We start from the raw sequence: 56,280 nt of genomic DNA on the forward strand, positions 1-56,280 counted from the left end.
GTGCTCGGCTCGTTCCGCACGCTCTTCCACGGCCGTGAACGCGCCACCGTCTTCGGGATTTTCGGCACCGTGCTCGGCTTCGCCTCCGCGCTCGGGCTGCTGCTCGGCGGGCTCCTCACCGACGCCGACCTCTTCGGCTGGGGTTGGCGCTCGATCTTCCTGATCAACGTGCCGGTCGCACTCCTCGCCTTCGTCGCCGCACGCGCGGTCGTCCCGCCGGACGAGCCGCGGTCGACGGCGCGGCCCGACCTGCTCGGCAGCCTTCTTCTCGCCGCCGGACTCGTGGGTGTCGTGCTCCCGCTCGTGCAGGGACGCTCGTGGGGGTGGCCGCTCTGGGGGTGGGTGTGCATGGGCGCGGGGGCGGGGCTCGTCGCGATGGTCGCGGGGGTCCAGTCACGTCGGGGCGGCGGGGCGCGGACGCCGCTGCTTCCCGCGCGGGCCTTCCGGAGCCCGGCGTTCGGCTTCGGGCTCGCCGTCCAACTGCTCCTCTCCTTCGCGATGCAGGGGTTCTTCCTCGTCTTCGGGCTCTGGCTGCAAATCGCGCAGCAGTACACGCCGACGCAGGCCGGAGTCGTCACCGTCGCCTTCTCGTTGGGCGGGTTCGTCACCTCGCCGGTCGCCGGCGCGCTCGCTGTGCGGTACGGGCGGTGGGTGCTCGTCGCCGGCGGGCTGCTGATGGCGGGCGGGTACGCCTGGATCGGTGGCGCGGTGGGCGGAGCCGACGCCGTGCGCACGGGGGCGTGGCCGATGGTGCCCGGGCTGCTGGTGGCCGGCGCGGGACTCGGGCTGCTGGTGGTGCCGCTCGTCAACGTCGTGCTCTCGGCTGTCGACGGGGAGTTGGCGGGCCGGGCCTCCGGGACCTTCTCGACGGCGCAGCAGTTCGGCGGGGCGCTCGGTGTCGCCGCGATCGGCAGCGTCTTCTTCCGGCGCGCCGGGGACGGACTCGGCGGCGCACTGCTCGCGGCGCTGCCCTGGGCGGCGGGCGCCGCGGTCGTCTGCGCACTGCTGTGCCTGCGGCTGCCGCGCACCGCCGTCGCCGAGGAGACGTACGCCGAAATGCCGGAAGACGAGAGCGCGTTGGACCGGTCCGCGGTCTGACTGCCGGCGGACGGGGTCACCCCTGGGCCAGCACCCGGCTCAGCCCCAGGTTGCTGACGAGCAGCCCCCCGTCGACCGGCAGCACCACCCCGGTGACCCACGCCGCGTCCGGCGACGCGAGAAACGCCACCGCGCCGGCGATGTCGGACGGCTCCCCCACGCGCCCCAACGGGTACTGCTCGGACGCGCGCCGCAGCGCCTCGGTCCGGCCCTCCCAGGCGCCCGTCCGCACCGTCCCCGGCTCGACCAGGTTGACGCGCACACCCCGCGGCGCGCTCTCCACCGCGACGGTGCGCGTCAGCGAGGCGAGTCCGGCCTTGGCCGCGCTGTAGGCGTGCGCGTCGAAGAACCGCTCGGCGTTGACGGAGCCGACGTTGACGATCGCGCCCGCGCCCCGAGCCGCCAGATGCGGCAGCGCGGCGCGGATGCAGCGGTAGGCGCCGTGGAGCGAGACCTCGAAGTCCTCGTACCAGGGCCCGTCCTGCTGCTCCTCGAAGCGGGGCGGGCCGGGGTGGCAGGCGTACGCGTTGTTGACGAGGACGTCGAGCCGGCCGAAGGTCGCAGCCGCGTGCAGGACAGCCGACTCGACGGCGGCGTCGTCGGTGACGTCGCAGGCGAGCGCCTCCGCGCGCCCGCCCGCGCCGCGTACGGCCTCCGCCACCCGCGCGGCCCGCGCCTCCTCGCGGTCGGTGACGAGCACGCCGGCCCCCTCGTCGGCGAGACGCCGCGCGACGGCCTCCCCGATCCCCTGCCCCGCTCCCGTGACCATCGCCGCATGCCCGTCGAATCGCCTCATGGGCACACCCTAGGGAGCACCGCCCGACACGACGCAACAGTCCTGCTTCGTCGGCCGGTTGGGCGGCGTCCCTCTCCCTGCGCGCCCGCATGCGGAAAGATCGGCCCGAGCGACCCGCACCGCACGAGAGAGACCGCACCCCATGGCCCTGGCCGCACTTCTGATCTTCGTCGCCACACTCACCCTGGTGATCTGGCAACCGCGCGGCCTCGGCATCGGCTACACCGCGCTCGGCGGGGCGGCGCTCGCGCTCGCCACGACCGTCGTCCACCTGCGGGACGTCCCGACCGTCCTCGACCTCGTCTGGAACGCGACGCTCACCTTCGTCGCCGTGGTGCTGATCTCGCTCGTCCTCGACGAGTGCGGTTTCTTCGCGTGGACGGCACTGCACGTCGCCCGGTGGGGACGGGGGAGCGGGCGGCTGCTCTTCGCGCTCGTCGTGGTGCTGGGTGCGCTCGTCTCCGCGCTCTTCACCAACGACGGCGCCGCACTGATCCTCACACCGGTCGTCATCTCCGTGCTGCGGACGCTCGACTTCTCCCCCGCCGCCTCGCTCGGGTACGTCATGGCAACGGGGTTCATCGCGGACACCGCGAGCCTGCCGCTCGTCGTCTCCAACCTCGTCAACATCGTCAGCGCCGACTTCTTCCGGCTCGGGTTCGCGCGGTTCGCCGTCGTCATGCTGCCCGTCGCGGTCGTCTCGGTGCTCGCCAGCCTGGGCATGCTGCTGCTGTACTTCCGCCGCTCGACCCCCCGCCGCTACCGGGTCGGCCCGCTGCCGCCGCCGCGGGAGGCCGTCACCGACCGCGTCACCTTCCGGGCCGGGTGGGTCGTGCTCGCGCTGCTGCTGGGCGGGTACTTCGCGGCCGAGCCGCTGGGCGTGCCGCTCTCGGCCGTCGCGGGGGCCGGGGCCGCCGTGCTCCTCGCGGTGGCCGCGCGCCGGCCGCGGCGGCTCTTCGGCGAGGGAGGCGAAGAGCGGCCGATCCGGGTGGGACGGGTCGTCAAGGAGGCTCCCTGGCAGATCGTCCTCTTCAGCCTGGGCATGTACCTCGTCGTCTACGGGCTGCGGAACGAAGGGCTCACCGCCCAACTCTCCCGACTCCTCGGATACTTCGCCGACCACGGGACGCTCGCCGCCGCCCTGGGGACGGGCGGCGCGGCGGCCGTGCTCTCCTCCGTCATGAACAACCTGCCGACGGTGCTGATCGCCGCGCTCGCGATCGACGCCACGGAAGCACAGGGGCTCGCCCACGAGGCGATGGTCTACGCGAACGTCGTCGGCTCCGACCTCGGGCCGAAGATCACACCGGTCGGGAGCCTGGCGACGCTGCTCTGGCTGCACGTCCTCGCCCGCAAGGGCATCCACATCGGCTGGGGCCGCTACTTCCGCACCGGCGTCGTCCTCACTGTTCCGGTACTGCTGGTCACCCTCGCGGCGCTCGCGGGTTGGCTGACGCTGCTGGACTGAGGCTCCCTGCGGCCCGCCCGACGGCGGGCACCGCCTCGCGGGTGGGGTGGCAGACGAGCAGGTCGGGCGGCGGGTGCAGGAAGAGTACGGGCCGCACCGTCCACCGCACCCGCACGACGCCGAACGGCATGCGCAGACGTACGGGGAGCGCGAACCCCTCCCCGGTGAGGAGGCGTTGCCGCGTCTCCTGCTGCCCGTGGCACAGCCACCGGTACCCGAACCAGCGGTCCCACACCTCCAAATCCTGCAACTGGACCCGTAGTTCGGTGCTCAGCCAGCGCATCACCTGCTCGACGTCGTCGAACCGGCGCCACCGCAGGCGCGGCACCGGGACCTGGCGGAGCTCCGGCAGGAGCCCGTCCGCCACCGACTCGCCCGCCGAGGAGGCGACTTGGCGCCGTGCGTACGCGCCGTTCGCGCCCTCGCCGGGTTCGCCGGCGTGCGCCTCGACGTAGCACCACCACCCCGCGTGGACGCCCCCCTGCGCCGTCCGGCACACCACGCTCACCCGGCCACCCCTCGCACACCGCACGTCACCCGAGGCGCCGACGCCCGCCCGCGGACCGGCCCGTGCCTCGCACCACTGCCTCAACGAGCAACAGCCCCCGCCCGGTTACGACCTCTTCACCCGGCTTGCGCAACTCGCCCGTCCTCGCCTCTCCAACCGGGCCGAGTCGCCACGGTGTTCGAGAGGGACGAGCCGTTGACGGGCTCGTGCTCGTCAACTTCCGGCTGCCTCGGGCGCGTTCAGTCCTCCTCGTCCGACTCCCGAGTGTCGGCCTTCGCCGGCTTGCCCGTGCCCTGCCCCTCGCCCGGGGGGTCGTGCTCGTCGCGACCCCCCGTCAGCAGCTCCTCGGGCGGCTCCTCCAGCCGGCTCGCAAGGGCGTAGTCGATCTCGACGTCGCGGTACTCGGTGTCGGGGCGCACCCCGCGCGGGAGGTTGGCGCGGCGGCTCCCCGAACCGGACCGCTGCCCCTCGGTCCCGTGGAACCGCACCTCGTTGTCGGGGACCTCGTCCCAGTCGAGTTCGTCGGCCTCGACGTGCGCGGCGAAGGCGATGTCCGCGTCGTCGATCTCCGGAGCGTCCGCGGGCTTTCAAGTCGGCTGCCTGCGGCGCTCGGTCCGGTTGCCGCCTCCCCGACGGCCGCTCCCGCCGTCGGAGCCGCCTCGCCGCCCTTCGGCTTCCGTCGCCTGCCCGGCCGCCTCGCCCGCCTTCCGCGTGACGCCCTCGACAGCCCCGTCCGCGCCGCCCGCAGCCTGAGCGACCTGGCCCGCCTGGCCTGCCGCCTGGCCTGCCCCGTTGGCCGCCCGGCCTGCGCCGCTGCCGACCTCCTTGGTGGCCTCGCGCGCCCCGCCGCCGACCTCGCTCGCGGCCTCGCCTGCACCGCCGCCCACGTCGCCGACCGCCTTGCTCGCGCCGCTGCCGACCTCGCCCACGGCCTGCCCCGCGCCGCCGCCCACGTCGCTCACGGCGTCGCTTGCGCCGCCGGCGACCTTGTTGACCGCGGAGCCGGCCCCGCTCGCCACCTGCTCCAGGATCTGCGGATTCCGGTCGATCGTCGTCAGGACGCGGTCGATCACGGAGGCGACGTGGTCGAGGCGGACCTTCAGCAGCGCCTGCGCCTCCACGCCCTTGATCTCGAGCCGGACCTTGCCGAGGGTCGCGTCCGCACCCACGTTGAGTTTCAGCAGCTCCAGCACCTCCGCCTGGAGCGAGACCCGCGCTCTGAGGTCCTCCACCTCCAGGTCGATCTCCTCGACGTGGAGATTCGGTACGTCGAGGAGGACGTCCGGCTCGTCGCTCACCGACGGTTTCTTCGCCGGCTCACCGCCGTTCTCGCGCTGTGCCAGCTCGTCGTTGTCGGCCATGCCGGGGCCTCCGATACCTCGCGCAGGTCAGGGATTTGACTTCTTTGTCAGGGTAGGACGGGTTTCCTCCGGGCGCGCGCGGACCGCCTGCACGCCTCCGCCGCCGCGGCGTCCGTCCCCGAGCGGCGCAGCCTCGCGCGCCAGATCCGGAAGTTTCCGCACAGACTGGACAGCGCGGCCCTCGGCCTCCGTCGAGCGGCGGCGGGCCGTCCTTCCAGACGGGACGATCCGCCCGGCGTGCGCCGGAGCACCCGCCGGAACAAGCCGGTTCGGCGGGCGGGGCGCTCGCATACGGCACCGGACGAAGCGGCGTGCGCGGTCGACTCCGGGCCACCGGGAACCACGTGTCAGCCCACCTATGACCTGCGGAGTCGTCGCCGCGGGTTGGCGAACGACAAGGGAGAACACCATGTCGGACAGCAAGTCCGCCGCCGTCGCGGCGAGCCTCGCAGGCGGCTACCTGCTGGGGCGCGGCAAGGGCGGCAAGGCCGCACTCGGCGTCGCGATCTACCTCGCCACCAGGAAGATGCAAGGGGGCTCGAAGCAGGAGGAGCCCGAGGAGGAGACGCCGTCGAAGCCTTCGGCCCTGCAACGCCTGACGAAGTCGGTACGGGGAGAGCTGATGGAGGCCGGGCGCTCGGCCGTCAAGTCGGCGGCGAGCAGCAAGCTCGACACGTTCGTCGAGAACCTCGAGGCCCGCACCCGCGAACTCTCCCAGGGGGACCGCGAATCGGGGGGCAAGGGCGCGGACCGGCAGGGGGGCGAGTCCCGTCGGGACGACGAGGAGGGTGAAGAACGGGGCGAGGAACAGCGCGACGAACGGGACGACGGGCGGGGCGGTGAACAGCGCGACGAGCAGGACGGTGGGGAGCACGAAGACCGCGGCGACGACCGGGGACGCGAGGAGCGCGGCGACGGACGAGGCGAGGAACGGCGCGACCAACAGGACGACGGCGAGCGCGAAGACCGCGGCGACGCACGCGACGACAGGCAAGGCGAGAACCAGCGCGACCGACAGGACGACGAGCAGCGCGAGGAACCCGGCGACCGACGAAGCGAAGACCGCGGCAGCGACCGCCGCGAGGAGCGCCCCGCACGCGGCAGTTCGCGAGACGGCGCACCACGTCGCGGAGCCGAAGAGGGCGCACGCCGCCGCGAGGAGCCGCCCGGGCGCCTGAGGACGAGGCCCACCAAGCCGACCCCGCCCACCCCGCCCTCGCCGGGCCCCGGAGAGGGCCCGGGCGGTCGCCGGGGCGAGCCCAGGGAGAAGGCGGCCTCGGACCGTTAGGGCGAAGTCGTCGAGAGCATCCGGTACCTGCGGGCGAAAGGCAGCGAGATGGCGGGCAGCAGCAACGGGCAGGAGAAGGAGTCGGGTTCGGGCCTCGCCCGGCTCCGCAAGGCGGTCGTCGAGCATGCGGAGGCGCGCGCCGAGAAGCTTGTGAAGGCGGTGGAGGAGAAGGTCACGGACCTGACCCGGGACCTCACGGAGAAGGCGGGTGAGGACAGCCCGGTCGCCCGCGCCGGCTCGCGGATGCTCGGCGGCGAGTCACCGGTGAAGGCGGCCGCCTCGGAGGGCGGCAAGCAGTTGGGGCAGGCCAAGGACAAGACGACGGGTGCGGTCGTCGGCAAGGCGAAGGACGCCATGGGCAAGGGTTCGTCGGAGGAAGCAAGCGGGAAGATCGGCGACAAGAAGGTCACGACGATCATCGAGACGCTCGACATCGGCCTGCCGATCCGCGTCTGCTACGACCGCTGGACGGAGTTCGAGGAGTTCAGCAGCTTCATGAAGGGCGTCACCGACGCCTCCAAGGAGGACGACGACGTCACCTCCAACTGGAAACTCAAGGTCGGCCCTTCGAACCGCAGTTGGAAGGCGACGGTCCAGGAGCAGATCCCCGACGAGCGCATCTCCTGGACGACCGAGGGCGACAGGGCGACGACGCAGGGCGTCATCAGCTTCCACGAACTCGCACCCGACCTCACCCGCATCGTGGTCGTCATGGAGTACACGCCCTCCGGCTTCCTGGAGAAGACCGCCAACTTCTGGCGTGCGCAGGGCCGCAGGGTCCGCCTCGACCTCAAGCACTTCCAGCGCTACGTCACCATCGGCGCCGAGGAGGACACGGAGGGTTGGCGCGGCGAGATCCGCGACGGCGAGGTCGTACGCAGCCACGAAGACGCCGTCTCGGAGGAGAAGGGCGAGGGCGGCGGCGGGGACGGAGAGAACCAGGACCGAGAAGAGGACGATGAGCGGCAGGACGACGACGACCGCAGGAGAGAAAGCAGCGGGAGTCGGTAACCCCCTCCACCCGCACAGGAGTTGCGAGCGCCGCGCACCGGTCTCGACGGTCGGGCGCGCGGCACCGGCCCGCCGCTCCCGGCGACCGCGGACACCCCACGCCCCGACCGCCCTGCGACACGGCAGACGGCTGCTCCCCCACCGGCCGGCCTCACGGTCGGCACCGCTTGTCGGAGGCGGCGGCTAGGTTGCCTCCATGGACACAGGTCGCGGCACCGCCCCCCGACTCGACGCGCTCCGCGCTGAGTTGCACGACGCCACGCGGGCGTCGGCCCGCAAGGCCGTCCGGGAGCTCGTACCGCTCATGGACGACGCGGAGGCGGTCGCGCTCGCCACCGCGTACGAGCCCACGGCGGGCCTCGCCTCCGAGACGCTGCTGCGCCTGTGGCCGCGGTCCCCCGATCCGGACGTGTTCTCCGCCGTCCTGCTCGCCCCCGCCTTCGCACGCGAGGACCGGGAGGAGCTGCGGCTGAGCCGGTGCGCCTCGCTCGTCGGGCTGCGGCACCTCACCATGCTCCGCAGGCTGGAGCTCCACTCGAAGAAGGTCACCGACATCACCGAGATCGGCGCGCTCACCGGTCTCACCGCTCTCGACCTGGAGGGCTGCTCGAAGATCGAGGACGCGGCCCCGTTGAGCGCCCTCACCGAACTGGTGCACCTCAGCCTCGTGCAGTGCCGCTCCGTGACGGACACGAAGGTGCTCCTCCCCCTTCACCGGCTGCGCACATTGAACCTCAGCCTGAGCGGGGCGGCTTCCGTCGAAGGCTTCGCCTCGGCGTTCCCCGCGCTCACGACGCTGAGCCTCGCCGGCTGCCGCAGCCTGAAGAGCGTCGAGGGGCTGTCGGGCCTACGGCAGCTCACCGTGCTCGACCTCGCCCGGACACCGATCGCCGACCTGACAGGGTTGGGCGACCTCCCTTCCGTCACCCACCTCGACGTGACCAAGTGCACGCAGCTACGCAGCCTGCACGGCATCGAAGGAATGACGGAGCTGCACCGGCTGGAGATGACGGAGTGCTCCCGACTGGCGACCTTGCGCGGCTTGGGAGCCCATCCCCGCCTGGACATGCTCTGGATCAGGGGCTGCACGCCGCTGCGGAACCTGGAGGGGCTCGCCCCGCTCACCGGGCTGAAGCTGCTCCACCTCGAACGGTGCCACCGGCTCACCACCCTCGCCGGGATCGGAACACGCTCCTTGGAGCGGCTCTCGCTCTCCACCTGCGACGCGCTCCAGGACTTCTCCGAGCTGTCGACGCTCACCTCGGTCGACTTCCTGACGCTCAACCAGCTGCCCAAGGTCGACGACCTCGCACCGCTCGACGTCGTGCCGCGGCTGAAGCACCTGTCCCTCGGGCGCCTCCCCGGGCTGACCGGGCTCGAAAGCCTGGGCAACCATGAGGAGTTGCACCGGATCGACGTGGGCGCCTGCGACAACATGCGCTCCATCGGCACGCTCACCGACCTCCCCGCACTGCGCACGCTCCGCCTGAGGTCCCTGCCGAGCCTCACCGACCTGGGGGACCTCAGCCGGCTGACGAACCTGCACACGTTCGAGCTCTCCGACAGCAGCATCGGGATGCTCGACGGTCTCGCCGGCACACCGGTCGAGAAGGCGGAGTTCCTCAGACTGCCGAACGTGGAGACCCTGCGCCCTCTGGACACATGCCCCGAGCTGCGCGAACTCCAGGTCGAGGGCTGCGCTCTCGTCAAGGACCTGCCGGCCGCGCCGCTCGCCAGGCTCACCCTCACCTACCTGAAGTGGGAGGACCTCTCCCCCGTCACCGAGCTCACCGGCCTCGACCACCTCAGCATCGACGGCATCCAGCCGCTCACCGACCTCGGCGCTCTCGGCACCCTCCCCTCCCTCAGACGCCTGAAGTTGTCGCAGCTCCGCAACGCGCAGAACGTCGAGACGCTGCTCAACGCACCGGCGCTGGAGAAGCTGTCCGTCCGGGGCAGCGTCGGCCAGGACGGGGACAGGTTCGGGATCGTGGCGGACCGGCTCCGGGAGCGCGGTGTCGAGGTCACTGCCGTATGAAGGCGCCGCGGGGTCCGGGCATGCGGCGCGTCAACTCCGCTCCTGCAAGGGAAAGTTCGCTGCCGAACCTTGCGTCGCGGGGACCGACCCTGCGCAGCCCGGACGCTCCCGGCCTCGACGGCGGTGAGGATGCAGACGCAGAGGCCAGGACCGGGCCTGGTGTCCCGATCGCCTCTGCGCGTCATCACCACGCTGGGGCAGGTGCCGGCAGGGGATGGGCTACGCGTCCCTACTCGATGCCGGTCCTGCGGCGCCGAGTACGGAGAAGCGCAACGGGTTCCCGGAGGGGTCGTGCGTGGTCAGGCTGGTGACCTCGTACTGGTGCGGGTGGCCGGCGGCAGTGAGGCGTTCGGCGAGTGCCCCGATCGCCCCCGGGCCGCTGAGGAGCAAGTCGACGCAGGTGAGGCGGGCGGTGTCGGGCCCTGCGGGCGTGCCTCCCTGCGGGCTGAACCGGTTGGTGAGGACGAGGAGGCTGAGGTGGTCGCTGACGCCGAGACCGACGAATCCGTCCCCCAGGCGGGCGAAGATCTCCATGCCCAGCAGGTCGCGGTAGAACCGCTTGGTGCGGGTGAGAGCGTCGTCGGTCGCCTTGAGTTGGACGTGCCCCATCTGCGTCCCGGCCGGCAGGTGCGCGGGCCTGCTCGCCCCGGGCTCGTCGAGCAGGTCCTGCACGGCGAGCGGCGTGGCGACCGCGACGGGCAGGCCCTCGTCGGTCCACTGCCATTGCTCCCGCGGACAGGCCCAGGTCACTTCGATTGTGTGGCCGTCGGGGTCGGTGACGTAGCACGACTGGCTCACGACATGGTCGCGCAGATCGACGTCGAGTCCTGCGTCCAGGTGCCGCTGAGCGAAGCGGGCCACATCCGCCCTGGTGGGCACGAGCGGGGCGAAGTGGCTGAGCCCGGGGCTGGAGGGCGGTGGCGCGACAGCCCCGGCGACCTCGTGCAGGTCGACCAGTACCCGTCCCTCCACGCCCAGTTGCGCTCGCTGTGTTCGGCGTTCGAGGAGGCGGAAGCCTGCAACCTCGGTGTAGTAGCGCAGGCTGCGTGCCAGGTCGGCCACCGTCAGCGCGACCGGACCGAGGCTGAGTGTCTGGTCCATTCGATAGTCGGTCATTGTCGACCTTTCTTCCGTGCTGGGTCTCTCCTGGAACGGAGTTGAGCCGTGAGCCGCAGCGTGGGCGGGGCCGCGGCCGGCCCTGCTCGCCTGTGAAGCGCAACTCTTCGCTGGCGCGTGAAGCCTGGGGCCGGGCCTGTAACAGCCCGGCCGTGCGGGAGAGCTTCAGGAAGCCGCCGGAAGTGCGCTGTTGCGGGTCTGGGCGAGGAGGTTGCTCCAGGACAGGAGCTGGTCGAGCATCGCCGTGAGAGCGGGGCCCTGGTGGTCGCCGGGGGTGAACGTGGCGCCGAAGTCGGCGAAGTCGGTGCGCAGGTTCAGGGCGACGGTGGCGGAGACGTCCGCGAGTTGCAGGGCGCCCAGCACCGGGCGCAGGGCTTCGACGGCGCGCACGCCGCCGTCGAAGCCGTAGGAGACGAGGCCGACGGCCTTGTTGTTCCACTCGGCGTGGACGCGGTCGAGGGCGTTCTTCAGGACGCCGGGGAAGGAGTGGTTGTACTCGGGAGTGACGAGTACGTAGCCGTCGTAGGCGGCGACGGTCGTGGCCCACTGCTGGGTGTGGGGGTGGGTGTAGCGCCCCATGGCGGGCGGGAACGGTTCGTCGATCTGCGGCAGGTCGACCTCGGCGAGGTCGATCAGGTCGTACTCCGCGTCGCCGCGCTGGTGCGCCTGCTCCAGAACCCACTGTGCGACGCGTTCGCCGGCGCGTCCGGTGCGGGTGCTGCCGAGAATGATGGCGATCTTCGGCATCGTGCCTCCTTGGAGAGAAGAAGCGGTGGGCTCCCGGTCCTGCGCGCGATCGCTCCGCAAGGGCGCGTGATCGACCGCTTGTCGCGGACGACGCCGACGACGGCCCGCGGACGGGGAGCCGGATGGCAGGGGTTCAGTGGCCGGTGGCCGGGACTCGGTGGGCGAGGAAGGAGTCGAGAAGGGCGAAGACCGTCTCGGGCTTCTCGCGGGTGGGCAAGTGCCCTGCACCGGGGATGAGTTCGAACCGCGCGTGGCGGAATCCCGCGGCGTAGGCGCGGCCGAAGTCGGGGGTGACGACCGTGTCGTCGGCGCCCCAGAGCACCAGCACCGGGCAGGCGACGGTGGCAAGGCGGGGCAATAGGCCGGCGTCTGCCATGCCCGGGCCGGCGTAGGCGCGCATGGCGGCCGTCGCCTGTGCGGACGGCCCGCCCCGCGGCGCCGGAGCCGGTGGCCCGGTGGGCACGGTGATCTGCTGGCCGGGTACGACGGGGCCGATGGCGTCCATGAGGACGAGCTGGGAGATCCGGCCCCCACGGTCGTCGAGGACGGTTTGGGTGGCGACCCAGCCGCCGAAGGACGTGCCGATCACCGTGACGTCGCTCAGCCCGAGGTGGCCGAGCAGGTCCAGGTAGGAAGCGGCGAGTGCGCGCACGGAGTCCAGGTCGTCAGGCCGTGCGGTGCCGTCCCAGCCGGGATGGGTGGGCGCCACCACCCTGTGATGCGGTGCGAGGTGGTCGATCAACGTTGCGATACTGGACGGGCCGGGGCCGCCGTGCAGGACGAGGACCGGGCTGCTGCCCTTGCCGGCCTCGCGCAGTTCGAGGTCCAGGCCGGGTCGGAGCGGGAGGGTGTGCGCGAGCGGCATCGTCATGGGTTCCTCCTCGATGTGGCCGGGTGCGCTGCCGCCGGAGCGGGCCTCAGTGGCCTGTCGGGTCGGGGGCGAAGAACGCGGCCATCTGCTCCAGGCCCCGCTCGCCGAACATGGTGTCCAGGGCGGCGGCGGACTCGGTGGCGGACGCCTCGCTGCGCGGGAAGAGAGCCTCCTCGTACGTGACCAGGGCCGCTTCGGTGTCACCGGGGCGCGCGGCGATGGCCAGGGCGAGTTCGGCAGCGTCGAGCATGGCGAGGTTGGCGCCTTCCCCGGCGAAGGGGGACATCACGTGGGCGGCGTCACCGAGCAGCGTCACGCCCGCGACGCGGTCCCAACGATGCCCGACGGGAAGGGCGTGGATACGGCGCGGCGTGATCGCGTCCGCATCGGCGACCAGGCCGCGCAGGTCCTCGTCCCAGCCCTCGAAGTGGGCGAGGACCGCGGCCTTGGCGGCAGCGTGGTCGGCGAAGTCGACCGTGTCCATCCAGCTTTCGTCGACCTTGAGCGCCGTGTAGATGTGCAGGCTGCCGTCGCTCTCCCGGTGCGCGAGGAATCCGCGTTCGTCGCCGAGGGCGATGAAGAACCCGCCGCCGACGACCGCGGCGCTGCGCGAGTGGCGGGTGTCGGCGTCGTAGAGATCGGTCTCGACGAAGGAGATGCCGGTGTAGGCGGGCTGGGCGGCCGAGACCAGCGGGCGAATCCGGGACCAGGCACCGTCCGCGCCGATCAGGAGGTCGGTGGTGAGGGCGGACCCGTCGGCGAACGTCACCTCGTGGCGCCCGTCGCCCAGCGTCCGGGCCCCGGTGACCTTGCGGCTCCAGTGGATCGTGCCGTCGGGCAGGGAGTTGAGCAGCAGGTCCCGCAGGTCGCCGCGGTCCACCTCCGGCCGGTCGCCGGTGCCGTCGTCTTCCTCGGCCACGTGCACGGTGCCGTCCTGGCCGAGCAGGCGCATGGCCTGACCGCCCTCATGGACGATCTTGAGGAAGTCGTCGTGGAGGCCGGCGGCGTGCAGGGCCTTCTGCCCGCTGTTCTCGTGGATGTCGAGCATCCCGCCCTGCGTACGGGCCGCCGCCGACGCCTCCAGTTCGAAGATCGCCGACTCGATGCCGTTGACGTGCAGAACACGGGCGGCGGTCAGGCCACCGAGACCTGCTCCCATGATCGCGATCGGGAAATGGCTGGTGCTCATGGGGCCTCCGAAAGCAGTAGGGGAACATCTCGGCGCTCCGCCCACCGTAACGAACATGTTCGTCGCGAACAAATTCGCCCGTGGAAAGCTGCCGCTCCCCGGCCGCGTCCGTCGCCGAGACCCGGGCGGTCAGTCCTCCACGACCGGGACAGGCGTGTGCACGATGCCGTTGACGAGGACGTCGAAGCTCCAGCGGAGCCTGTCCGACACCGAGCCGCCGACCAGGGCGGGCATGTGCGCGGTGATCGCCGGATGCGTGGCGGCGTCCACGGCGTGCAGTGCACGCACCGTGGCGTCCCAGTCGTCCTCGAAGGCGGGATCGTGCTCACGCGTCGACTGCTCGGCAGCGGTGGCTGTCGCGCTCTGGAGCAGCTTGTCCACCCCCCAGGCGACCTGCTCCCGGCCGGCGCCGCTTTGTGAGAGGAGATCGAGGATGCGCTCCACCAGGCGCAGGTAGTTCTCGCCGCTCGGGCGGGCGACGAGCGCGGCCCGCGCGAGCTGCGGGTGCTCGAACAGCACCCCGGTGTACGACGTCATGACGGCGCGAAGCTGCTCGCGCCAGCCCTCACCGCCGTCCCGCCCGGTCAGGTCGACCTCGCCGAGCAGGGAGTCCAGCACGGCCGCGTGCAGCTCGGCGGTGTTGGCGACGTAGACGTACAGCGACGCCGGGCCGGTGTCCAACTCCTGCGCCAGACGGCGCATCGTGACCTTCCCCAGCCCCTCCGCCCGCATGATCCGCACGGCGGTGTCCACTATCCAGCGACGGGACAGGGCGGGCTTCGCGGGACGCTCGCGGCGGCTGATCGGCTCTCTTCTCGCAGTCATAACTGGATCGTAAAGAACATGTTCGCGGTGGCGGGACTGCCCGCTCGCTCTCGGCCTCGTACCCGCGCTCCGCGAGGGACTCGGCGTCCCCCGTGCCGGAGGACCGCGGCCCCGAGGGTACGCGCGATGGCCGGGCACGGGATGTGCTGACTCGATCGATGTGGGCTGCGGTCCCGACGGTTGGCCGCCCACGTCGGCGGAAGTGCGCGAGGCCGTGTCTCACGTGAGCGGACCGGGCTCCTCCGTAATCCGGTCGCACAGCCAGGAGTTGACGCCGCCGATCGCCGTCCTGGCCATTGCCGTGGAGTGGCCCGTGAAGCCGTGGGGTGCCTCGGGATACACCCGGAGCTCGACATCGTTGCCGGCCGCCGACAACCTGCCTGCCAGCGCAAGGTTGTCCTCCAGCAGTACGTCTGCGCCTCCGACGACCAGCAGTGTCGGCGGTAGCCCGCGAAGAACGGCGTAGAGGGGAGAGACGTCGGGATCGGTGCGGTCCTCCACATGGCCGGCGTACGCCTGGAGGAAGTATTCCTCCGCGATACGGCGACCGGCCGGGGTCCGTGCGCTCAAGTCGTAGGTCCCGAATTGGAGTGCGGCGCCGGTGAATCGGCCGACGGCGCCCTTGTCTCTCAGCCGGAGCAGTGTCGCCAGGGCGAGCGTGGCTCCTGCGGAGCTCCCGCCGATCGCCAACCGGGACGTTCCGAAGCGGGCTTCGGCTTCTGCGACGAGCCAGAGCGCCGCCGCTTCGCAGTCGTCGGGTGCCGCCGGCCAGGGATGCTCAGGAGCCAGCCGGTAGTCGACGCTTACGACGGCGATGCGCAGAGCGTCCGCGAGCTCGCGGTTGCGTATGTCTCCTCGCGCTGCGGAGTCCATGAAGAAGCCGCCGCCGTGTATGTCCAGATAGACGCCACGCGGCGGACCGTCGCCAGGAGTGAAGATCCGGACAGGGACGCGCGCTTCCGCGGCTCCGATCGTCTCTTCGATGGCAGGCGGATCGGCGGCAGTCGGGGCAGACCTCGTCGCGCGGGCTTCCTTGAGCTCCTCCAGTGTCCTGGGGCCACGGCCCGCCGCCCTCGACTCGTAGAAGGCACGGGCTTCGTCGACCTGCTCGGCGGGTACGTCAGCGAACAGTGCGTCCAGCGCCAATCGCACGCGTCCTCCTCGTCTCACCTCCACGCTATCGCTGACCAGCGGTGCCAAATGCGCCGTGTGCGGCGGTGGTTGCCGGGTCGCTCCCGCCGTGCGGGTCGCCCGTACGCGGCTCAGCGTTCCTCGCCGTCTCCCGCCCCGAACTCCGCCAGCACGGCACGGGTGTGCTCGCCCAGTGCCGGCACGGGACCCATCCTCGCCTCGACGTCGCCGAAGGTGATCGGCGGCAGGACCGACTCGACGGGACCCGCGGGGGTCTCCACGGTGCGCCAGCGGTCGCGGGCGGCGAGCTGCGGGTGGTCGACGAGGCCGTGGACGGAGTTGAGCGCGGCGTTGCCGATGCCCGCCTCGTCAAGTTGCCGGACGAGCGGCTCGGTGCGGAGGGTGCGCGTCGCCTCGGCGACCGTCGCGTCCACCGTCGCACGGTTGCGGCAGCGGGCGAGGTTGGTGGCGAACTCGGGGTGCTCGGCGAGGTCGGGGCGGCCCAATACGTCGCGCGCGAGTTTCCGCCACTGGCGGTCGTTCTGCACGCCGATGAGCAAGTCGGGGCCGTCGGCCGTCGGGTACGCGTCGTACGGGACGATCGAGGGGTGGCCCAGCGCCGAGCGGGCCGGTGGCGTCCCGGTGTACTTGGTCGTGTGCAGGGGATGGCCCATCCACTCCGCGACGGCGTCGAACATCGAGACCTCGATCCGGGCGCCCCCGCCGCCCCGCGCCCGGCGCAGCAGCGCGGCGAGGACCGCGGAGAAGGCGTACATGCCCGCGCCTATGTCGGCGATGGGGATGCCGGTCTTCGCCGGCGATCCGGGCGTCCCCGTGACGGAGGCGAGGCCGGTCTCGCCCTGGATGAGCAGGTCGTAGGCGCGCTTGTCGTGGTACGGGCCCGAGCTGCCGTACCCGGACATGTCGACCGTGACCAACTCCGGGTGGCACGCCATGAGTTCGTCGGCGCCGAACCCCAGCCTCGCGACCGCGCCCGGGGCGAGGTTCTGGAGGAAGACATCGGCGCCGCCGAGGAGGGTGGTCAGCGCCTCGCGCCCCCGCTCGCTCTTGAGGTCGAGCGCGACGGACTCCTTGCCGCGGTTGAGCCAGACGAAGTGCGAGGCCATCCCTCGCACGGCGCCGTCGTAGCCGCGGGCGAAGTCGCCCTCGTCCGGCCTCTCCACCTTGATGACGCGGGCACCGAGGTCCGCGAGGTGGCGGGTGGCGAGGGGGGCGGCCACGGCCTGTTCCAGGCTGAGCACGGTGACACCGTCGAGCGCGTGCATGTCTCCTCCAGCGGTTGGGGCGGCGGCATGGTGCGACAAGCCGCCGCGGTTTTCAGTAGGACCGCGGGAGGCCCATGACGTGCTGCGAGAGGTAGTTGAGCACCATCTCCTGGCTGATCGGGGCGAGCCGCATCAACCGTGCCTCCCTGAAGTACCGCTCCACGTGGTACTCCTGCGCGTACCCCATGCCGCCGAGCGTCTGCACCGAGGCGTCCGCCGCCTGGTAACCGGCGTCCGCGCAGAGCCACTTGGCCATGTTCGCCTCGCGGCCGCACTCCATGCCCCGGTCGTACCGCCACGCCGCGTTGCGCGCCATCAGACGTGCCGCGTCGAGGCGGGTGAGCGACTCGGCGAGGGGGAAGGCGACGCCCTGGTTCCGGCCGATCGGCCGGTCGAAGACGACGCGGTCCTTGGCGTACCGCGTGGCGACGTCGAGCGCGGCCCTGCCGAGGCCGAGCGCCTCGTGCGCCAGGAGGATGCGCTCGGGGTTGAGCCCGTCGAGGAGGCAGCGGAACCCCTCGCCCTCCTCGCCGATACGGGCGCTCGCCGGGACGCGGAGGCCGTCGATGAAGATCTCGTTGGAGGCGACGGCGTTCCGTCCCATCTTGGGGATGGGACGGATCTCCATCGCGCTGCGGTCGACGTCGGCGAGGAAGACGGAGATGCCCTTCGTCGGCTTCTCCGCCTCCTCCCTGGGGGTGGTGCGCGCGAGGAGCACCATCTTCTGGGAATCCCCTGCCTTGGTGATCCACACCTTCCGGCCGTCGACCACGTACTCGTCGCCGTCCCTGCGCGCGAAGGTGGAGATACGGGTGGTGTCGGTGCCGGCGTCGGGCTCGGTGACGCCGAAGCAGACGTGGAGCTCGCCCGAGACGGCCCGCGGGAGGATCTCGCGGCGCAGCTCCTCGCTGCCGTGCTTGGCGAGGACGTTGAGACCGAAGATCGTCAAGTGCATGGTGCTGCACCCGTTCATCCCGGCACCCGACGCCGCGACCTCCTCCAGGAGGAGCGCGGCCTCCAGAACGCCGAGGCCGCCCCCGCCGTACTCCTCGGGGATGGCGATGCCGAGCCAGCCGGCTTCGGCGAAGGCGTGGTAGAACTCCCAGGGGAACTCGCCGAGTCGGTCGCGCTCGGCCCAGTACTCGGGGGTGAACCTGCGGGCGAGTTCGCGGACGCCTTCGCGTATGTCCCGCTGGTCCTCGGTCAGTTCGAAGTCCACGTTCTCTCCTTGTTCTCCGGGTCCCGACCCGGTCACCGCGGCGGCTCGGGCTCCTCGGGCTCCTCGGCGCCCACCACCCGTCGCGCGTGGGCGAGTACGGGCGCGTCGACCATCCGTCCCTCGTGGCGGAAGACGGCGCCCTGGCTGCGTGCCGCCTCCAATACAGCGCGGGCCCAGGCGACTTCGTCGCGCGAGGGCGCGAACGCCGCGCGGATGACGGGGACATGGGAGGGGTGGATGCACGCCTTGGCACGGAACCCCTCCGCGGCGGCGGCCTCCGACTCGCGGCGCAGCCCCTCGACGTCGGGTATGTCGAGGTGCACGGTGTCGAGCGCGGGCACCCCGGCCGCACCGGCGGCGAGGAGGACCTGCGCCCTGGCGTGCGCGGCGACGCTGCGATATGCGCCGTCGGAGCCGCGGCTGGAGCGCCCGCCGAGGTCGGCGACGAGGTCCTCGCCGCCCCACATCGGCCCCGCGCACGTCGGCTCGCGCGCTGTCGCCCCGGCGGCGAGGACGCCTGCCGCCGTCTCGCAGAGCGCCACGACGGGACGCTCTCCGCAGGCGCGCACCTCCTCGGGCGAGGACGCCTTGGGCAGCAGTACGGGGAGGCCGTCGGGCAGCGCGGCGAGGTCGTCGCGCCACCAGGGGGTGGCGACGGGGTTGATGCGTACGAGGACCCGGGCGGGGTCGAGCCCGGGGAGCGCGTCCGCGACGTGGGAGCGTGCCTCCTCCTTCGCCTCGGGGGCGACCGCGTCCTCCAGGTCGAGGATGACGGTGTCGGCGCGGTCGGCCGCCTCGGCGAAGCGCCCGGGGCGGTCGCCGGGGCAGAACAGGAGGGCGGGGCCGCGGAGTTGACGGCTCATGCGGCTGCCTCCTCGCCGTCGGGCAGCCGGTGCATCAGGGCCGACCTGCGGACGCGGGCGACGAGTTCGCGGCGCTGGTTGCAGCAGCGGTGCGCGAAGACGACGATTCCGCTGCCGGGGCGGGAGCGCGAGAGGCGCTTCTCCACGACCTCCGTCTCGGCGTAGAGGGTGTCGCCGACGAACACGGGCGCGGGGAAGGCGACTTCGCCGAAGCCGAGGTTGGCGACGGTGGTGCGCTGGGTGAGTTGGGCGACGCTGAGCCCGACGAGGGTGGAGAGCGTAAAGAGGCTGTTGACGAGGCGGCTGGCGAACTCGGTGCCGGCGCTGCGGTGTTCGTCGAGGTGAAGGCTCTGGGGATTCATGGTGAGCGTGGAAAAGGCGGTGTTGTCGGCCTCGCCGACGGTGCGTCCCGGGCTGTGCACGTAGCAGTCGCCCTCGGTCAACTCTTCGTAGTAGAGCCCGCGTTGTTCTCTCCGCATCGCGCTCCGTTCGTATATACGACTCACTGTTCGTTAATACGAGCAAGCTAAGCGTGCACGCACCTCGGGTCAAGAGCGGGGAGGGCGGATTCCGGTGCGGACGTCGGGGCTATAGTTCGTAGATACGAACGCACCAGGGGGCAGCAGTGCCGGAGACCACCGCCAAGGCGCACCGCACGGTCAGCCGCGTGACGGACATACTGGAGACCGTCGCGCAGCACGGCGGTGCGCGGATGCACGAGCTCGCCGTGGCGCTGGAAGCGCCGAAGTCGTCCGTCTTCGGCCTGGTCAAGGGGCTCGTCTCGACGGGGTATCTGAGCGAGGAGAAGGGCGTCTACCGCCTCGGCCCCGCGCTCGGCAACCTCCTCACCCAGCCGGCGCCCGACATCGCAGGCGCGGTCCGGCCGAGCCTGGAGGCGCTGCGCGACGAGTTCGGCGAGACGGCCATGGTCGGCATCCCCGTCGGCGACTCGCTGACCTACCTCGCCTCGGCCGAGTCGCGCCAACCCATCAGGTACTCGGCCCCGTTGCGGGTCCGTAGACCGCTCTTCCCGCCGAGCGCCGGCAAGGTCGTCCTCGCCTACCGGACGGCGAAGCAGCGCGAGTCCTACCTCCGCACCCTCTTCGACAACGAGGACCGCGTCAGGTCGGCCATGGCGGAGCTCGCCGAAGTACGCGCGTCCCAGGTCGCGTTCAACCACGACGAAACCCTGCCCGACCTGAGCGCCACCGCCCGGCCGGTGCTGGTGGGCGGACGGCTGAGCGCTGTCCTCGCGGTCGCCGGCCCGACGACGCGGATCGAGGCGCACCTGCACACCATCGCGGAGGCACTCGTCGACGCGACAACGGCGGCGGCCGAGCGCCTCGGGGCGCAGAGCGCGGGCTGAGCCGTGTCTCCTGGTTGAGGTGGTCGTTGCCCTCGGCCTGCTCAGCAGGGGGCTGCCCGACGACGAGTGGGCGATACCGGAACCGCTACGACCGGTGACGGGATCGCCGCCAGGTGGTCAACGGACATGCACCGGCTCAGCACCGGAGCCCAGTGGCGCAGAACTGCCCGCATGCTTCGGCCCGTGGAAGGCGGCACACAAACGGCACTTGCCGTGGCCGGCCGACGGCACCGGGGAGACGCTCCTCCGGCGGCTCAGGAGTCGAGCACGGCGGCAACGGCTTCGATCTCTACGAGCTGGCCGTCGTAGCCGAGCACGGTGACACCCATCAGGGTGCTGGGCACGTCGTGCTCGCCGAACGCGTCGCGGACGACCTCCCACGCCGTCACCAGGTCCTCCTGCCGGCGGGAGGCGACGAGAACGCGGGTGCTGATGACGTCGCGCAGTGACGCCCCGGAGTCCGTCAGAGCGGTCCGCATGTTCTCCACAGCCCTGGCCGCCTGTCCCGCGAAGTCCCCGATCGCCGCAGTGGAGCCGTCCTCGTTGAGAGGACAAGCCCCGGCCAGGAAGATCAGCCGCGACTCGGCCGGGGCCGTGGCCGCGTAGGCGTACTCCGCAGCATCGGACAGGGAGGCAGAGCGGATCAAGGTGACGGCACGCGGCACGGGCTTCCTCTCAACAGTTCAGGGGCACTCAGGACTTTCTCAGAGGACGGCTCTGCGTTCGACGCATTTTCCCGGCCGTCGACTTCCCGTGCTGCCGCTGCCGTCAGCCGCCCGGTCGGCGTCGTGAGGTCCGCCGCTGCACGCGGTCGTCAACGCCCGTGCGTACGCGGGCCGTGGAGAGGACAGCGGCCCAACGAGCGTCGCTGGGCGGGCGGAAGCTCCGCACCCCAGGGCGGATCGGAATTGCCGTTCCGGCAGGGTAAGCCGCCGTCGCCGCCAACGCGCCCCCAGGTGCCGACCGACGCGGGAGCCGCCGCTCAACGGGCGTTCCTAGGTCCGGACCGAAAGCCGTCAACACCCTTGAACACACTCGTCGTCGAGCGTGCCACCGCTCAACAGGCCTCATTGGCCCATCCCTTGACGCTCTCTGACGGGCGCGCCTAGCATCCGAATAGTCGACAGTGAGATCGCATATACGAACCCCCACCCGGTGCGGTCCACGCCGCCCGCACCGCGACCGGCCGCCCCTGCGCGGCGCCGTCGCACGGGCTGCACACCTCCCGAAGAGCGGCCCTCTCGCGCTCACCACCCATGCCGGAACCGACCCCGGTACCGGCCGGGCATCCGCATCGCCGGCGAGGACACCGGCGTCCACTCTTCCCAACGGCCACCGAGGACTAGCCACATGGCCAACACCCCGAGCAACGGAAACCCCCCAGCCGCAGCGAGCCCCAGGGGCGTACGGTCCGCCGTCGTCATCGGCTCCGCGCTCGAATGGTTCGACTTCTACCTCTACGCCTCGATGGCGGCACTCGTCTTCGGGAAGATCTTCTTCCCCACCGGCAACGAAACCGTCGCCACGCTCGCCTCGCTCGGCACCTTCGCCGTGGGGTTCCTCGCCAGGCCGCTGGGCGGCGTCGTCTTCGGGATCATGGGCGACCGGATCGGGCGGAAGAAGGTCCTCGCCCTCACCTTCACGCTCATGGGCGTCTCCTCCGCCTGCATCGGCCTGCTGCCGACGTACTCCTCCGTCGGGCTGGCCGCGCCGCTCCTGCTCGTCTTCTTCCGGCTGCTCCAAGGGCTGGGCGCCGGCGCCGAGTTCGGCAGCGCGATCACCGTCGCGTACGAGCACGCGGCACCCGGCAGCCGCGGGCGGCAAGGGTCCTGGCCCGCGCTCGGCGTCAACCTCGGCCTGCTCGCCTCCTCACTCGTCGTGGCAGCGCTCACCAGCACGAGCAAGGGGTTCCTCTACGACTTCGGGTGGCGGATACCGTTCCTCATGAGCTTCGCGCTCGTCGGGATCGGGCTGTGGGTGCGCCGCAGGATGCCGGAGACGCCGGAGTTCGAGCAGCTCGCCACCGAGAAGGAGGCCCCACACGCTCCGCGCAGGCACCCGTTCACGACGCTGCTCCGGAGCAACTGGCGCGGGCTCGCCGTCGTCATGGCGATCACCATCGGCTACAACGGCGTCAGCTACATCTTCAAGACCTTCTCGCTCGCCTATCTCACCGACTTCCGCGACGTCCCCGCCAGCGTCGGCGCGCTCGGTATCAGCATCGCGAGCTGCGTGGCGATCGCCTGCATCCCGGTCATCGGGCGGATCACCGACCGCTACGGGCCGCAGCGCCTCGTCCTCGCCGGCGCCGTCGCGACGGGGCTGCTCGCCTTCCCCTTCTTCTGGCTCCTCGACACCGGTACGAGCTGGCTGATCTGGCTCGCTCTCACCCTCGCCACCGGGCTCGTCGTCCCCACGATGCTCGCCGCCCAAGGCGCCTTCCTCGCCCGTCAGTTCCCGGCCGACGTACGGGCCTCGGGGCTCGGCACGGGCCGCGAGGTCGGCGGCGCCCTCTCGGGCGGGCTCGCCCCGCTGGCGGCGTTCGCCACCGTGCAGGCGTCACCCGGCCATGCGACGTGGGGCGTCTCCCTCCTCTTCGTCGCCGGTGCACTCCTCGTCGGCGTCGGCGCCCTCTTCGACCGGTCCCGGCACGAGGGCGCCGAGGACCCCGAGCAGGACGGCGGCACCGCGGACGCGCCCGCACCGGCTCGCGTCGGCTAGCGCGGCGGTCGGGGAACCGCCGTGCAGCGTACGGTGGTTCGCCGGGGCGGAGCCGTCCTACCGACGCCCGGGCGGTTACGCCCCCGCCCGCTGAGGACACCCGGCCGCGGAACAGCCGGCCCGCAGCGGACGTTGAGCCGGCGACGCCACCGCACTTCTGGAGCTTCCGTGTCCCATCCCCTCCCCGTCCGCCCGGCCACCCCGCAGGACATCCCGCAGGCCGTCGAGACGCTCACCGACGCCTTCGCCGACTACCCGTTCACCCGGCACACCGTCTCGGCCGACGGCCACAGGGAGCGCGTGGGCCGCCTCCAGGAGCTCTTCCTCGTACGCGTCGGCATGGCGTGCGGCCGCGTGTGGGTCGCGGAGGGCGGCGCCGCCGTCGCCGCGTGGACGACGCCGGAGCGGGACGCCCTCCCCGCGCTGGCGGAAGTCGCCCCGCTCGTCGTCGAGTTGGCAGGCGACCGTGCCGGCGCCGCGGAGGCGGCCGAAGCCGCACTGGCGCCGCACCGGCCGACGGAGCCGACGTGGTTCCTCGCGACCGTCGGCGTCGCGCCCGCGGCACAGGCACGCGGACTCGGCTCGGCCGTCCTCGCCCCCGGCCTGGAAGCAGCCGACAGAGCCGGGCACGCCGCCTTCCTGGAAACGTCGAGCGAGGCGAACCTCCGCTTCTACGGACGCCTCGGCTTCGCCGTCACGGCGGAGGTCGAGCTCCCGGAGGGCGGACCGCTCACCTGGTGCATGCGGCGGGAGCCGAACCAGGGCTGAGGCCCAGCGCTTTCGACGGGGTGCGCCCGGTGAGGCGGTGACAGGACGAGCGTCGTCTGCTGCGGCAGGACGACAGGCCCCGGCGTACTCGCACGAACTGTTCCGATCCACTAGGCGGAGCAGTGTTCCAGGTTGTCAACCGAGGTCTGCCGCGAAGGCTTGAAGGCAATGACGGAGCAACTTCCGTGCAGGGGAGGGCGGTTCCGGTGCGTCGGCAGCAGGAGCCGCCAGGGGCGCAGCAACTCCCGCGCAGAACGGCAACCCAGGACGCCGGCTCGTCGACAGCGGCCCCAGGGCGTCCGCCATGGCAGAACAACTCCGCGACGGGCAAGGACGGTTGAACCACTCCCAGAAGGCGCTCGACCACGGCCGCCCGCGCCCGATCGTCACAACCGTGTGGGCACGCGGCGAAACGTAGCCCTCGGACCCGTCTCCGCCTCACCGGCTGCCCCGGCGCGCGGCAGCGACGACGCAAGGCCCTGGACTCCGGCACGGACGGCCGCCCGGGCGGCGGGCGCCGTCCGCAACCGACCCCTCCCCCTCCGACACGGCCGTGGAATGCGGGACTCCGACATCGGAAGGTCTACCCGATCCGGCAACTTCCCACCGTTCTCCACGCTTTGCACACGGAATCGGACAACGACCACCACAACGCTCAGCGCTGGCCCCACCGGTGCCCCGGCTCCGCCCGCTCCGCCGCGTCCACGATGTTCCGCGCCATCCCGCCGAAGACGACACCGTGGAAGGGCCACACCGCCCACCAGTACGCGTGCCCCGCCAGCCCGTGCGGGTGGAAGACGGCCTGCTGCGCGTAGACGGTCTGCCCCAACCGATCCTGCGCGACCCGGAGTTCGAGCCAGGCGAGCCCCGGCAGCCGCATCTCCGCACGGAGGCGGAGCAGCCGTCCGGACTCGACCTCCTCGACGCGCCAGAAGTCGAGCGAGTCGCCGACGCGCAGGTGCTCCGGGTCCCGGCGCCCGCGGCGCAGCCCGACGCCGCCCACGAGCCGGTCGAGAAAGCCGCGCACCGACCAGGCGAGTGGGAAGGAGTACCAGCCGTGCTCCCCGCCGACGCCCTCGATCACCCTCCACAGCGCGGCGCTTGAGGCAGAAGTGCGGCGCGCCCGCCGGTCCGTGTAGAGGCTGCCGCCGGACCAACCGGGGTCGTTGGGGAGCGGGTCACTGGGCGCGCCCGGCGTCGACGCGGACGACCAGCGCGTCGCCACGTCGGCCTCCCGTACCCGGCGCAGAGCGAGTTCGACGGAGTGCACGAAGCCGACGCGACCGCCCGGCGGGTCCGGCACGTACCGCGCGATGTCCTGCTCCCCGCAGACGACCGGGTGGCGCAGCGACTCCGTGAGCGGCTTCGCGATGCTCGCGGGCACGGGCGTGACGAGCCCGACCCAGTGGCTGGAGAGCTTCGGCGTCAGGACGGGAACGGGCACGATCACCCTCCGCGGCAGCCTCGCGACCTCGGCGTACCCCTGCATCATTTGGCGGTAGGTGAGAACGTCGGGCCCGCCGACGTCGAACGTCCGGCTGACGTCGGGCGGAAGCACGGCGCACCCCACCAGGTAGCGCAACACGTCCCGCACCGCGATCGGCTGCACCCGGACACCGACCCAGTTGGGCGTGACCATCACCGGCAGCCGCTCCGTGAGATACCGCAGCATCTCGAACGAGGCGGACCCGGACCCGATGACAACTGCCGCACGCAGCACCGCGGTCGGCACCCCCGACCGGAGAAGCTGGCGTCCGACCTCGGCCCGCGACCGCAGATGCGGCGACAGCACCGACTCGGGAACACCCGCAGGGGTGAGCCCTCCGAGGTACACGATCCGCCCGACACCGGCGAGGCGCGCCGCCTCCCCGAAGGTACGGGCCGCCCGGCGGTCCGTCTCCTCGAAGTCGCTCCCCGACCCGAGCGCGTGCACCAGGTAGTAAGCGACGTCGACCCCCTCCAACGCCCGCTCCACATCTTCCCGTTCGGTGACGTCCCCCTGCGCCACCTCCACCTGCTCCGCCCACGGCTGATCCCGCAGCTTCCGCGGCGTACGCGCCAGACACCGCACGGCATACCCGGCCCGCAACAACTCGGGCACGAGCCGTCCCCCGACGTATCCGCTCGCTCCTGTCACCAGGCACAGGGGGTGTGCCTTTTCGGTCTGGGCCATGCGTGGACGCCTTCCGCTCTCCCGATCCGGGCCCGGTCCCGGGCTCACGAGGGAGCGTAGAGGGCGGGACGTCGCCGCTTCGTCCGACAGGGCCGAAGCGCCCCGTACGCCGCGGGATTCACCGCAGCAGACGGAGAGTTCCTGACTGGGGGCGCAGGCGAAAGGGTGGAAGACTCTGGTTTTCTGCAACGGTTCTTCGAGAACGCACACTTCGGCGTTGGCCCCAGCTCAGCGCGGAACATGGCCGCCCTTACGGAAGACTCACGTCCGCCCACACCGTCTTCCCCGGCCCCGTCCGCCCGCACACGCCCCACCGAGCCGCGAGCGCGTCCACGAGGAACAGCCCCCGCCCGTCCTCCGTTTCCGGGTTCGGGGTGCGGGGCGACGGAAGGGACTCGTGGGTATCGCTCACCTCGATGCGGACGACGCCCGCCGACTTCTGCCAGGAAAGCAGGAGTTCGAAGTCGCGTCCCGGTACGCGGCCGTGGACGGCCGCGTTGGTGGTGAGTTCGGCGACGAGGAGGACGGCGTTCTCGGAGAGCGGGGAGCCGTAGGAGATTCCCCAGGTGTCGAGCTGCCAGGCGGTCAAGTGGCGGGCGAGTCTGGCGCCGCGAGGGGTGGCGGAGAATTTCTGGGCGAACACCCTGGCGGTTTTGAGGGGTTGGGGTTGCGAAAGGTGCATGGGGCCAGAATTCGGCCGATCGCCGCCCCCACTACAGGCATAGCGGCGGTGACGGCGACAACTGCATAGAGGTCACCACCACGACCGAACTCGCAGTCGGTGTACGGGACTCGAAGAACGTCAATCGACTCCCCCTTCAGGTTTCCCGGCATGCCTGGACGGCTTTCACCACCCACCTCAGGGCAGCGTGTGCGGCTGGTGATTCTGCGTCCGGGTAGCGGAGGCCGTCCACAATCATCCTCAACGCCTTCCTCCGACTCGCCCCGTGCAGGAACCTCGCCCGCACGGTCCCCACATACTGAAAAGACCCCTAAGTCACAGAACTACCTGGACCAGCACGGAATCATCCGGCCGAGGTCTTGGCGGTCCGCCAGAGACTGGCCAGACCACCAATATCCCGACGCGGTCAGCTTCCGAGGCGTCGGGGGGGGATCGCCCTTCTGCCTCAACTCCGTTACAGGTCCCCGGGTTCGGTCTGTACCGCCGCGCGCCGATCTAATGTGCCGCCATGACTCCCTCCGCCGATGCGACTCCACGGCCGTCCGAGCCCGGGAACGGCGTTCCTACCGGAGCCGGGTCCGGGTCCGGAAAGGTGCCCTCCTCGCTGTCGCGGCGGCGCGAACGGCGACGGCGGTATACCGCGATCGCGAGCGCCGCCCTCGCCGTGATCGGCGTGGTCGGTTGGCAGCTATCGGTCATGGGGCCCAAGCCCGGCAGTCACGCGCCGATGGAGATATGCGCACTGAACGACACCACCCTGCGGGCCGACGTGGACGCCGACGGACATCAGGACAAGATCTACGACAGGACCCGTGAGGGCGACTCCTCGGTGGTCTTCGGAGGTGGCGGCACCGTCCGGGTCGAAGAGGCGCGCGGGCGCTGGCAGAAGTTCCGAGGCATGTGGTCCGACGACATGGAGACGCGCGGGACCTTCGGGGACTTCGACGGTGACGGGTACATCGATCTGGCCCTGTTCTACAGCCAGCACGACACCGGAGACTCACCGGAGGACAACATGATCACGCACGAGGTGCACTACGGACCGCTCGCGACGGACTTGAGCAGTGCCAGGACCGGCACCATCCGCATGCCGTACGGGTCGTTCGTGTCAGGGGTGCGGGCCACGGACGCGAACAACGACGGCCGCGCGGAACTCCACATCTTCCAGTCGACCGGGGACGGTACAGAGGGCCACTACGTAGGTCGTCAGGAGGGGGACGGCATATCGGCAGCGGTTTTCGACCAGGAGAGCGGTGGCTACACGACGGGGGAATGGCGCCGGCTGAAGCTCGGATGGCTCGATCTGGGAACGTGCCACGACGCTCCGAAGCCGAAGGCCACCGGCCGGTAGCCGGAGATCCACCCACTCCGGACACTCCCGCCCCCGCTGCGCCCGGGGCCGAGTGTTCCGTACAGAGGCCGGGGAGAAGCTGCACATCCCCGCGCCGCTCGGCTTCGAGTTCGACACCGCGGAATGCGGTGAACTCCCGGGAGCAGCACCGGAGTCGGGATAGCCCGGCAGTCACGGAACGCGCAACGAACAGGCCCGGCACCGGAGTGCCGGGCCGAGGCACCGCTTAGCAGCCCAGCAACCGGCTGCCGAGGTAGCCCTCGATCTGGTCGAGGGAGACGCGGTCCTGCTTCATGGTGTCGCGTTCGCGGACGGTGACGGCGTTGTCGTCGAGGGTGTCGAAGTCGACGGTGACGCAGAACGGGGTGCCGATCTCGTCCTGGCGGCGGTAGCGGCGGCCGATGGCGCCGGCGTCGTCGAAGTCGATGTTCCAGTGCTTGCGGAGGGTCTCGGCGAGGCCGCGGGCCTTCGGGGAGAGCTTCTCGTTGCGGGAGAGCGGGAGGACGGCGACCTTGACGGGCGAGAGGCGCGGGTCGAGGCGCATCACGGTGCGCTTCTCCAACTTGCCCTTGGCGTTGGGGGCTTCGTCCTCGATGTAGGCGTCGAGCATGAAGGCGAGCATGGCGCGGTTGACGCCGGCCGCCGGCTCGATGACGTACGGCGTCCAGCGCTCGCCTGCCTCCTGGTCGAAGAAGGAGAGGTCGTGTCCGGATGCCTGGGAGTGGGCCGTGAGGTCGAAGTCGGTGCGGTTGGCGAGCCCTTCGAGCTCACCGAACTCGCTGCCGCCGAAGTTGAACCGGTACTCGATGTCGGCGGTGCGCTTGGAGTAGTGCGAGAGCTTCTCCTGCGGGTGCTCGTACCACCGCATGTTCTCCTCGCGGAGGCCGAGGTCCCGGTACCAGGCCCAGCGCTGCTCCATCCAGTACTGGTGCCACTGCTCGTCCTCGCCCGGCTGGACGAAGAACTCCATCTCCATCTGCTCGAACTCGCGCGTGCGGAAGATGAAGTTGCCCGGCGTGATCTCGTTGCGGAAGGACTTGCCGAGCTGCGCGATGCCGAACGGAGGCTTCTTGCGCGAAGTCTGCTGCACCGCCGCGAAGTTGATGAAGATGCCCTGCGCCGTCTCGGGGCGCAGGTAGCTGAGGGAGCCCGAGTCCTGGGTGGGGCCGAGGTGGGTCGAGAGCAGACCCGAGAACTGCTTGGGCTCGGTGAAGCCGCCCTTGTTGCCGCAGTTGGGGCAGTTGATGTCGGCGAGGCCGTTCGCCGGCTCGCGCGAGTGCTTCGCCTCGTACGCCTCGACGAGGTGGTCGGCACGGAAGCGCTTGTGGCAAGAGGTGCACTCGGTGAGCGGGTCGGTGAAGGTGGAGACGTGGCCGGACGCCTGCCAGACCTCGGGGGCGAGGATCACCGACGAGTCGATACCGACGACATCGTCGCGCGAGGTGACCATGGAGCGCCACCACTGGCGCTTGATGTTCTCCTTGAGCTCCACGCCGAGCGGACCGTAGTCCCACGCGGCGCGCTGGCCGCCGTAGATCTCACTGCACGGGTAGACGAAGCCACGGCGCTTGCTCAGGCTGACGATGGTGTCGATCTTGTCGGCGGCCACGGTGCTCTCTTCATTAACGACGACGGAATGCCTCAGATTACTAACGAGCACGGGGTGCGGATCAAATCGGGGCGCCCCTCTTCGGCCGCCGGATCGGCGCCCGTGGCGGCGGTGTTGCGGCGCCGTCGCGGTGTGCCCTCCCGAGCGGTCCGCGCGACTGCGCGGCTCGTACCGACAGGGTCCCACACGGAGTCCGCGCCGCCGACCCACGACCATGTGCTCACGAATGCGCACGCTCTGAATTCCCTTGCGATACGCGGCGATCGGGGTCGATCCTCAAGTTGACAACCATTTCCAGTTGAGTTGAAAATGAGTGTCATGAACACTCGACGACGCCTCATACGCACGGGTGCCGCGGCCGCGGCCCTCAGTCTCGGCACCCTCTCCGCCACTGCCTGCGGGAACGATGCGGGCACCTCCGACGGCGGAAAGGTGGACGTCGTCGCCGCCTTCTATCCGATGGAGTACCTCGCCGAGCAGATCGGCGGCGAGCACGTCTCCGTACGCAACCTCACCAAGCCCGGCGCCGAGCCGCACGACCTCGAGCTGAGCCCCCGTGAGACGGGGCAGCTCAGCGAGGCCGACCTCGTCGTCTACCTCAAGGGGCTCCAGCCCGCCGTCGACGAGGCGGTCGAGCAGTCCGAGGTGGAGCACACCGCCGAGGCCACCTCTTTCACCACGCTCAAGGAGCACGGCAGCGACGTCCACGGTGAGGACGGCCACGACCACGGCGAAGAGGGCCACGACGAGCACGACCACGATCACGAGGGCCACGACCACGACCACGCCGACACCGGCGGCGACCCGCACGTCTGGCTCGACCCCGTCCGGTACGCGCAGATCGCCAAGGGCGTCGGCAAGAAGCTCGGCGAGGCCGACCCCGACCACAAGTCCACCTACGACCGGAAGGCCAAGGCCCTCGTCAAGCGTCTGGAGGCGCTCGACTCCCGGTTCGAGAGGGGGCTGAAGGAGCGCACCAGCGACACCTTCGTCACCACGCACGCCGCCTTCGGCTACCTCGCCGACCGCTACAAGCTCCACGAGGAGGCCGTCTCCGGCATCGACCCCGAATCCGAGCCGAGCGCCTCGCGGATGAAGGAGCTGCACGCCGTCGCGAAGGAGGACGACGTCAGCACCGTCTTCTTCGAGGACAATGCGAGCGACAAGACCGCACGTACCCTCGCGAACGACCTCGACCTCAAGACCGGCGTGCTCAGCCCGCTGGAGAGCGTCAAGAACCCCAAGAAGCAGGACTACTTCTCGGTGATGGAGCAGAACCTCTCCGCACTGCGCACCGCCCTCGGCGCGCGGTGACGACGCGTCCACGGACCGCGCCCGCCCGCGCCGCGCACCCGCCGTCACCCGCGGCACCGACCACCACGGAGGAAGCCATGGACGCAGAGCCGTCCCCGCACGCCGGCTCGCCCGAGCCGGCCCCGGAGCACGGCGGCCGGGGCACGCCGGAGGCGCCCCCGGTCATCTCGCTGCGCGGCGCGCACGCGGCGCTCGGCGCCAAGCCGGTGCTGCGCGGCGTCGACCTCACCGTGGGCGCAGGGGAGGTGGTGGCGCTGCTCGGCGCCAACGGTTCGGGGAAGTCCACCACCGTCAAGGCCGTGCTCGGGCAGGTGCCGCTCACCTCGGGCGAACTCGCGCTCTTCGAGACGCCGTTGGCCCGGTTCCGCGACTGGCGGCGCCTCGGCTACGTGCCGCAGCGCTCGACGGCGGCCGCCGGCGTCCCCGCGACCGTGCGCGAGGTCGTCCAGGCGGGCCGGCTCGCCCGCTCGCGGTTCCGGCCGCTGCGCAGGACCGACCGCGAGGCCGTCCACGAGGCCCTCGCGCTCGTCGGCCTCGCCGACCGCGCGGGCGATCCGGTGGAGGCGCTCTCCGGCGGACAGCACCAGCGCGTGCTCATCGCGCGGGCACTCGCCTCCCGACCCGAGCTGCTGGTGATGGACGAGCCGCTCGCCGGCGTCGACCTCGGCAGCCAGGAGGTGCTCGCCGAGGCGCTCCGCGACCAGGTGCGGCGCGGGCACTCGGTCCTCCTCGTCCTCCACGAACTCGGCCCTCTGGCGCCGCTGATCGACCGCGCCGTCGTGCTCCGCGACGGCCGCGTCGAGCGCGTCACGCGCCCCGAGCAGCTCCACGACCCCGCCTGCCACCACCCCGACGAGAAGGCCGGGGACGCACCGAGCATCGAGACGGGGCTGCTGTCGTGATCGAGATCCTGGAGTACAGCTTCATGCAGCGCGCGCTCCTCGCGGCGCTGCTGGTGGGCGTCGCGGCGCCGGCCGTCGGCATCTTCCTGGTGCAGCGGCGCCAGGCGATCATGGGCGACGGGATCGGCCATGTCGCGCTCACCGGCGTCGCGTTGGGGTTCCTGCTCTCCGCCAACCCGGTGTGGATGGCGGTCGCCGTCTCCTCGCTCGGCGCGATCGGCATGGAGCTGATCCGCTGGTACGGCAAGGCCCGCGGCGACTTGGCGCTGGCGATGCTCTTCTACGGCGGCATGGCGGGCGGCGTCCTCATCATCAACCTCGCGCCCGGTGGCTCGAACGCCAACCTCACGACGTACCTCTTCGGTTCGATCACCACCGTCGCCACCGCGGACATCGTCGCGATCGTGCTGCTCTCCGCGTTCGTCCTCGCGGTCTCGCTGGGGCTGCGGCGGCAGCTCTTCGCCGTCTGCCAGGACGAGGAGTTCGCACGCGTGACAGGGCTGCCGGTGCGCGCCCTCAACCTGCTCCTCGCCGTCACGGCGGCCGTCACCGTCACCGTGGCGATGCGGGTCGTGGGGCTGCTGCTGGTGAGCGCGCTGATGGTGATCCCGGTCGCGGCCGCGCAGCAGGTGACGCGGGGGTTCGCGGCGACGCTCGGGGCCTCCGTCGGACTCGGGGTGCTCGTCACCCTCTCGGGGACGACCGCCTCGTACTACATCGACGTCCCCCCGGGCGCCAGCATCGTCGTCCTCGCGATCGTGCTCTTCGGGGTGGTGACGGCGCTCGCCGCCCCTCTGGCACGGCGGCGTGCGAGGGCTGTCGCTCGGGCGGAGCGAGAAGGCACCCTGGAGGAGTCGGGCGAGGTCGCAGGGGATGCGGTGCGTGTGCGGTGAGTCCGTCTCCGTAGCGATGACCGCGGCGCGGCTGCACCTGGCACAATGACCACGCGACCCCGGGCCGCCGTCGGGCGCCCGGGCGCAGGCACGAGCCGGAGCCTCGGCATCCGACGGAACGAACGACCACCAGAGAGCAGAGGAGTCAGCGCGTGACCACCGCAGGTCCCCCCGTCCGCGGCCGGTCGACCCGGCAGCGCGCCGCGGTCTCGGCGGCGCTCGCCGAGGTCGAAGAGTTCCGCAGTGCCCAGGAGCTGCACGACATGCTCAGGCACCGCGGGGACTCGGTCGGCCTGACGACCGTCTACCGCACGCTCCAGTCCCTCGCCGACGCGGGCGAGGTCGACGTCCTCCGCACCGACGAGGGGGAGGCCGTCTACCGCAGGTGCCACAGCGACGACCATCACCACCACCTCGTCTGCCGGGTCTGCGGCAAGGCCGTTGAGGTCGAGGGGCCCGCGGTGGAGAAGTGGGCCGAGTCGATCGCGGCCGACCACGGGTTCGTCGACGTCGGGCACACCGTCGAGGTCTTCGGCACCTGCGGGGAGTGCGCCGCGCAGCGCTGAGGCGCCCGACCGCGCGGGACGGCCGCCGGGCGCACCCCGCCCGGCCGCGCTCGCCCCGTTACTCGCCGCTCTGCTGCTCCGCCGCGTCCTTGCCGCCGTCCGCCGCGGGCTCGTTGGGCATCGCGCCGCCGAAGCGGCGGTCCCGCTTGGCGAACTCCAGGCACGCTTCCCACAGGTTGCGCCGGTCGAAGTCCGGCCAGAGGACGTCCTGGTAGACCATCTCGGCGTAGGCGCTCTGCCAGATCAGGTAGTTGGAGGTGCGCTGCTCGCCCGAGGGCCGCAGGAAGAGGTCGACGTCGGGCATGTCGTCGTAGTACAGGTACCGGCCGAAGGTCTTCTCGCTTATCTTCGACGGGTCGAGGCGGCCGGCGCGCACGTCCTCGCCGATGCGCTGCGCGGCGTCGGCGATCTCGGCGCGGCCACCGTAGTTGACGCAGAAGTAGAGCGTCATCGCGTCGTTGTCCTTCGTCTGCTCCTGGGCGACCTGGAGCTCCTGGACGACCGACTTCCACAGCCGCGGCATCCGCCCCACCCAGCGGATGCGGATGCCGAGTTCGTCCATCTCGTCCCTGCGGCGGCGGATGACGTCCCGGTTGAAGTTCATCAGGAAGCGGACCTCCTCGGGGGAGCGCTTCCAGTTCTCGGTGGAGAAGGCGTAGAGCGAGAGGTTCTGCACGCCCATCTCCAGGCAGCCCTTGAGGACGTCCATGACGACGCCCTCGCCCCTCTTGTGCCCCTCGGTGCGCGGCAGCCCCCGCTCCTTCGCCCAGCGCCCGTTGCCGTCCATCACGACGGCGATGTGGCCGGGGACGAGCTCGGCCGGGATCTTCGGCGGACGTGCGCCCGAGGGGTGCGGCTCGGGGGTGGCGTAGGTACGCGTCTCGCGCTGCTGCCACGGCAGCACTCCGCGACGTGCCATGCGGATCTCAACTCCAAGTACCGGGGGCGTTACCGACCCGGGGCCGCTGCGCTCTGCGCGGGGCCGGGCGTTCGTCCGGACACTAGCCGGTCTGGCCCTCACGCACATATCTGAGCGAGCGCAGCCCCCGCTCCAGGTGCCAGTGCAGGTACGCCGAGACGAGCCCGGCGCCCTCGCGCACGTGGCGCCGCTCGGCGGCGTCGGCCGTCTCCCAGTCGCCGGTGAGCAGCGCTCCGAGGAGCCGCAGCGTCTCCGAGGACGGGACGACGCTGCCGGCCGGGCGGCAGTCGCCGCAGACGACGCCGCCCGAGGCGACGGAGAAGAAGCGGTTCGGGCCCGGGAGCCCGCACTTGGCGCAGTCGGCGAAGCTCGGTGCGTAGCCGGCCATCGCGAGGGAGCGCAGCAGGAAGGCGTCGAGACAGAGCCCCGGCGTGTGCTGCCCGGTGGAGAGTGTGCGCAGGCCGCCGACGAGCAGCAGATACTGCTGGACGTTGGGCTGGCCCTCCTGGAAGGTGAACCGCTCGGCGGTCTCCAGCATCGCCGTCCCCGCGGTGTAGCGGTCGTAGTCGGAGACGATGCCCTGGCCGTAGGCGCTGATCGTCTCCGTCTGGGTGCACAGCGGGAGGCCGCGGCCGACGAGTTCGCCGCCGCGCGCGAAGAACTGCACGTCGACGTGGCCGAAGGGCTCCAGCCGGGCGCCGAACTTCGACTTGGTCCGCCGCACTCCGCGCGCCACTGCGCGTACCCGGCCGTGACCGCGGGTGAGCAGGGTGATGATCCGGTCCGCCTCGCCCAGCTTCTGGGTACGCAGCACGATGCCGTCGTCGCGGAACAGAGTCATGGCGCCATTGTCGCCCACCCGTGCGGCGCGCGGGGCAGCGCCCGGGCGCCGCTCAGGACGGGGTGCGCGCCTGCGCCAGCAGGCGGTCGACGTCCTCGGCGCCGAGCTCCAGCAACCGCCCGGCGGCGGCGAGCACTTCGCGCTCACGGCCGGTGTAGGGGCCGTCGGCGAGGGCGATGCGGGCGCCGCCGAGGAGGAGGCTCTCGCGGCCGGGGACGGCGAGCTGGGAGGCGAGCGGGGCGAGCTTGTCGTGGAGCTCCAGCTCGGCCAGGACTTCGCGGCCGCTGTCCAACGCGCCGATGTGGGCGGTGAGTTGGTCCTCCGTGCACTCGGGGAAGCCGGCGGCGTGCACCACCTCGACGGCGGTCTCGCGGACGGAGCGGGCCTCGGCTCCGCCGGCCGCGAGCACCACGAGCGCGACCGTGTGCACCGCTTCGCTGAGCATCGCGGCGAGCCCGGCCGTCGTCGGGTGGTCGAGGGTGCCGGGCGCGAAGTGCCCGCGGCAGGCGGTGCATTCGACGACCGGGTCCTCGGCCCCGCGCGGCAGCACGGGAAGGCCGAGCAGCACGAGGCGCCGACGTCCGGTGCGGCGGCGGTAGTTGCGGTCGCCGCCGCAGTCGGGGCAGAAGAACTCCCCGTCGTCGACGGTGTGCCAGCGGGTGCGGACACCGCACGCCTTGTGGACTCGACGGTCACGTGACGGCCCCATTGCCGCACCTCCCTCACGTTTCGGCAACGTTGCCGAGTGGAGTGATGTTAACCACATGCGTGAGGCGGCGTCAGCACCCCGTACGGCACGAACCGGCGGCCGAAGGTCCCCGTGCGCCGGCGGACCGGGTGGCACCGCGTGCCGGTGCCACCCGGAAGTGCCCTAGCGCCGGGCCCTGTTGACGGCGGAGACGACGGCCTTGATCGAGGCACGCACGATGTTGGCGTCGATGCCGACGCCCCACAGCACCTTCTCCCCCGAGGCGCCGCCGACCGCGCACTCCACGTAGGCGGCGGCCTGCGCTCCGGCGCCCTCGCTCATGGTGTGCTCCACGTAGTCGAGGACGCGTACGTCGACGTCGATCCCGTGGAGCGCGTCGACGAAGGCGGCGAGCGGGCCGTTGCCCGTGCCGCTGAGTACCTGCTCCTCGCCGTCGACGACCGCCTCGATGGTGAGCGCGTCCTGCCCCTCGCTCGTCGTCGAGGTCTGCGCGCCGCGGAGCGCGATGCGGCCCCAGCTCTTGGCGGGCGTCGGCAGGTACTCGTCCTGGAAGACCTCCCAGATCTGCTCGCCCGTCACCTCGCCGCCCTGTGCGTCGGTGCGCTCCTGGATGGTCCGGGAGAACTCGACCTGCATCCGCCGCGGCAGGTCGAGGCTGTGCTCGCCCTTGAGGACGTAGGCGATCCCGCCCTTGCCCGACTGCGAGTTGACGCGGATCACGGCCTCGTACGTCCGGCCGACGTCCTTGGGGTCGATCGGCAGGTACGGGACGGTCCACTCGATCGCGTCGTCCGTGGTGTCCTGCTCGGCCGCGCGGATCTCGCGCGCCTCGAAGCCCTTCTTGATGGCGTCCTGGTGGGAGCCGGAGAAGGAGGTGTAGACGAGGTCGCCCGCGTAGGGGTGGCGCGGGTGGACCTCCATCTGGTTGCAGTACTCGTAGGTGCGGCGGACCTCGTCGATCTGCGAGAAGTCGATCATCGGGTCGACGCCCTGGCTGAAGAGGTTCATCCCCAGCGTCACCAGGTCGACGTTGCCGGTGCGCTCGCCCTGGCCGAAGAGGCAGCCCTCGACCCGGTCGACGCCCGCCATCATCGACAGCTCGGCCGCGGCGACGGCGGTGCCCCGGTCGTTGTGCGGGTGCGCGGAGAGGCAGACGAACTCGCGGTGCGAGAGGTTGCGGGACATCCACTCCATGCGGTCGGCGTACGTCGAGGGCGTCGAACGCTCCACGGTCGCCGGCAGGTTGAGGATGATCTCGCGGCCCTCCTCGGGCTGCCAGACCTCCATCACGGCCTCGCAGACCTCGTGCGCGAACTCCAGCTCGGTGTCGGTGAAGATCTCCGGGCTGTACTGGTAGCCGAAGACGGTCCGGTCGTCGAGGAGCTTCTCCGCGTACTCGGTCACCAGGCGGGTTCCGTCGACCGCGATCTGCCGGATCTCCTCCCTGCTGCTGCGGAAGACGACGTCGCGGAAGACGGGCGCGGTGGCGTTGTAGAGGTGGACGGTGGCGCGCCGGGCGCCGCGCAGCGACTCGACGGTGCGCTCGATCAGCTCCTCGCGCGCCTGGGTGAGGACGGAGATCGTCACGTCCTCCGGGATCGCGTCCTCCTCGATGATCGAGCGGACGAAGCCGAAGTCGGTCTGGCCCGACGCGGGGAAGCCGACCTCGATCTCCTTGTAGCCCATGCGCACCAGCAGGTCGAACATCGCGCGCTTGCGCTCGGGCGACATCGGGTCGATCAGCGCCTGGTTGCCGTCGCGCAGGTCGGTGCTGAGCCAGCGGGGGGCCGCGGTGACGCGGTTGCCGGGCCAGGTGCGGTCGGGGATGTCGATCGCCTCGTAGCGGCCGTACTTCTGGATCGGCATCCCGGAGGGGCGCTGCTTCACGGCGGAGGCGGTGATGGGGGTCCGGCGGCCGATGGCGGGGCGTTCGGCGGACTCGGAAGACGACATGGCGTGAGGCTCCTCGGCTGCGGGGCGCCCGTTGGCGCTGCTCCCGCGGATTGGCTTGGAGGGCCGACGGACAGCACCGAACTCCGCGGGGAGGGGGTCGACCGTTTACAGACCCTCGCCGCGGCAGCTAAGGAGGAGAAGCCCGAAGCGCATGATGCAAGCGAGCATAGTGCAGGGCCGGGGGCGCGTAAGGCCCCGTATCAGCATGCGGAACGCCGTCCCGTGCATCCGCCACGCATCGGCCGCCCTGTGGCGGGCCCTGCCTGCGGCCCGTACCCACCGCTCTGACCTGCACGGATGCGCCCGTGCCCGGCCGGGATCAGGCGCAGTGCGCGGCGCCGCCCGACGTGAGCACCGCCACATCGCCGCGGCGGCGCTCGAAGCGGAACGCCGGGTGCCCCGCCGCGGGCGACGGGCGCCGGCGGCGGGGCGTCCCGCTCACGGCAGGTAGTACATGGGGTTCGGCAGCTTCACCGAGCGCGCCGCGTGCCCGCCCTTCAGGTCGCTGTACTGGTCACCGAAGTTGGCGAGGATCTCGTAGCCCTGGTCCTCGATGTGGGCACGCGTCCCCGACTTGTACTCGACGGTGTTGCACTCCGTGCCGCACTCCAGGTACGGAGGCGGGTTCTCGGCGTCCTTGAGGTAGAAGTGCTCGCGGTCGACGGGGTTCTCGAAGCCGACGTTCTTGAGGTTGCGGACGCTCCAGTCGCGCTCGTACTCCTTGCGGCCGGTGAGGAAGAAGACCGTGACACCCTTTTTGTGGGCCCAGTTGACGAGGTGCTTCATCCCGAAGACCGGGTCCATGTCGGTGGTGCGGAGGTACTCGTCCTGTTCCTCCTGGGAGAAGTTGTAGCCGATCCGCCGCTCGAAGTTGTAGGTGAGCAGGACGGTGTCGTCGACGTCGAGGACGACGGCGGGCTTCTTCCCCTTGCCGTGGCGGGAGTCGCGGTCCTTCAGGTCCCGCGCCAGGTCGTGCTTGGCCTTCGCCGCGAGGGCGCGGACCTCCTTGGCGTAGTTCCCCTCGGGGGAGGCGTAGTGCTCGCCGCCCTCCGTCTCGATGTCGCCGTAGTACGCCTCGATCTTCTCCTTCACCTGATCGAGGTTGGGGATCTCCTCTCCGGTCCTGGGCACCGAGTGCTCGGCGGTCGCCTGGCCGATGCCGAAGAGCGCCGAGCCGGCCACGGCGAGCGCGGCGGTGGTCGCGGCGATGCGGAGGCGGCGCCTGCGGGGGGCCGCCGGGGCGTCGGACGGGCGGGATGAACGGCGGAGCATGCGCGCAACTCCTTGATGTGTGGGGAGAGTTGAAGGCGGTGCGGGGAGATGGGACCCCGCGGTTTCTACGCGCGCAGATTCAACCACGGGCCCCGAGCCGTGGGAACACTCCGCCGCGCACCGCATTTCCGGCGCACCGACCGGTGTTCACCTCCGCGACCCGCCTCCACCGTTGTGCACGCGGAGACCACGGCGGACGGCGCCGGGCACCGGCACGCCGCCCCTCGCGAAAGGAGCCGCACCACGGACCGCCTCACGATCGAGGAAGTCCGCCTCACCCCGTTCCTCGACCCCCAGGGCCTCCACCAGCCCTGCCCGCCGCGGCTCGTCGTCGAAGTCCGCACCACGGGCGGGCACTCGAGCGTCGGCGAGACGTACGGGAATCAAGCACCTGGCCACGGCAAGGGAGTTGGCGGAACGGCTGCCGGGCCGCAGCGTCGGAGACGCGAACACACTCCTCGCCATCGTCGACGAACTCCCCGTGCCGGACGCCGGGTTGAGCGACCCAGTCGGCGTCGGCGGCCTGCGCGGGGTGCAGACGTCGGAGAAGCTCCGGCTCTCGGTCGCCTAGCTCCGGCCTAGCTCCGCGTCGCAAGCGAGCAGAGCGAGGACGTCCTCACCACACGCGTCTCCCTCACCTCAGGCGGGCCCGGGTGAGCGACGCACCGGAGCTCCGCGTCGCCCTCGACCGGGACGCACTCGCCCGCCTCGCGCCGGCGCGTGGACGACGGCCGCCCGCAGGAACCGCGACGACGCGGCGCCTCGTGCCCGGTTGGAACACCCCCGCCGTCCCCCGCTGGTGCGCCGTCACCAGCCGACGCGCTCCAGAATGCGCGCGGCGGCGGCCGGCGAGTCCACGAGCGGATGGAGGCCGAGCGCACGCAGTGCGAGCTGCCGCGACGACGTCAACGCAGCCTCGACGGTGGCGAGTTCGACCTCCTTGACCTGCGCGACGAGCCCCTGCTGAGCCCCGTCGAGCGTCGCGGCCCCCAGCGGGCGAGGACCGTCCGCACCGACCTCGCAGACGGTCTCGACGATCGCCCCGTCCGCGAGCGCGGGCACCGCACCGCGGTTGGGCACGTTGAGCACCAGCCGCGCCGGCCGCCCGCCGGAGAGAGCGCGCATCAGCGCCATGGCCACCGCGTCGTACCCGCCGCCTTCGAGGTCGCAGGTGTCGCGTTGCCAACCGCCGCCCGCGGCACGGCTGTCGGCGAGGTAGGTCTCCTCGCGCTGCTGCCGCGTCGCCTCCCACCGGCGGAGCGCCTCGTGCGGTGGGGCGTCCGCGGCGCCGTCGAAGAACTCGCCCTGCTGGCGCCTGAGGAACTCGCCGCGGGTCTCCCCTGCGGTCTGCACCGAACGGAGCGTCTCGCGGCGGAAGTAGTAGTAGTGGAGGTACTCGTTGGGCAGCGCGCCGAGGGCCGCGAGCCACTGGGCACCGAAGAGCCTGCCCTCCTCGAAGGAGGCCAGCGCCGCGGGGTCGGAGAGCAGCGTGGGAAGCAGCTCACCGCGCTCCGGATCGCGCAACGAGCCCAGCCAGCCGAGGTGGTTGAGGCCGGTGTACGCGTACTCGACGCCGTCCGGGTCCGCGCCGACCGCCCGTGCGGCGCGGCGCACAAGGCCGACGGGCGAGTCGCAGATGCCGATCACCCGCTCCCCCAGCACGCGCGCCATCGCCTCGGTGACGATCCCGGCCGGGTTGGTGAAATTGATGACCCACGCCCCCGGCGCCACCGCACGCACCCGCTCCGCGATCCCGACCGCGACCGGCACCGTCCGCAGCCCGTAGAGCACGCCGCCGGCGCCCACCGTCTCCTGCCCGAGCACCCCTTCGGCGAGCGGCACCCGCTCGTCCTGCACCCGCCCCTCGGTGCCGCCGACGCGGATCGCGGAGAAGACGAAGTCCGCGCCGCGCAGCGCGCCGTCCAACTCCCGCTCCACCCGCACCGCAGGCGTCTCGGGGACCCCCTCGGCCTGCGCGGCGAGGATCGACTCGACGACACCGAGGCGCGCCGAGTCGGTGTCGTACAGCACGAGTTCGGTGATCCGGGGCGCCGCTCCCGAGCGCGCGTCGGCGAGCAGCGCCGCGTGGACCAGCGGGACGCGGAAGCCGCCCCCGCCGAGAATCGTCAACCTCACGGGCGCGAACGTACCACCGCGCGGGGGCGTATCCCGGGCCGCGCCGGTTACGTTGGGCAGGACGGCCGCCCCGCGAGGGCGGTCCGGCGTACCCTCGGCGTCCCGCGCCCCGCGCGGGCACACCAAGGCGAGACGGAGAGCGAGGCGGGCACGGTGAGCACCCCGGCAGCAGGCGGCGAGACGACGCTGCGGAGCACGCTCCGCGCGGCACCCCAGCGCGGCCCCGAACGCTGCCGCGGCTTCGATCCGCTCGCCGCCGTGCGCGACGAGTCGGCCCCCGCCTGGGACGTCTACGTCACCGGCACCGTCTTCCTCGACATCGTCTTCACGGGGCTGGACTCGGCGCCCGTCTGCGGCACCGAGTCCTGGGCGCGCGGCATGGGTTCGAGCCCGGGCGGCATCGCCAACATGGCGACCGCGCTCGCCCGCCTCGGCCTGCGCACCTCCCTCGCCGCCGCCTTCGGCGACGACATGTACGGCGACCACTGCCGCGACGTCCTGGAACACAGCGAGGGCATCGACCTCGCCCTCTCGCACACCGTCCCCGGCTGGCACTCCCCCGTGACCGTCTCCATGGCGTACGACGGCGAGCGGACGATGGTCTCGCACGGCCACGAGGCCCCCGCGAAGGAGGCGAGCGCCTACGACCCGGACGCGCCCCCGTGCCCGCCCCCGGCGCGCGCCTGCGTCGCCTCGCTGGTCCCCGGGCGCCCGCAGGAGTGGATCGCGACAGCCGCCCGCTCGGGCAGCCTCGTCTTCGCCGACGTCGGCTGGGACGAGACCGGCGCCTGGAGCCTGCGCGCCCTCGCGGACCTGGAGCACTGCGAGGCGTTCCTCCCCAACGCCGCCGAGGCCGTCCGCTACACGGGCAAGGACGACCCGCGCGCGGCGGCGCACGCCCTCTCCGAGTACGTACCGCTCGCGGTCGTCACGCTCGGCAGGGAGGGCGCCTACGCCGTCGACGGGCGCACGGGCGAGTCGGCCGACGTGCCGGGCGTCGACGTGGAGGCGCTCGACACCACGGGCGCGGGGGACGTCTTCGTCGCCGGGTTCGTCACGGGCAGCCTCGCCGGCTGGCCGCTGCGCGACCGCCTCGCCTTCGCCGCGCTGACGTCGGCGCTCTCCGTCCAGGAGTTCGGCGGCTCCCTCTCGGCCCCTGGCTGGCCGGAGATCGCCGCCTGGTGGCGCCGCCGCCGCACCGAGTGCGACAAGACCGACCTCGGCCGGCACCGCTTCCTCGACGCGGTGCTCACCGCCGGCGCACCCGCGCGCCCGCTTCGGCGGGCGGTGCCGACGCTGGGTCTCCGCGGCGGGGACGAGGGATGAGGGTGTCTCCGGCAGCCGCGCCTCCCGTGACCGGTACGACCGGAGCCGCGGGATGTGGAAATGCCTTTCTTGCCGTGTCGGCACGCGGCGTACCCTTGGTGGCCGAGAGTTCGACCGGCCGGTCGCGCGACAGCCGCAGGACAAGAGAGGGATGAGCTGGCCCCCGGGCCGCCCATGACACAGACATCACCCAGGCAAGCAGGGTCCGAGCAGGCGAGGGCCCACTTCACCGTGCCGCCCAAGCACCCGATGGTAAGCGTGCTCGGCTCAGGTGACGCACTGCTCCGCGTGATCGAGGACGCGTTCCCCGCCACCGATATCCACGTCCGCGGAAACGAGATCACGGCCACGGGCGACCCGGACGAAGTCGCCCTCGTCCAGCGCCTCTTCGACGAGATGATGCTCGTCCTGCGCACGGGCCAGCCGATGACCGAGGACGCCGTGGAACGCTCGATCGCGATGCTCCGCGGCGGCAAAGACGGCGAAGCGCCGGCGGAGGAGTCCCCCGCCGAGGTGCTCACCCAGAACATCCTCTCCAGCCGCGGCCGCACCATCCGCCCGAAGACGCTCAATCAGAAGCGGTACGTCGACGCCATCGACACGCACACGGTCGTCTTCGGCATCGGCCCCGCCGGCACGGGCAAGACCTACCTCGCCATGGCGAAGGCCGTGCAGGCTCTCCAGTCGAAGCAGGTCACGCGGATCATCCTCACCCGCCCCGCGGTCGAGGCCGGCGAGCGCCTCGGCTTCCTTCCCGGCACCCTCTACGAGAAGATCGACCCGTACCTGCGCCCCCTGTACGACGCGCTCCACGACATGCTCGACCCGGATTCCATCCCCCGCCTGATGGCCGCCGGCACGATCGAGGTGGCGCCGCTCGCGTACATGCGCGGTCGCACCCTCAATGACGCGTTCATCATTCTCGACGAGGCGCAGAACACCAACCCCGAGCAGATGAAGATGTTCCTCACCCGCCTCGGGTTCGACTCCAAGATCGTCGTCACCGGCGACGTCACCCAGGTCGACCTCCCCGGCGGCACCAAGAGCGGCCTCCGCCAGGTGCAGGAGATCCTCGGCAACGTCGAGGGTGTCCACTTCTCCGAACTCTCCAGCACCGACGTGGTCCGCCACAAGCTCGTCGGCCGGATTGTCGACGCCTACGACCGCTACGACCACCGCGCCGAGGAGGCCCGCCGCAGCGAGCCGGCCGAGCACCCGGGCGAGCATCCGCCCGCCGGGCCCGCGCGCGGCAGCGGCGGCTCCGGTTCGGGCAAGGGACAGAGGAAGCAGCCGTAAAGCCCATGTCGATCGACGTCAACAACGAGTCCGGCACCGCCGTCGACGAGCAGGCGCTCCTCGACCTCACCCGCTACGCGCTCGCCCGGATGCGCATCCACCCCCTCTCCGAGCTCTCGGTGATCGTCGTGGACGCGGCCGCGATGGAGCAGCTCCACCTCCAGTGGATGGACCTCCCTGGGCCGACCGACGTGATGTCCTTCCCCATGGACGAACTCCGCCCGCCCACACGGGACGAGGAGGACCCGCCGCAGGGCCTCCTCGGGGACATCGTCCTCTGCCCCGAGGTCGCCGAGCGGCAGGGCGCCGAGGCGCCCACCGGCCACTCGATGGACGAGGAACTCCAACTCCTCACCGTCCACGGGGTGTTGCACCTCCTCGGGTACGACCACGAGGAGCCCGCCGAGCAGGCCGAGATGTTCGGCCTCCAAGCCGCGATCGTCGACGGCTGGCGTGCCGAGCAGGGCCTCACGGGCCCCTCCCCCGCGCCGACCACGACCTCGTGAGCGCCTCCGTGCTCGCGGCGGCGGTCCTCCTGGTGATCGTCGCCTGGCTCGCCGCCTGCGCCGAGGCAGGGCTGGCGCGGACCACAGGCTTCCGCGCCGACGAGGCCGTCCGGCAGGGCCGCGGCGGCAGCGAGCGCCTCGCCGCCGTCGCCGCCGACCCCGTGCGCTACCTCAACCTCGCGCTGCTCCTCCGCGTCGCCTGCGAGACGGCGGCGTGCGCCGTGGTGACCTACGGCTGCCTCCAGTACTTCGAGGAGAGCTGGCAGGCGCTCACCGTCGCCATCGTGGTGATGCTCCTCGTCTCGTACGTCGCCATCGGGGTCTCGCCCCGCACCATCGGCCGCCAGCACCCGCTCGGCACCGCCACCCTCGCCTCCTACGTACTGCTGCCGCTCGCCCGCATCCTCGGCCCGCTGACGCAACTGCTGATCCTCCTCGGCAACGCCTTCACCCCCGGAAAAGGCTTCCGCCAGGGCCCGTTCGCGAGCGAGGCCGAGCTGCGCGCCATGGTCGACCTCGCCGAGCAGGAGTCGCTGATCGAGGCGGACGAGCGGAAGATGGTGCACTCCGTCTTCCAGCTCGGCGACACCCTGGTGCGCGAGGTGATGGTGCCGCGTACGGACCTCGTCACCATCGAGCGGTTCAAGTCGATCAGGCAGGCGCTGACGCTGGCGCTGCGCTCGGGGTTCTCGCGCATCCCCGTCGTCGGCGAGAACGAGGACGACGTCCTCGGCGTCGTCTACCTCAAGGACCTCTCGCGCCGGGTCCACATCAACCGGGACTCCGAGTCGGAGCAGGTCTCCACCGTCATGCGCCCCGCGACCTTCGTTCCCGACACGAAGAACGCGGGCGAGCTCCTCCGCGAGATGCAGCGGGACCGCACCCATGTCGCGGTCGTCGTCGACGAGTACGGCGGCACCGCGGGCGTCGTCACGATCGAGGACATCCTGGAGGAGATCGTCGGCGAGATCACCGACGAGTACGACCGGGAGCTGCCTCCCGTCGAGGACCTCGGCGACGGCAGCCACCGCGTCACGGCCCGCCTCGACATCGGCGATCTGGAAGAGCTCTACGGCCTCACCGGTCTCGACACCGAGGACGTGGAGACCGTCGGCGGGCTACTGGCAAAGGAGTTGGGGCGCGTGCCGATCGCCGGGGCCGGCACCGTCGTCGACGTCTCGGAGGACCGCTCGGACCCGGAGCTGACGGGGCTCCGCCTGACGGCCGAGTCGCCCGCGGGACGCCGCAACCGGATCATGACGGTCCTCGTCGAACCGGTGCGGGAGGCCGAGCCGGCCGTCCTCGACCAAGGTGCCGACACGGAGCACCCCGCCTGACGCTCTCCCGCCGACGGGTCCGCGGCCCCGGACAGCCGGCGGGCGGAAGCCGGCGCATATGCTCGTCCCCATGAGCGAGCAGGAGCTGGACGCCGAAGACCGCAAGATCGTCACCCTCGCCCGCAGCACCCGGGCGCGCAACGGCGTGCCCGAGGGCGCGGCCGTCCGCGACGAGACGGGACGCACCTACGTCGCGGGGACGGTCGCCCTCCCCTCGCTCCAACTCTCCGCCCTCCGCACCGCGGTGGCGACGGCGGTCGCTTCGGGCGCCGAGTCCCTGGAGGCCGCCGCGGTCGTGACCGAGGCCGTCGAGCCGCACCCCGACGACCTCGCCGCCGTCCGCGACCTCGGCGGCGCCGCGACCCCCGTCCTGCTCGCGGGGCCCGACGGGCAGCTCCGCACCTCGGTGACCGCCGGCTGAGGCGAAGGGCAGCCGCCGCCCGCGGTCCGGGCACCCGCGACGATCAGCGACAATGGGGCACATGAACGCATCCTCCGTCGCCCCAGAGGCCGCAGGCGCCTCCGAGGCCCCGTACCGCTCGGGCTTCGCCTGCTTTGTCGGCCGCCCCAACGCGGGCAAGTCCACGCTGACCAACGCTCTGGTGGGCACGAAGGTCGCGATCACTTCCAACCGCCCGCAGACCACCAGGCACACCGTCCGCGGCATCGTCCACCGCGACGACGGCCAGCTCATCCTCGTGGACACCCCTGGCCTCCACAAGCCGCGGACCCTTCTCGGCGAGCGCCTCAACGACGTCGTCCGCACCACGTGGGCGGAGGTCGACACGATCGGCTTCTGCCTGCCGGCCGACCAGAAGATCGGCCCGGGCGACCGCTACATCGCGACGGAACTGGCGCAACTGAAGCGGACGCCGAAGGTCGCGGTCGTCACCAAGTCGGACCTCGTCGGCTCCGAGGCGCTCGCCGCGCAGCTCCTCGCCGTCGAGAAGCTCGGTCGGGAGCTCGGTATCGAGTGGGCGGAGATCGTCCCCGTCTCCGCTGCCGGCGGCGAGCAGGTGGAGCTTCTCGCACAGCTCCTCCTCCAGCTCCTCCCCGAGGGCCCGCCGCTCTACCCGGACGGCGACCTCACCGACGAGCCGGAGCAGGTGATGGTCGGCGAGCTGATCCGCGAGGCCGCGCTGGAGGGCGTACGGGACGAACTGCCGCACTCCATCGCCGTGGTGGTCGAGGAGATGGTCCCGCGCGAGGGGCGTCCGGACGACAGGCCGCTGCTCGACGTGCACGCCAACATCTACATCGAGCGCCCCAGCCAGAAGGGGATCGTCATCGGCCCCAAAGGCAAGCGCCTCAAGGAGGTCGGCACCACTTCCCGGCAGCACATCGAGGCGCTGCTCGGCACGCCCGTCTACCTCGATCTGCACGTCAAGGTCGCCAAGGACTGGCAGCGGGACCCGCGCCAGCTCCGTAAGCTCGGCTTCTGAAACGAACGAACCCGCGCACGGGGCGAGTCGGGAGGACGACCTTGAGCGAGACGCCGATAACACTTGCACACGTCCAGGACGCCGCCGACCGGCTGGACGGCGCCGCGCACCGCACCCCCGTGCTCCGCTCCTCGCTGCTCGATGCGCTCACCGGCAGCGAAGTGCACCTGAAGGCCGAGAACTTCCAGCGCGTCGGCGCCTTCAAGTTCCGCGGCGCCTACAACGCGCTCGCGCAGCTCCCCGCCGAGCAGCTCGCACGCGGCGTAGCCGCCTACTCCTCCGGCAACCACGCGCAGGCGGTGGCGCTCGCAGCACGCGAGCTCGGCACCACCGCGCTCCTCGTGATGCCGGAGGACGCGCCGCCGACGAAGCTGGCGGCGACGGCGGCGTACGGCGCCGAGATCGTCACCTACGACCGCTACACCGAGAGCCGCGAGGAGATCGGCGCGAAGCTCGCGGCCGAGCGCGGGCTCACCGTCATCCCGCCGTACGACTACGCGCCCACGATGGCGGGCCAGGGCACGGTCGCACTCGAACTGCTGGAGCAGGCCGAGGGGTTGGAGGCGCTGCTGATCCCGGTCGGCGGGGGCGGCCTCGCCGCCGGGTGCGCCACGGTGGCCGCGGCGCTCGCTCCGCAGATGAGCGTCGTCGGCGTGGAGCCGGCCGCGGGCGACGACACGGCGCGCTCGCTGCGCGAGGGCGCCCGCGTCTCGATCCCCGTGCCCCGGACGATCGCCGACGGGCAGGGCGCGACGACGCCGGGCGAGCTGACCTTCGCCGTCAACCGGCGTCTTCTCGCCGGCGTCGAGACGGTCGGCGAGGACGAGATCCGGGCCGCGATGCGGTTCGCCTTCGAGGTGCTGAAGATCGTGCTGGAGCCGAGCGGCGCCACGGCGCTCGCCGCGCTCCTCTCCGGCCGCGTCCGGTTGCCGCGGCGCACCGGCGTCGTGCTCTCGGGCGGCAACATCGGGCTCGACAGGTTCGCCGAGGTGATGGCGGACGCGCCCGCACTGCCGCTGCCGTAGCGGTACGGGCGCCCAACCCCGCCGCGTACGGGAGGGGTTGGGCGACGGGCTCAGAACCGGAAGGCGTCCACCTCGGCGAGGTAGCGGGCCCGGCGCTCCTCGTCGTCGTCGAGGAAGGACGCGAGGAACGAGTTGCGCGCCAGCAGGCGGAGCTGCTCCTCGCCCAGGCCGAGCGCCTCGGCGCAGGCGGTGAAGTTGTCGGCCGCGTAGCCGCCGAAGTACGACGGGTCGTCGGAGTTGACGGTGGCGAGGAGCCCGGCGTCGAGCATCTGCGGGAGAGGGTGGTCGGCGAGGGTGTCGACGCCGCGGAGCCGGACGTTGGAGAGCGGGCAGACGGTGAGCGGGATCCGCTCCTCTGCGAGCCGCCGCACCAGCGCGGGGTCCTCCAGTGCGCGCCGCCCGTGGTCGATGCGCTCCACGCCGAGCTCGTCGAGCGCCTCCGCGACGTACGCGGCGGGGCCCTCCTCGCCCGCGTGCGCGACGCGGCGCAGGCCGAGTTCGGCGGCGCGGCGGTAGACGTCGCGGAAGGGGCCCGGCGGGTTGCCCGCCTCGGCCGAGTCGAGTCCGACGCCGGTGATGCGGTGCAGGTGGGGCTCGGCGGCCGTGAGCGTCTCGGCCGCGTCCTCGGGCGAGGAGTCGCGGAGGAAGCAGAGGATCAGCCGCGTCGAGATGCCGTACCGCTCCTCGGAGGTGTCGAGCGCGCGGCCGAGCCCCTCGATGACCGTGCCGATCGGGACTCCGCGCGAGGTGTGCGCCTGCGGGTCGAAGAAGATCTCCGCATGCCGCACGCCCTGTTCGGCCGAGCGCTCCAGGTACGCCTCGGCGAGGTCGGAGAAGTCCTGCTCGGTGCGGAGGACGTCCATGAGTGCGTAGTACAGCTCGAGGAAGGAGCCGAGGTCGGCGAAGTCGTACCGGCGGTGCAGCTCCTGGGGCGAGGAGTACGGCAGGGTGATGCCGTTCCGCTCGGCGAGGGCGAAGGCGGTGCCTGGTTCGAGGGTGCCCTCAATGTGGAGGTGGAGCTCCGCTTTGGGGAGGTGGCGGGCATCGGGTGGCGCTATGGGCATCCCGGCATGATACGCCCGTATCACCTGCGCTTCGGCACGGCGACCCTCGCAAGGTCCTCGGCGACCGTCAACTCCCCGTCGAAGCCGGCCTTCCGCGCCTGCCTGCCGAATTCCTGCGGGTCGGTGTACCGCTGCGAGAAGTGCGTCAGCACCAGGCTGCGCACCCCGCACTCGGCAGCGACCCGACCGGCCTGTCCCGCCGTGAGGTGGCCGAACTCGCGGGCGAGTGCGGCGTCCTCGTCGAGGAAGGTCGATTCGATGACGAGGAGGTCGGCGCCGTCGGCGAGGAGGAAGACCCCGTCGCAGAGCCGGGTGTCCATCACGAAGGCGAACCGCTGCCCGCGCCGCGGCGCCGAGACGTCCTCCAGCCGCACCCCGCGCAGTTCGCCCTCGCGCTGGAGCCGGCCCACATCGCTCCCGGCGATGCCGTGCGCGGCGAGCCGCTCGGGGAGCATCCGTCGCGCTTCGGGCTCGACGACGCGGTAGCCGTACGCCTCGACAGGGTGCGAGAGCCGCTCGGCCGTGAGCGTCAACTCGCCTGTGTGCGCCTGGACTCCGGCCTCGTCGACGGGGCGGCGGCGGAGGCGGACGCTCTCGCGGTAGGCGGTCGCGTACTGAAGCCGCTCGAAGTACTCCTCGCCCGAGGCGGGGTAATGGGCCGTCACCGGGTGCGGAACGCGGTCGAGGTTGATCCGCTGGATCACCCCGGCGAGGCCCAGCGAGTGGTCGCCGTGGAAGTGCGTCACGCACAGGCGCGTGAGGTCGTGCGCGGAGACGCCGGCGCGCATCATCTGGCGCTGGGTGCCCTCGCCCGGGTCGAAGAGGATGCCCTCGGCGTCCCAACGCAGCACGTAGCCGTTGTGGTTGCGGCGCCGCGTCGGGACCTGGCTGGCGGTGCCGAGCACCACCAGTTCACGTACGGACAACGCCCGCTACCCGGGGGGCCATTCGAGGCCGCGGCCGCCGAGGACGTGCGCGTGGACGTGGAAGACGGTCTGGCCCGCGCCCGAACCGGTGTTGAAGACGACGCGGTACCCGGAGCCCGGGCCGCCCTGGGGGGCGTCGAGTTTCTCCTCCCTGGCGACCTCGCCGGCCTCGCGCAGTATGGCGGCGGCGAGTTCGGGGGCTTCGGTCGCGAGCGTCGCGGCGTCCGGGTAGTGCGCCTTGGGGATCACCAGGACGTGCGTCGGGGCCTGGGGGTTGATGTCCCGGAAGGCGAGCGTCGTCTCCGTCTCGCGGAGCAGGGTCGCGGGCACCTCCCGCGAAATGATCTTGCAGAACAGGCAGTCCGCCTGAGGTTCTCCGGCCATGCACGGATGCTACCGGGCCGCACCGCGCCCGTCCGAGCCGGTTTCGCCTCGGCGCGGGCGCGGTGCGGTTCAGGCGTCGGTGCGGATGAGGACGACGAGCGTCCGCGGGCCGTGGACGCCCTCGACGCGCTCCAGTTCGATGTCGGACGTCGCGGAGGGGCCGCTGATCAGCGTCGTCGGACGCTCGGGGACGAGGCGCGCGACGGCCTCGGGCACACCCACCTCGACCGTCGAGCGGTCGACAACGCAGACGTGCAGGTCCGGCACGAGGGTGAGGGCCCTCCGCCCCTGCCGCGGTGTGCCGTCGAGGAAGAGGGTGCCGGTCTCCGCGCAGGCGACGGCCGACGCGGTCACCACTCCGTCGAGTTCCCCGAGCCGGGGTGCCGGCACCTCGGCCGAGTCGGTCTCGACCTCGCCGTCGAAGTCGGCGAGCCAGCCGGGGTCGAGCCCCGGCGGGATGCCGACCCTGCGCGCGCCGTGCGCGTGGAGGGCCTCGGCGACCGTCTCCGCCGTGCGGTCTGCCGTGCAGGTGCGGACCTCGGCCTTGTAGTCGAGGAGGCGGTCCGTGAGGAGGGCGACGAGTGCGTCGTCGGGAAGGGTGCGGCCCGTCCGGTAGTCGCGGGGCACCTCGACCTGAGGGGCTTCGGCGAGCGCGAGCGCGTCGCGCACCCTGCCGAGGACGGTGTCCCTCGCGGACGCCGACTCGCGGGCGGTCGGGGGGTGTTCGGTCATCGGTCCTCCTCCTTTCCCTCGTCGTCCTGCGGGGCCGCGGCGCGCAGCTCCGCCTGCCCCTCCGGCGAGGCGAACCACTCGCGGAAGGTCTGCTTCGGCGGCTCGGAGACGTCGCGGGTGGCGCTCCAGCCGTTGAAGGGCGGCGGCAGATGGGAGAGCTTTCCGTCCTTGCCCGCCATCAACCGACCGGCACGCGACGCCTTCTGCGCCTTCGTGTACAGCTTCGGGCGTTTCATGAGCGATGCCGCCGCCTTCATCGCCGTCTTCTCCGCGGTCGTGCCCGACTCCTCGGTGTTCTGGTGGCGCAGCTCGACGAGGAGCGACGGGATGTCGATCTTCACGGGACAGGCGTCGAAACAGGCTCCGCACAGGCTGGAGGCGTACGGGAGCGAGCTGTTGGGGTCGTCCTTCGCCGCGTGCATCCCGGCGAGCTGCGGTGTGAGGACGGCACCGATCGGGCCCGGGTATGTCGACCCGTACGAGTGCCCGCCGGTCCGCTCGTAGACCGGGCAGACGTTGAGGCAGGCCGAGCAGCGAATGCAGTTGAGCGCCTCGCGACCGACCTTGTCCGCGAGCGCGGCGGTGCGCCCGTTGTCGAGGAGGACGAGGTGGAACTCCTGCGGCCCGTCGCCGGGGGTCACGCCCGTCCACATCGAGGTGTAGGGGTTCATCCGCTCCCCTGTCGAGGAGCGTGGCAGCAGTTGGAGGAAGACCTCCAGGTCGGCGAAGCGGGGCAGCACCTTCTCGATGCCCATCACGGAGATCAGCGTCTCCGGCATCGTCAGGCACATCCGCCCGTTCCCCTCGGACTCCACCACCGAGAGCGTGCCCGTCTCGGCGATACCGAAGTTGGCGCCCGAGAGCGCGACCTTCGTCGTCATGAACTGCTCGCGCAGGTACGCGCGGGCCGCGGCGGCGAGATGCGCGGGGACGGAGTCGAGGTGCGGGTCGACGCCGGGGATCTCCTTGAGGAAGATCCGGCGGATCTCCTCACGGTTGCGGTGGATGGCGGGGACGAGGATGTGCGAGGGCCTGTCGTGTGCCAACTGCACGATGAGCTCGGCGAGATCGGTCTCGTGCGGCCTGATGCCCTCGGCTTCCAGGTGCTCGTTGAGCCCGATCTCCTGGGTGGCCATCGACTTGACCTTGATCACCTCCTCGCTGCCCGTCGCTTTCACCAGGCGGGTGACGATCTCGTTGGCCTCCGCGCCGTCGCGCGCCCAGTGGACGGTGCCACCGCGTTCGGTCACCCTGCGCTCCAACTCCTCCAGCAGTTCGGGGAGTCGGTTCATGGTGTCGGTCTTGATCGCCGACCCGGCGTCGCGGAGCCGCTCCCAGTCGGGGAGTTCGCCGGTGACGGCGAGGCGCTTGGCGCGGATGGTGCGGGTGGCCTTGCCGAGGTTGCTACGGAGCTGCTCGTTGCGGAGCTCGCCGTGCGCGGCCTTGGGGAACTTCTGCTCGCCGCGCAGGTTGCCGGTGCCGTAGGGGCTGCGCGGGGGCGCTGCGGGCATACCGAGGAAGGTGCTGCTCATCGGGCGGCCTCCGCGAGTGCGTACGGCGAGGTGCGGGTGGCGGCGAGGATCTGCGCCAGGTGGAGGGTGCGGGTGTCCGACGCGATCCGGCTCAACCCGCCGCCGATGTGCATCAGGCAGGAGGAGTCCCCCGCGGTGCAGACGGCGGCGCCGGTCTCCGCCACGTGCCGCATCTTGTCGGCCAGCATCGCCGAGGAGGTCTCCGCGTTCTTCAGCGCGAAGGTGCCGCCGAACCCGCAGCAGGCGTCGGCCTCGGGGAGTTCGACGAGGTCGATCCCCTCGACGGCGCGCAGCAGCCGCAGCGGCTTCTCGCCGACGCGCAGCATCCGCAGCGAGTGGCATGTCGGATGGTAGGTGACGCGGTGCGGGAAGTAGGCGCCGACATCGGTGACTTCGAGGACGTCGACGAGGAGTTCGGAGAGCTCGTACGTCTTCGCCCGCACCTTCGCGACGCCGTCGACGAGTCCTGCGTCCCCGTACCGCTCGGCCACGATTCCGTGCTGATGGCGGACGGACCCGGCGCAGGACCCCGAGGGCAGCACGACCGCGTCGATCGAGGGGTCCCCGAACTGCTCGGCGAAGTTGCGGACGAGCGGCACCGGTTCGCGCTGGTAGCCGGTGTTGACGTGCATCTGGCCGCAGCAGGTCTGGCCCGGCGGGAAGGCCACCTGGTGCCCGAGGCGGGTGAGGAGCACGGCTGTGGCCTTCACCGCGTCGGGGAAGAGCGTGTCTCCCAGGCAGGTGGCGAAGAGTCCGATGCGCATGGGACCTCCACGGTCGTCTTTAAGGTCTGACCATAGTAGTCACGGTTCTTGGGCTGACATGCATTCGGTCAGACCGCAGTGAGGCGGCGTCACTCCGTGGCAATCTCCGTACTATCGCCCGCACTTGTGGACGACGTTTCCGGCGTGGCCGCCGTCGGAGGCAGCACCACCGGCCGTGGCCCGACTCAACGCCCATGGAACGAGGCAGCGTTGTGGCCGAAGCTCCTTGCCAGCCGCCCCAGACCAGCTCTCCCCTGAGTGCCCCGCCGTGATGCTGCCACGCCCGCGCCACCGGCTTCGGACGGCACGTGGCTCCCGCCGGCGCCCGGTCGAACGAGGCCCGGGCACCCGCCGGTCGCAGGGGAAAGGACCGGGCTTCCCATCAGCGGCGCACTCAACAACCCTCAAAAGAAGAAAAGTTGGCCGCTCACTCGTCCAACGCGCCCTCTTCCGCGGTCTCGTCGACGAGAGTGCCGTGGAAGCCGCGGATGTGCCGCTCCGCAAGGTCGGCGGCCTCCTGGCCGCGCCCCTCGCGAAGGAGGCGGAGGAGCTCGGTGTGGTCCTCGTTGAGCGCGTGCGCGGTGGCCGGCCAGTCGTCGACGGTCTCCAGGGCGCGGAGGATGAGCGGGCGGACGGACTCGCGGACGGCCGAAGTGAGCGTCGACGTCAGCTCGTTGCCGGAACTGCGGGCGATCTGGATGTGGAAGCGGGTGTCCAGGTCGTTGAAGTCGGCGACGCCGACGTCGGGCCTGCCCATCCCCGCGAGCAGCTCCTCCGCGGCGTCGAGGTCCTCGGGCGGGGCGTGCCGTGCGGCGGCCTCGAAGCTGGAGCGCTCGAGGACGACCCGGGCCTCCAGCACGTCCTCCAGGCCGTAGCTGCCGAGCGCGAAGTGCAGCCGCAGCACGCGGCCCAGGGCGTCGTCGGGGTTGCGTACTATTCGGGCGCCCGCGTCGGGCCCGCGGCCCGCCTGCGCAACGAGCACCCCGATCGTCTCCAGCACCCGCAGCGCTTCCCGGAGTGCGGAGCGGCTCACCCCCAGGACCGGCGCCAACTCACGCTCGGGAGGCAGCCGGTCACCGACGCGCAGCTCACCCGCGAGCACCCTCTCCTCGACGCTCTCCAGCACCAGTTCGTGGGTACGGGACTGCCGCACCGGCTGCCATTCGACTGGCATAGCAACTCCCCTGCTCGGCGGTACGGTCCGACCTACTTTACGTCACCCGTCCCAGCCGTCGGACCGCGTCGCAGAGCGTCCCCCGACCCGGCACGCCGCACATCACCGCAGGTCAACGCGGTACTTCTACGCCCAGCGCCCGGAGCGCGCGAGGAGTACGGCTGCCGCCGCGGTACCGGCCGTCGAAGCGCGGAGGACGCTCTGTCCGAGGCGGTACGGCTCCGCGCCCGCCTCGCCGAAGGTCTCCAACTCCGCGGGCGCAAGCCCCCCTTCGGGCCCGACGACGAGCACACACTCGCCCTCGCCCGGCAGCCCGGCGGAGGCGAGCGGTGCGGCGCCCTCCTCGTGGAGCACGGCCGCGAAGCCCGCGCCCGCGAGGAGCGGCGCGATCTGCTGCGTGGAGTGGAGCTCGGCGACCTCGGGGAAGCGGAGCCGCCTCGACTGCTTTCCCGCCTCGCGCGCTGTGGCCCGCCACTTGGCGAGCGCCTTCGCGCCGCGTTCGGCCTTCCACTGCGCGATGCTCCGGGAGGCGGCCCACGGGACGATGCGGTCGACGCCGACCTCCGTCATCGTCTCCACCGCCAGCTCGCCTCTGTCACCCTTGACCAGCGCCTGCACCACGGTGATCCGCGGCTGCTCCGGCGGCTCGACGAGGAGTTCCTCGATCCGCACCCGCAGGCGGTCCTTCCCCTCGGCCGCCTCGACGGTCCCGCGGGCCCCGCGGCCCGCGCCGTCGGTGAGGGCGACCGGCTCCCCTGCCCGCAACCTCCGCACCGAGACCGCATGCCGCCCCTCGGGGCCTTCAAGCACGAACGGCCCTGTGGAGTGGGGGAGTTCGTCGACGAGGAAGACGGGCGCCGTCACAGCGCAGCACCGCTCTCGCCGTCGAGCGGGGCGACGGCCGCGCCGCCGGCCCTCCCCGCGAACGCTTCCCGTGCCACCGAGACCTCCGCCACCAGTACTTCCGTCAACTGTCCCGCGGGAAGCTCCCGCACCATCCGGTGTCCCTGCCCCGCCCAGAGCGCCATGCCCTGCGGGTCCTCGGCGCGGGCCGCCGCCTTGCGGAGGCCGGCGGTGAGGTGGTGCACCTGAGGGTAGGCGGGCGGTGCGTAAGGGCCGTGTTCGCGCAGGAAGCGGTTGGTGAGGCCGCGGGCCGGGCGCCCGGAGAAGGCGCGGGTGAGTTCGGTGCCCGCGTGGACCGGGTCGGTGAGCGCGGCCTTGTGGAGCGGGCTGGCCCCCGACTCGGGGCAGACGAGGTAAGCCGTCCCGAGCTGGGCCGCAGCGGCGCCCGCAGCGAGCACGGCGGCGATCTGGCCGCCGCGCACCAAGCCCCCGGCGGCTATCAGCGGCAGCCGCACCGCCTCCTTCGCACCGGCGACGAGCGTCAACAGGCCCACGCCCATGCCGCGTCCGTCGACCTGCGGGTCGTCGCGATGCGTGCCCTGGTGACCGCCGGCCTCGACGCCCTGGAGCGCCACCGCGTCCGCGCCGGCCTCCTCGACGGCGAGCGCCTCCCTGACGGTCGTCGCCGTGACGACGGTGAAGGTGCCCAACGCCCGGAGCCGCCCCACGACTTCGGGCGTCGGGCAGCCGAAAGTGAACGAGACGACGGGGACCGGGTCGCTGGCGAGGATGGCGAGCTTCGCCTCGAAGCCGTCGTCCGTGCCGTGGTCGGTCTCGCCCAGCGGGGTCTCGTACCACGCTGCCTCGCCCGCGAGTTGCTCGCGGTAAAGGGCGAGGGCTCCGGCGTCGGCCAACGACGGCTGCGGCATGAAGAGGTTG

55 protein-coding genes and 1 pseudogene (2 of these 56 running past the window's edge) are annotated in these 56,280 nt (G+C 71.8%); 22 read left to right on the top strand and 34 right to left on the bottom strand.

Going from position 1 to position 56,280, the window contains the following annotated elements:
- A protein-coding gene (locus F603_RS31965; RefSeq protein ID WP_019546176.1) for an MFS transporter crosses the window boundary here: on the top strand, positions 1-1,098 show its 3' portion. Its footprint begins 366 nt before the window's first position; only the last 1,098 of its 1,464 coding nucleotides appear in the window; the start codon falls outside the window, past its left edge; its stop codon occupies positions 1,096-1,098.
- Between the two features lie 16 nt (positions 1,099-1,114).
- Here F603_RS31965 and F603_RS0111580 read toward each other — a convergent pair whose 3' ends face one another.
- Positions 1,115-1,894, bottom strand: a complete 780-nt coding sequence (locus tag F603_RS0111580) for an SDR family NAD(P)-dependent oxidoreductase (RefSeq protein WP_019546177.1) — start codon at positions 1,892-1,894, stop codon at positions 1,115-1,117.
- 142 nt (positions 1,895-2,036) lie between these two features.
- On the opposite strand from F603_RS0111580, the gene F603_RS0111585 reads away from it, so the two are divergent.
- Positions 2,037-3,362 (top strand): arsenic transporter, encoded by a 1,326-nt coding sequence (locus F603_RS0111585; protein WP_019546178.1) that lies wholly within the window; start codon positions 2,037-2,039, stop codon positions 3,360-3,362.
- Here F603_RS0111585 and F603_RS0111590 read toward each other — a convergent pair.
- From F603_RS0111590 to F603_RS0111600, 3 genes are all read right to left on the bottom strand, one after another.
- Positions 3,319-3,870 carry a hypothetical protein gene (locus F603_RS0111590; RefSeq protein ID WP_019546179.1) on the bottom strand — a complete coding sequence of 184 codons (552 nt, stop codon included), beginning with the start codon at positions 3,868-3,870 and terminating at the stop codon, positions 3,319-3,321. The genes F603_RS0111585 and F603_RS0111590 overlap by 44 nt on opposite strands.
- A gap of 239 nt (positions 3,871-4,109) precedes the next feature.
- Positions 4,110-4,358, bottom strand: coding sequence for a hypothetical protein (locus tag F603_RS33455; RefSeq protein ID WP_019546180.1), 249 nt, complete (start codon positions 4,356-4,358; stop codon positions 4,110-4,112).
- Positions 4,359-4,457: 99 nt separating this feature from the next.
- Positions 4,458-5,231 carry a hypothetical protein gene (locus F603_RS0111600; protein WP_019546181.1) on the bottom strand — a complete coding sequence of 258 codons (774 nt, stop codon included), beginning with the start codon at positions 5,229-5,231 and terminating at the stop codon, positions 4,458-4,460.
- 409 nt (positions 5,232-5,640) lie between these two features.
- Here F603_RS0111600 and F603_RS0111605 point away from each other — a divergent pair, with 409 nt between their 5' ends.
- The 3 genes from F603_RS0111605 (at position 5,641) to F603_RS0111615 (ending at position 9,568) form a co-directional block, all read left to right on the top strand.
- Entirely contained in the window at positions 5,641-6,519 is an 879-nt protein-coding gene (locus tag F603_RS0111605; protein ID WP_019546182.1) for a hypothetical protein, read from the top strand.
- Between the two features lie 48 nt (positions 6,520-6,567).
- Positions 6,568-7,530, top strand: a complete 963-nt coding sequence (locus F603_RS0111610; RefSeq protein WP_019546183.1) for an SRPBCC family protein — start codon at positions 6,568-6,570, stop codon at positions 7,528-7,530.
- A gap of 196 nt (positions 7,531-7,726) precedes the next feature.
- Entirely contained in the window at positions 7,727-9,568 is a 1,842-nt protein-coding gene (locus tag F603_RS0111615; RefSeq protein WP_019546184.1) for a leucine-rich repeat domain-containing protein, read from the top strand.
- Between the two features lie 219 nt (positions 9,569-9,787).
- Here F603_RS0111615 and F603_RS0111620 read toward each other — a convergent pair whose 3' ends face one another.
- The 10 genes from F603_RS0111620 to F603_RS0111665 all read right to left on the bottom strand — a co-directional run bounded on the left by F603_RS0111620 (position 9,788) and on the right by F603_RS0111665 (position 19,321).
- Positions 9,788-10,684: a VOC family protein gene (locus tag F603_RS0111620; RefSeq protein WP_026328335.1), complete on the bottom strand. Its 897-nt coding sequence runs from the start codon at positions 10,682-10,684 to the stop codon at positions 9,788-9,790.
- Between the two features lie 165 nt (positions 10,685-10,849).
- Positions 10,850-11,431, bottom strand: a complete 582-nt coding sequence (locus tag F603_RS0111625) for an NADPH-dependent FMN reductase (protein ID WP_019546186.1) — start codon at positions 11,429-11,431, stop codon at positions 10,850-10,852.
- Positions 11,432-11,564: 133 nt separating this feature from the next.
- Positions 11,565-12,302 carry an alpha/beta fold hydrolase gene (locus F603_RS0111630; protein WP_019546187.1) on the bottom strand — a complete coding sequence of 246 codons (738 nt, stop codon included), beginning with the start codon at positions 12,300-12,302 and terminating at the stop codon, positions 11,565-11,567.
- Between the two features lie 46 nt (positions 12,303-12,348).
- A complete protein-coding gene (locus F603_RS0111635) occupies positions 12,349-13,491 on the bottom strand; it encodes an FAD-dependent oxidoreductase (RefSeq protein ID WP_019546188.1) in 1,143 nt (380 codons plus the stop codon).
- 129 nt (positions 13,492-13,620) lie between these two features.
- Entirely contained in the window at positions 13,621-14,316 is a 696-nt protein-coding gene (locus F603_RS0111640; protein WP_037955681.1) for a TetR/AcrR family transcriptional regulator, read from the bottom strand.
- Positions 14,317-14,535: 219 nt separating this feature from the next.
- On the bottom strand, positions 14,536-15,468 hold the full coding sequence (locus F603_RS0111645; RefSeq protein ID WP_026328337.1) for an alpha/beta hydrolase: 933 nt from the start codon (positions 15,466-15,468) through the stop codon (positions 14,536-14,538).
- Between the two features lie 110 nt (positions 15,469-15,578).
- On the bottom strand, positions 15,579-16,733 hold the full coding sequence (locus tag F603_RS0111650) for a CaiB/BaiF CoA transferase family protein (RefSeq protein WP_019546191.1): 1,155 nt from the start codon (positions 16,731-16,733) through the stop codon (positions 15,579-15,581).
- Between the two features lie 52 nt (positions 16,734-16,785).
- Positions 16,786-17,952, bottom strand: coding sequence for an acyl-CoA dehydrogenase family protein (locus F603_RS0111655; RefSeq protein WP_019546192.1), 1,167 nt, complete (start codon positions 17,950-17,952; stop codon positions 16,786-16,788).
- Between the two features lie 32 nt (positions 17,953-17,984).
- Positions 17,985-18,815: an HpcH/HpaI aldolase/citrate lyase family protein gene (locus F603_RS0111660; protein ID WP_019546193.1), complete on the bottom strand. Its 831-nt coding sequence runs from the start codon at positions 18,813-18,815 to the stop codon at positions 17,985-17,987.
- Positions 18,812-19,321 (bottom strand): MaoC family dehydratase, encoded by a 510-nt coding sequence (locus F603_RS0111665; RefSeq protein WP_342665920.1) that lies wholly within the window; start codon positions 19,319-19,321, stop codon positions 18,812-18,814. Before F603_RS0111665 ends, F603_RS0111660 begins: the two co-directional genes overlap by 4 nt.
- Positions 19,322-19,440: 119 nt before the next feature.
- On the opposite strand from F603_RS0111665, the gene F603_RS0111670 reads away from it, so the two are divergent.
- Complete coding sequence (locus tag F603_RS0111670; protein ID WP_019546195.1) at positions 19,441-20,181, top strand: IclR family transcriptional regulator; 741 nt, start codon at positions 19,441-19,443, stop codon at positions 20,179-20,181.
- Between the two features lie 254 nt (positions 20,182-20,435).
- On the opposite strand, the gene F603_RS0111675 is transcribed toward F603_RS0111670, so the two are convergent.
- Positions 20,436-20,846, bottom strand: coding sequence for a RidA family protein (locus F603_RS0111675; RefSeq protein ID WP_019546196.1), 411 nt, complete (start codon positions 20,844-20,846; stop codon positions 20,436-20,438).
- Positions 20,847-21,531: 685 nt separating this feature from the next.
- On the opposite strand from F603_RS0111675, the gene F603_RS0111680 reads away from it, so the two are divergent.
- Both F603_RS0111680 and F603_RS0111685 read left to right on the top strand, forming a co-directional pair.
- Positions 21,532-22,902, top strand: a complete 1,371-nt coding sequence (locus F603_RS0111680) for an MFS transporter (RefSeq protein ID WP_019546197.1) — start codon at positions 21,532-21,534, stop codon at positions 22,900-22,902.
- A 168-nt stretch (positions 22,903-23,070) separates the two neighbouring features.
- Entirely contained in the window at positions 23,071-23,670 is a 600-nt protein-coding gene (locus tag F603_RS0111685) for a GNAT family N-acetyltransferase (RefSeq protein ID WP_019546198.1), read from the top strand.
- Positions 23,671-24,325: 655 nt separating this feature from the next.
- On the opposite strand, the gene F603_RS0111690 is transcribed toward F603_RS0111685, so the two are convergent.
- Together F603_RS0111690 and F603_RS0111695 are read right to left on the bottom strand one after the other, a co-directional pair.
- Positions 24,326-25,843, bottom strand: coding sequence for an SDR family oxidoreductase (locus tag F603_RS0111690; protein WP_037955684.1), 1,518 nt, complete (start codon positions 25,841-25,843; stop codon positions 24,326-24,328).
- A 250-nt stretch (positions 25,844-26,093) separates the two neighbouring features.
- Entirely contained in the window at positions 26,094-26,525 is a 432-nt protein-coding gene (locus tag F603_RS0111695) for an ATP-binding protein (RefSeq protein WP_019546200.1), read from the bottom strand.
- Between the two features lie 50 nt (positions 26,526-26,575).
- Here F603_RS0111695 and F603_RS34015 point away from each other — a divergent pair.
- Positions 26,576-26,743, top strand: a pseudogene (locus F603_RS34015) (DUF397 domain-containing protein); the annotation flags it as partial.
- A gap of 509 nt (positions 26,744-27,252) precedes the next feature.
- Complete coding sequence (locus F603_RS0111700) at positions 27,253-27,876, top strand: hypothetical protein (protein ID WP_158678635.1); 624 nt, start codon at positions 27,253-27,255, stop codon at positions 27,874-27,876.
- Positions 27,877-28,102: 226 nt separating this feature from the next.
- Here the strand turns inward: F603_RS0111700 and F603_RS0111710 are convergent, their stop codons facing one another.
- The gene (locus F603_RS0111710; RefSeq protein ID WP_016910576.1) at positions 28,103-29,485 is read right to left on the bottom strand and encodes a glycine--tRNA ligase; all 1,383 of its coding nucleotides are present in this window, start codon (positions 29,483-29,485) and stop codon (positions 28,103-28,105) included.
- A gap of 318 nt (positions 29,486-29,803) precedes the next feature.
- On the opposite strand from F603_RS0111710, the gene F603_RS0111715 reads away from it, so the two are divergent.
- The 4 genes from F603_RS0111715 (at position 29,804) to F603_RS0111730 (ending at position 33,160) form a co-directional block, all read left to right on the top strand.
- Positions 29,804-30,799: a metal ABC transporter substrate-binding protein gene (locus F603_RS0111715; protein WP_019546203.1), complete on the top strand. Its 996-nt coding sequence runs from the start codon at positions 29,804-29,806 to the stop codon at positions 30,797-30,799.
- A gap of 77 nt (positions 30,800-30,876) precedes the next feature.
- Positions 30,877-31,701, top strand: a complete 825-nt coding sequence (locus F603_RS0111720) for a metal ABC transporter ATP-binding protein (protein ID WP_019546204.1) — start codon at positions 30,877-30,879, stop codon at positions 31,699-31,701.
- Positions 31,698-32,594, top strand: a complete 897-nt coding sequence (locus F603_RS0111725; RefSeq protein ID WP_019546205.1) for a metal ABC transporter permease — start codon at positions 31,698-31,700, stop codon at positions 32,592-32,594. The genes F603_RS0111720 and F603_RS0111725 overlap by 4 nt, the downstream gene beginning before the upstream one ends.
- Positions 32,595-32,746: 152 nt before the next feature.
- Entirely contained in the window at positions 32,747-33,160 is a 414-nt protein-coding gene (locus F603_RS0111730; RefSeq protein ID WP_019546206.1) for a Fur family transcriptional regulator, read from the top strand.
- 58 nt (positions 33,161-33,218) lie between these two features.
- Here the strand turns inward: F603_RS0111730 and F603_RS0111735 are convergent, their stop codons facing one another.
- From F603_RS0111735 to F603_RS0111760, 6 genes are all read right to left on the bottom strand, one after another.
- Positions 33,219-34,079: an isoprenyl transferase gene (locus F603_RS0111735; RefSeq protein ID WP_026328339.1), complete on the bottom strand. Its 861-nt coding sequence runs from the start codon at positions 34,077-34,079 to the stop codon at positions 33,219-33,221.
- 82 nt (positions 34,080-34,161) lie between these two features.
- Positions 34,162-34,920 (bottom strand): DNA repair protein RecO, encoded by a 759-nt coding sequence (recO, locus tag F603_RS0111740; protein ID WP_019546208.1) that lies wholly within the window; start codon positions 34,918-34,920, stop codon positions 34,162-34,164.
- A gap of 52 nt (positions 34,921-34,972) precedes the next feature.
- Positions 34,973-35,629: a TerB family tellurite resistance protein gene (locus F603_RS0111745; RefSeq protein ID WP_019546209.1), complete on the bottom strand. Its 657-nt coding sequence runs from the start codon at positions 35,627-35,629 to the stop codon at positions 34,973-34,975.
- Between the two features lie 162 nt (positions 35,630-35,791).
- A complete protein-coding gene (leuA, locus tag F603_RS0111750; protein ID WP_019546210.1) occupies positions 35,792-37,582 on the bottom strand; it encodes a 2-isopropylmalate synthase in 1,791 nt (596 codons plus the stop codon).
- Between the two features lie 319 nt (positions 37,583-37,901).
- A complete protein-coding gene (locus F603_RS36225) occupies positions 37,902-38,024 on the bottom strand; it encodes a hypothetical protein (RefSeq protein ID WP_281168883.1) in 123 nt (40 codons plus the stop codon).
- Entirely contained in the window at positions 38,021-38,854 is an 834-nt protein-coding gene (locus F603_RS0111760; RefSeq protein WP_019546212.1) for an HAD family acid phosphatase, read from the bottom strand. Before F603_RS0111760 ends, F603_RS36225 begins: the two co-directional genes overlap by 4 nt.
- A gap of 409 nt (positions 38,855-39,263) precedes the next feature.
- On the opposite strand from F603_RS0111760, the gene F603_RS35550 reads away from it, so the two are divergent.
- Positions 39,264-39,425 (top strand): hypothetical protein, encoded by a 162-nt coding sequence (locus F603_RS35550; protein WP_019546213.1) that lies wholly within the window; start codon positions 39,264-39,266, stop codon positions 39,423-39,425.
- A gap of 236 nt (positions 39,426-39,661) precedes the next feature.
- On the opposite strand, the gene F603_RS0111770 is transcribed toward F603_RS35550, so the two are convergent.
- On the bottom strand, positions 39,662-40,990 hold the full coding sequence (locus tag F603_RS0111770; RefSeq protein WP_026328340.1) for a family 4 glycosyl hydrolase: 1,329 nt from the start codon (positions 40,988-40,990) through the stop codon (positions 39,662-39,664).
- 186 nt (positions 40,991-41,176) lie between these two features.
- Between F603_RS0111770 and F603_RS0111775 the strand changes: the two genes are divergently transcribed.
- From F603_RS0111775 to F603_RS0111805, 7 genes are all read left to right on the top strand, one after another.
- Entirely contained in the window at positions 41,177-42,316 is a 1,140-nt protein-coding gene (locus tag F603_RS0111775) for a carbohydrate kinase family protein (protein WP_051096197.1), read from the top strand.
- 174 nt (positions 42,317-42,490) lie between these two features.
- Positions 42,491-43,612 carry a PhoH family protein gene (locus F603_RS31975; RefSeq protein ID WP_078503635.1) on the top strand — a complete coding sequence of 374 codons (1,122 nt, stop codon included), beginning with the start codon at positions 42,491-42,493 and terminating at the stop codon, positions 43,610-43,612.
- Between the two features lie 5 nt (positions 43,613-43,617).
- Entirely contained in the window at positions 43,618-44,118 is a 501-nt protein-coding gene (ybeY, locus tag F603_RS0111785) for an rRNA maturation RNase YbeY (RefSeq protein ID WP_019546217.1), read from the top strand.
- Entirely contained in the window at positions 44,115-45,455 is a 1,341-nt protein-coding gene (locus F603_RS0111790) for a hemolysin family protein (protein ID WP_019546218.1), read from the top strand. The genes ybeY and F603_RS0111790 overlap by 4 nt, the downstream gene beginning before the upstream one ends.
- 58 nt (positions 45,456-45,513) lie before the next feature.
- Positions 45,514-45,876 (top strand): hypothetical protein, encoded by a 363-nt coding sequence (locus tag F603_RS0111795; RefSeq protein WP_019546219.1) that lies wholly within the window; start codon positions 45,514-45,516, stop codon positions 45,874-45,876.
- Positions 45,877-45,928: 52 nt separating this feature from the next.
- Entirely contained in the window at positions 45,929-46,897 is a 969-nt protein-coding gene (gene era / locus F603_RS0111800) for a GTPase Era (RefSeq protein WP_019546220.1), read from the top strand.
- A gap of 41 nt (positions 46,898-46,938) precedes the next feature.
- Positions 46,939-47,922, top strand: coding sequence for a pyridoxal-phosphate dependent enzyme (locus tag F603_RS0111805; protein WP_019546221.1), 984 nt, complete (start codon positions 46,939-46,941; stop codon positions 47,920-47,922).
- 50 nt (positions 47,923-47,972) lie between these two features.
- Here the strand turns inward: F603_RS0111805 and F603_RS0111810 are convergent, their stop codons facing one another.
- From F603_RS0111810 to F603_RS0111850, 9 genes are all read right to left on the bottom strand, one after another.
- Positions 47,973-48,986: an adenosine deaminase gene (locus tag F603_RS0111810; RefSeq protein ID WP_019546222.1), complete on the bottom strand. Its 1,014-nt coding sequence runs from the start codon at positions 48,984-48,986 to the stop codon at positions 47,973-47,975.
- 20 nt (positions 48,987-49,006) lie between these two features.
- Positions 49,007-49,912, bottom strand: coding sequence for a ribonuclease Z (locus F603_RS0111815; RefSeq protein WP_026328343.1), 906 nt, complete (start codon positions 49,910-49,912; stop codon positions 49,007-49,009).
- A gap of 6 nt (positions 49,913-49,918) precedes the next feature.
- On the bottom strand, positions 49,919-50,296 hold the full coding sequence (locus F603_RS0111820) for a histidine triad nucleotide-binding protein (protein WP_019546224.1): 378 nt from the start codon (positions 50,294-50,296) through the stop codon (positions 49,919-49,921).
- Between the two features lie 69 nt (positions 50,297-50,365).
- A complete protein-coding gene (locus F603_RS0111825) occupies positions 50,366-51,028 on the bottom strand; it encodes a LutC/YkgG family protein (protein WP_019546225.1) in 663 nt (220 codons plus the stop codon).
- Positions 51,025-52,560, bottom strand: coding sequence for a lactate utilization protein B (locus tag F603_RS0111830; RefSeq protein WP_019546226.1), 1,536 nt, complete (start codon positions 52,558-52,560; stop codon positions 51,025-51,027). Before F603_RS0111830 ends, F603_RS0111825 begins: the two co-directional genes overlap by 4 nt.
- A complete protein-coding gene (locus F603_RS0111835) occupies positions 52,557-53,324 on the bottom strand; it encodes a (Fe-S)-binding protein (RefSeq protein ID WP_019546227.1) in 768 nt (255 codons plus the stop codon). The genes F603_RS0111830 and F603_RS0111835 overlap by 4 nt, the downstream gene beginning before the upstream one ends.
- A 427-nt stretch (positions 53,325-53,751) precedes the next feature.
- On the bottom strand, positions 53,752-54,498 hold the full coding sequence (locus F603_RS0111840; RefSeq protein WP_019546228.1) for a FadR/GntR family transcriptional regulator: 747 nt from the start codon (positions 54,496-54,498) through the stop codon (positions 53,752-53,754).
- 126 nt (positions 54,499-54,624) lie between these two features.
- The gene (locus F603_RS0111845) at positions 54,625-55,362 is read right to left on the bottom strand and encodes a 16S rRNA (uracil(1498)-N(3))-methyltransferase (protein ID WP_019546229.1); all 738 of its coding nucleotides are present in this window, start codon (positions 55,360-55,362) and stop codon (positions 54,625-54,627) included.
- Positions 55,359-56,280: the 3' portion of a nitronate monooxygenase gene (locus F603_RS0111850; protein WP_019546230.1), read on the bottom strand. It continues 206 nt past the right edge of the window; 922 of the gene's 1,128 nt are visible here — the last part of the coding sequence; the start codon falls outside the window, past its right edge; it ends in the stop codon at positions 55,359-55,361. The genes F603_RS0111845 and F603_RS0111850 overlap by 4 nt, the downstream gene beginning before the upstream one ends.

Source organism: Streptomyces sulphureus DSM 40104 (assembly GCF_000381025.1).
Lineage (GTDB): Bacteria > Actinomycetota > Actinomycetes > Streptomycetales > Streptomycetaceae > Streptomyces > Streptomyces sulphureus.

What these genes read in the sequence shown, in the direction of transcription:
- F603_RS0111650 (WP_019546191.1), bottom strand. Translation starts at nt 16,733, where the DNA reads ATGCACGCGCTCGACGGTGTCACCGTGCTCAGCCTGGAACAGGCCGTG.
- era (WP_019546220.1), top strand. Translation starts at nt 45,929, where the DNA reads ATGGGGCACATGAACGCATCCTCCGTCGCCCCAGAGGCCGCAGGCGCC.
- recO (WP_019546208.1), bottom strand. Translation starts at nt 34,920, where the DNA reads ATGACTCTGTTCCGCGACGACGGCATCGTGCTGCGTACCCAGAAGCTG.
- F603_RS0111625 (WP_019546186.1), bottom strand. Translation starts at nt 11,431, where the DNA reads ATGCCGAAGATCGCCATCATTCTCGGCAGCACCCGCACCGGACGCGCC.
- F603_RS0111810 (WP_019546222.1), bottom strand. Translation starts at nt 48,986, where the DNA reads ATGCCCATAGCGCCACCCGATGCCCGCCACCTCCCCAAAGCGGAGCTC.
- F603_RS0111680 (WP_019546197.1), top strand. Translation starts at nt 21,532, where the DNA reads ATGGCCAACACCCCGAGCAACGGAAACCCCCCAGCCGCAGCGAGCCCC.
- F603_RS0111695 (WP_019546200.1), bottom strand. Translation starts at nt 26,525, where the DNA reads ATGCACCTTTCGCAACCCCAACCCCTCAAAACCGCCAGGGTGTTCGCC.
- F603_RS0111840 (WP_019546228.1), bottom strand. Translation starts at nt 54,498, where the DNA reads ATGCCAGTCGAATGGCAGCCGGTGCGGCAGTCCCGTACCCACGAACTG.
- F603_RS0111630 (WP_019546187.1), bottom strand. Translation starts at nt 12,302, where the DNA reads ATGACGATGCCGCTCGCGCACACCCTCCCGCTCCGACCCGGCCTGGAC.
- F603_RS0111640 (WP_037955681.1), bottom strand. Translation starts at nt 14,316, where the DNA reads ATGACTGCGAGAAGAGAGCCGATCAGCCGCCGCGAGCGTCCCGCGAAG.
- F603_RS0111690 (WP_037955684.1), bottom strand. Translation starts at nt 25,843, where the DNA reads ATGGCCCAGACCGAAAAGGCACACCCCCTGTGCCTGGTGACAGGAGCG.
- F603_RS0111795 (WP_019546219.1), top strand. Translation starts at nt 45,514, where the DNA reads ATGCTCGTCCCCATGAGCGAGCAGGAGCTGGACGCCGAAGACCGCAAG.
- F603_RS0111615 (WP_019546184.1), top strand. Translation starts at nt 7,727, where the DNA reads ATGGACACAGGTCGCGGCACCGCCCCCCGACTCGACGCGCTCCGCGCT.
- F603_RS0111605 (WP_019546182.1), top strand. Translation starts at nt 5,641, where the DNA reads ATGTCGGACAGCAAGTCCGCCGCCGTCGCGGCGAGCCTCGCAGGCGGC.
- F603_RS0111825 (WP_019546225.1), bottom strand. Translation starts at nt 51,028, where the DNA reads ATGACCGAACACCCCCCGACCGCCCGCGAGTCGGCGTCCGCGAGGGAC.
- F603_RS0111700 (WP_158678635.1), top strand. Translation starts at nt 27,253, where the DNA reads ATGGAGATATGCGCACTGAACGACACCACCCTGCGGGCCGACGTGGAC.
- leuA (WP_019546210.1), bottom strand. Translation starts at nt 37,582, where the DNA reads ATGTCGTCTTCCGAGTCCGCCGAACGCCCCGCCATCGGCCGCCGGACC.
- F603_RS0111620 (WP_026328335.1), bottom strand. Translation starts at nt 10,684, where the DNA reads ATGACCGACTATCGAATGGACCAGACACTCAGCCTCGGTCCGGTCGCG.
- F603_RS0111760 (WP_019546212.1), bottom strand. Translation starts at nt 38,854, where the DNA reads ATGCTCCGCCGTTCATCCCGCCCGTCCGACGCCCCGGCGGCCCCCCGC.
- F603_RS0111585 (WP_019546178.1), top strand. Translation starts at nt 2,037, where the DNA reads ATGGCCCTGGCCGCACTTCTGATCTTCGTCGCCACACTCACCCTGGTG.
- F603_RS0111600 (WP_019546181.1), bottom strand. Translation starts at nt 5,231, where the DNA reads ATGGCCGACAACGACGAGCTGGCACAGCGCGAGAACGGCGGTGAGCCG.
- F603_RS0111660 (WP_019546193.1), bottom strand. Translation starts at nt 18,815, where the DNA reads ATGAGCCGTCAACTCCGCGGCCCCGCCCTCCTGTTCTGCCCCGGCGAC.
- F603_RS0111580 (WP_019546177.1), bottom strand. Translation starts at nt 1,894, where the DNA reads ATGAGGCGATTCGACGGGCATGCGGCGATGGTCACGGGAGCGGGGCAG.
- F603_RS0111835 (WP_019546227.1), bottom strand. Translation starts at nt 53,324, where the DNA reads ATGCGCATCGGACTCTTCGCCACCTGCCTGGGAGACACGCTCTTCCCC.
- F603_RS0111610 (WP_019546183.1), top strand. Translation starts at nt 6,568, where the DNA reads ATGGCGGGCAGCAGCAACGGGCAGGAGAAGGAGTCGGGTTCGGGCCTC.
- F603_RS0111720 (WP_019546204.1), top strand. Translation starts at nt 30,877, where the DNA reads ATGGACGCAGAGCCGTCCCCGCACGCCGGCTCGCCCGAGCCGGCCCCG.
- F603_RS0111820 (WP_019546224.1), bottom strand. Translation starts at nt 50,296, where the DNA reads ATGGCCGGAGAACCTCAGGCGGACTGCCTGTTCTGCAAGATCATTTCG.
- F603_RS0111745 (WP_019546209.1), bottom strand. Translation starts at nt 35,629, where the DNA reads ATGGGGCCGTCACGTGACCGTCGAGTCCACAAGGCGTGCGGTGTCCGC.
- F603_RS0111635 (WP_019546188.1), bottom strand. Translation starts at nt 13,491, where the DNA reads ATGAGCACCAGCCATTTCCCGATCGCGATCATGGGAGCAGGTCTCGGT.
- F603_RS0111715 (WP_019546203.1), top strand. Translation starts at nt 29,804, where the DNA reads ATGAACACTCGACGACGCCTCATACGCACGGGTGCCGCGGCCGCGGCC.
- ybeY (WP_019546217.1), top strand. Translation starts at nt 43,618, where the DNA reads ATGTCGATCGACGTCAACAACGAGTCCGGCACCGCCGTCGACGAGCAG.
- F603_RS31975 (WP_078503635.1), top strand. Translation starts at nt 42,491, where the DNA reads ATGACACAGACATCACCCAGGCAAGCAGGGTCCGAGCAGGCGAGGGCC.
- F603_RS0111735 (WP_026328339.1), bottom strand. Translation starts at nt 34,079, where the DNA reads ATGGCACGTCGCGGAGTGCTGCCGTGGCAGCAGCGCGAGACGCGTACC.
- F603_RS0111830 (WP_019546226.1), bottom strand. Translation starts at nt 52,560, where the DNA reads ATGAGCAGCACCTTCCTCGGTATGCCCGCAGCGCCCCCGCGCAGCCCC.